The 57,671-nt window shown below is 38.0% G+C and carries 57 protein-coding genes and 1 other RNA gene (2 of these 58 only partly in view); 21 read left to right on the top strand and 37 right to left on the bottom strand.

The window, feature by feature from the left end:
• The 8 genes in view from P7V56_RS09985 to truA are tightly spaced (at most 8 nt apart) and all read right to left on the bottom strand, a layout consistent with a single transcriptional unit that may run on beyond the window.
• Positions 1-66, bottom strand: the start of a protein-coding gene (locus P7V56_RS09985; RefSeq protein WP_171221694.1) for an SGNH/GDSL hydrolase family protein. The gene continues 876 nt to the left of window position 1, outside the view; only the first 66 of its 942 coding nucleotides appear in the window; its start codon is at positions 64-66; its stop codon lies off the left edge, out of view.
• Entirely contained in the window at positions 67-1,518 is a 1,452-nt protein-coding gene (locus P7V56_RS09980) for an MBOAT family O-acyltransferase (protein WP_304986219.1), read from the bottom strand.
• Between the two features lie 8 nt (positions 1,519-1,526).
• Positions 1,527-2,249, bottom strand: a complete 723-nt coding sequence (locus P7V56_RS09975; RefSeq protein ID WP_171221692.1) for an SDR family NAD(P)-dependent oxidoreductase — start codon at positions 2,247-2,249, stop codon at positions 1,527-1,529.
• Entirely contained in the window at positions 2,246-2,638 is a 393-nt protein-coding gene (locus tag P7V56_RS09970; protein ID WP_171221691.1) for a MaoC/PaaZ C-terminal domain-containing protein, read from the bottom strand. Before P7V56_RS09970 ends, P7V56_RS09975 begins: the two co-directional genes overlap by 4 nt.
• Positions 2,638-2,880, bottom strand: coding sequence for an acyl carrier protein (locus P7V56_RS09965; protein ID WP_171221690.1), 243 nt, complete (start codon positions 2,878-2,880; stop codon positions 2,638-2,640). The genes P7V56_RS09970 and P7V56_RS09965 overlap by 1 nt, the downstream gene beginning before the upstream one ends.
• Positions 2,881-2,884: 4 nt before the next feature.
• On the bottom strand, positions 2,885-4,606 hold the full coding sequence (locus tag P7V56_RS09960) for an HAD-IIIC family phosphatase (protein ID WP_171221689.1): 1,722 nt from the start codon (positions 4,604-4,606) through the stop codon (positions 2,885-2,887).
• A 5-nt stretch (positions 4,607-4,611) separates the two neighbouring features.
• The gene (locus tag P7V56_RS09955) at positions 4,612-6,369 is read right to left on the bottom strand and encodes an ABC transporter ATP-binding protein (protein WP_171221688.1); all 1,758 of its coding nucleotides are present in this window, start codon (positions 6,367-6,369) and stop codon (positions 4,612-4,614) included.
• Between the two features lies 1 nt (position 6,370).
• The gene (gene truA, locus P7V56_RS09950; protein WP_171221687.1) at positions 6,371-7,108 is read right to left on the bottom strand and encodes a tRNA pseudouridine(38-40) synthase TruA; all 738 of its coding nucleotides are present in this window, start codon (positions 7,106-7,108) and stop codon (positions 6,371-6,373) included.
• A 135-nt stretch (positions 7,109-7,243) separates the two neighbouring features.
• Between truA and P7V56_RS09945 the strand changes: the two genes are divergently transcribed.
• The gene (locus tag P7V56_RS09945; protein WP_171221686.1) at positions 7,244-7,738 is read left to right on the top strand and encodes a metallophosphoesterase family protein; all 495 of its coding nucleotides are present in this window, start codon (positions 7,244-7,246) and stop codon (positions 7,736-7,738) included.
• A 192-nt stretch (positions 7,739-7,930) separates the two neighbouring features.
• Here P7V56_RS09945 and P7V56_RS09940 read toward each other — a convergent pair whose 3' ends face one another.
• Positions 7,931-8,341, bottom strand: a complete 411-nt coding sequence (locus tag P7V56_RS09940; protein ID WP_171221996.1) for a DUF4293 family protein — start codon at positions 8,339-8,341, stop codon at positions 7,931-7,933.
• A 183-nt stretch (positions 8,342-8,524) separates the two neighbouring features.
• Between P7V56_RS09940 and rho the strand changes: the two genes are divergently transcribed.
• The 4 genes from rho to P7V56_RS09920 all read left to right on the top strand — a co-directional run bounded on the left by rho (position 8,525) and on the right by P7V56_RS09920 (position 14,482).
• Positions 8,525-10,261 (top strand): transcription termination factor Rho, encoded by a 1,737-nt coding sequence (gene rho / locus P7V56_RS09935; RefSeq protein ID WP_171221685.1) that lies wholly within the window; start codon positions 8,525-8,527, stop codon positions 10,259-10,261.
• Positions 10,262-10,314: 53 nt separating this feature from the next.
• Complete coding sequence (locus P7V56_RS09930; protein ID WP_171221684.1) at positions 10,315-11,658, top strand: carboxypeptidase-like regulatory domain-containing protein; 1,344 nt, start codon at positions 10,315-10,317, stop codon at positions 11,656-11,658.
• Positions 11,659-11,878: 220 nt separating this feature from the next.
• Positions 11,879-13,765 (top strand): molecular chaperone DnaK, encoded by a 1,887-nt coding sequence (gene dnaK / locus P7V56_RS09925; protein ID WP_171221683.1) that lies wholly within the window; start codon positions 11,879-11,881, stop codon positions 13,763-13,765.
• Positions 13,766-13,897: 132 nt separating this feature from the next.
• Positions 13,898-14,482, top strand: a complete 585-nt coding sequence (locus P7V56_RS09920; protein WP_171221682.1) for a hypothetical protein — start codon at positions 13,898-13,900, stop codon at positions 14,480-14,482.
• 43 nt (positions 14,483-14,525) lie between these two features.
• On the opposite strand, the gene P7V56_RS09915 is transcribed toward P7V56_RS09920, so the two are convergent.
• A complete protein-coding gene (locus P7V56_RS09915) occupies positions 14,526-15,200 on the bottom strand; it encodes a carboxypeptidase-like regulatory domain-containing protein (RefSeq protein ID WP_205959329.1) in 675 nt (224 codons plus the stop codon).
• Positions 15,201-15,260: 60 nt separating this feature from the next.
• Complete coding sequence (locus P7V56_RS09910) at positions 15,261-16,310, bottom strand: glutaminyl-peptide cyclotransferase (protein WP_171221681.1); 1,050 nt, start codon at positions 16,308-16,310, stop codon at positions 15,261-15,263.
• An 85-nt stretch (positions 16,311-16,395) separates the two neighbouring features.
• Between P7V56_RS09910 and ffs the strand changes: the two genes are divergently transcribed.
• From ffs to fsa, 4 genes are all read left to right on the top strand, one after another.
• Positions 16,396-16,493: signal recognition particle sRNA small type (gene ffs, locus P7V56_RS09905), an RNA gene on the top strand.
• Positions 16,494-16,543: 50 nt separating this feature from the next.
• Positions 16,544-17,542 (top strand): enolase C-terminal domain-like protein, encoded by a 999-nt coding sequence (locus tag P7V56_RS09900; protein ID WP_171221680.1) that lies wholly within the window; start codon positions 16,544-16,546, stop codon positions 17,540-17,542.
• A gap of 52 nt (positions 17,543-17,594) precedes the next feature.
• Entirely contained in the window at positions 17,595-18,404 is an 810-nt protein-coding gene (locus P7V56_RS09895) for an SDR family oxidoreductase (RefSeq protein WP_171221679.1), read from the top strand.
• Positions 18,405-18,499: 95 nt separating this feature from the next.
• A complete protein-coding gene (gene fsa / locus P7V56_RS09890; RefSeq protein ID WP_171221678.1) occupies positions 18,500-19,156 on the top strand; it encodes a fructose-6-phosphate aldolase in 657 nt (218 codons plus the stop codon).
• A 103-nt stretch (positions 19,157-19,259) separates the two neighbouring features.
• On the opposite strand, the gene P7V56_RS09885 is transcribed toward fsa, so the two are convergent.
• The 5 genes from P7V56_RS09885 to P7V56_RS09865 all read right to left on the bottom strand — a co-directional run bounded on the left by P7V56_RS09885 (position 19,260) and on the right by P7V56_RS09865 (position 23,281).
• Entirely contained in the window at positions 19,260-20,669 is a 1,410-nt protein-coding gene (locus tag P7V56_RS09885) for a TlpA family protein disulfide reductase (protein ID WP_171221677.1), read from the bottom strand.
• A gap of 66 nt (positions 20,670-20,735) precedes the next feature.
• Positions 20,736-20,927 (bottom strand): hypothetical protein, encoded by a 192-nt coding sequence (locus P7V56_RS09880; protein ID WP_171221676.1) that lies wholly within the window; start codon positions 20,925-20,927, stop codon positions 20,736-20,738.
• A 23-nt stretch (positions 20,928-20,950) separates the two neighbouring features.
• On the bottom strand, positions 20,951-21,163 hold the full coding sequence (locus P7V56_RS09875; RefSeq protein ID WP_171221675.1) for a hypothetical protein: 213 nt from the start codon (positions 21,161-21,163) through the stop codon (positions 20,951-20,953).
• A 2-nt stretch (positions 21,164-21,165) separates the two neighbouring features.
• Positions 21,166-22,554: a radical SAM protein gene (locus tag P7V56_RS09870; protein ID WP_171221674.1), complete on the bottom strand. Its 1,389-nt coding sequence runs from the start codon at positions 22,552-22,554 to the stop codon at positions 21,166-21,168.
• Positions 22,544-23,281 (bottom strand): prolipoprotein diacylglyceryl transferase, encoded by a 738-nt coding sequence (locus P7V56_RS09865; RefSeq protein WP_171221673.1) that lies wholly within the window; start codon positions 23,279-23,281, stop codon positions 22,544-22,546. Before P7V56_RS09865 ends, P7V56_RS09870 begins: the two co-directional genes overlap by 11 nt.
• A gap of 108 nt (positions 23,282-23,389) precedes the next feature.
• Here P7V56_RS09865 and P7V56_RS09860 point away from each other — a divergent pair, with 108 nt between their 5' ends.
• Positions 23,390-25,009, top strand: coding sequence for an ABC-F family ATP-binding cassette domain-containing protein (locus P7V56_RS09860; RefSeq protein ID WP_171221672.1), 1,620 nt, complete (start codon positions 23,390-23,392; stop codon positions 25,007-25,009).
• Positions 25,010-25,123: 114 nt separating this feature from the next.
• Here the strand turns inward: P7V56_RS09860 and P7V56_RS09855 are convergent, their stop codons facing one another.
• From P7V56_RS09855 to P7V56_RS09820, 8 genes are all read right to left on the bottom strand, one after another.
• Positions 25,124-27,619, bottom strand: coding sequence for an ATP-binding protein (locus P7V56_RS09855; protein WP_171221671.1), 2,496 nt, complete (start codon positions 27,617-27,619; stop codon positions 25,124-25,126).
• 146 nt (positions 27,620-27,765) lie between these two features.
• A complete protein-coding gene (locus P7V56_RS09850; protein ID WP_171221670.1) occupies positions 27,766-28,581 on the bottom strand; it encodes an AbiJ-NTD4 domain-containing protein in 816 nt (271 codons plus the stop codon).
• 306 nt (positions 28,582-28,887) lie between these two features.
• Positions 28,888-30,036 (bottom strand): leucine-rich repeat domain-containing protein, encoded by a 1,149-nt coding sequence (locus P7V56_RS09845; protein WP_171221669.1) that lies wholly within the window; start codon positions 30,034-30,036, stop codon positions 28,888-28,890.
• Positions 30,037-30,043: 7 nt separating this feature from the next.
• The gene (locus tag P7V56_RS09840) at positions 30,044-30,382 is read right to left on the bottom strand and encodes a hypothetical protein (RefSeq protein ID WP_171221668.1); all 339 of its coding nucleotides are present in this window, start codon (positions 30,380-30,382) and stop codon (positions 30,044-30,046) included.
• 675 nt (positions 30,383-31,057) lie between these two features.
• Positions 31,058-31,453, bottom strand: a complete 396-nt coding sequence (locus P7V56_RS09835; protein ID WP_171221667.1) for a VOC family protein — start codon at positions 31,451-31,453, stop codon at positions 31,058-31,060.
• A gap of 27 nt (positions 31,454-31,480) precedes the next feature.
• Positions 31,481-32,950: a pyridoxal phosphate-dependent decarboxylase family protein gene (locus P7V56_RS09830; protein WP_171221666.1), complete on the bottom strand. Its 1,470-nt coding sequence runs from the start codon at positions 32,948-32,950 to the stop codon at positions 31,481-31,483.
• 568 nt (positions 32,951-33,518) lie between these two features.
• Entirely contained in the window at positions 33,519-34,667 is a 1,149-nt protein-coding gene (locus tag P7V56_RS09825) for a leucine-rich repeat domain-containing protein (RefSeq protein ID WP_171221665.1), read from the bottom strand.
• A 7-nt stretch (positions 34,668-34,674) separates the two neighbouring features.
• Positions 34,675-35,013 carry a hypothetical protein gene (locus tag P7V56_RS09820; RefSeq protein ID WP_171221664.1) on the bottom strand — a complete coding sequence of 113 codons (339 nt, stop codon included), beginning with the start codon at positions 35,011-35,013 and terminating at the stop codon, positions 34,675-34,677.
• A gap of 745 nt (positions 35,014-35,758) precedes the next feature.
• Here P7V56_RS09820 and pyrR point away from each other — a divergent pair.
• Positions 35,759-36,292, top strand: coding sequence for a bifunctional pyr operon transcriptional regulator/uracil phosphoribosyltransferase PyrR (gene pyrR / locus P7V56_RS09815; protein WP_171221663.1), 534 nt, complete (start codon positions 35,759-35,761; stop codon positions 36,290-36,292).
• Between the two features lie 110 nt (positions 36,293-36,402).
• A complete protein-coding gene (locus P7V56_RS09810; RefSeq protein ID WP_171221662.1) occupies positions 36,403-37,332 on the top strand; it encodes an aspartate carbamoyltransferase catalytic subunit in 930 nt (309 codons plus the stop codon).
• A gap of 30 nt (positions 37,333-37,362) precedes the next feature.
• Here the strand turns inward: P7V56_RS09810 and P7V56_RS09805 are convergent, their stop codons facing one another.
• From P7V56_RS09805 to P7V56_RS09795, 3 genes are all read right to left on the bottom strand, one after another.
• Positions 37,363-39,603 carry a DUF349 domain-containing protein gene (locus P7V56_RS09805; RefSeq protein WP_171221661.1) on the bottom strand — a complete coding sequence of 747 codons (2,241 nt, stop codon included), beginning with the start codon at positions 39,601-39,603 and terminating at the stop codon, positions 37,363-37,365.
• A 160-nt stretch (positions 39,604-39,763) separates the two neighbouring features.
• Positions 39,764-40,849 carry an endonuclease gene (locus P7V56_RS09800; protein WP_171221660.1) on the bottom strand — a complete coding sequence of 362 codons (1,086 nt, stop codon included), beginning with the start codon at positions 40,847-40,849 and terminating at the stop codon, positions 39,764-39,766.
• Positions 40,850-40,854: 5 nt separating this feature from the next.
• Positions 40,855-42,075, bottom strand: a complete 1,221-nt coding sequence (locus P7V56_RS09795; protein ID WP_171221659.1) for an RsmB/NOP family class I SAM-dependent RNA methyltransferase — start codon at positions 42,073-42,075, stop codon at positions 40,855-40,857.
• Between the two features lie 120 nt (positions 42,076-42,195).
• Here P7V56_RS09795 and P7V56_RS09790 point away from each other — a divergent pair, with 120 nt between their 5' ends.
• Positions 42,196-43,368 carry a poly(ethylene terephthalate) hydrolase family protein gene (locus tag P7V56_RS09790; protein WP_171221658.1) on the top strand — a complete coding sequence of 391 codons (1,173 nt, stop codon included), beginning with the start codon at positions 42,196-42,198 and terminating at the stop codon, positions 43,366-43,368.
• Here the strand turns inward: P7V56_RS09790 and P7V56_RS09785 are convergent.
• Together P7V56_RS09785 and P7V56_RS09780 are read right to left on the bottom strand one after the other, a co-directional pair.
• Positions 43,358-45,343: a KUP/HAK/KT family potassium transporter gene (locus P7V56_RS09785; protein ID WP_171221657.1), complete on the bottom strand. Its 1,986-nt coding sequence runs from the start codon at positions 45,341-45,343 to the stop codon at positions 43,358-43,360. The two genes, P7V56_RS09790 and P7V56_RS09785, sit on opposite strands and share 11 nt — an antisense overlap.
• Positions 45,344-45,474: 131 nt before the next feature.
• Positions 45,475-46,887, bottom strand: coding sequence for a hypothetical protein (locus P7V56_RS09780; protein WP_171221656.1), 1,413 nt, complete (start codon positions 46,885-46,887; stop codon positions 45,475-45,477).
• A gap of 135 nt (positions 46,888-47,022) precedes the next feature.
• On the opposite strand from P7V56_RS09780, the gene P7V56_RS09775 reads away from it, so the two are divergent.
• Entirely contained in the window at positions 47,023-48,066 is a 1,044-nt protein-coding gene (locus P7V56_RS09775; protein ID WP_171221655.1) for a WD40/YVTN/BNR-like repeat-containing protein, read from the top strand.
• A gap of 26 nt (positions 48,067-48,092) precedes the next feature.
• Here the strand turns inward: P7V56_RS09775 and P7V56_RS09770 are convergent, their stop codons facing one another.
• From P7V56_RS09770 to P7V56_RS09755, 4 genes are all read right to left on the bottom strand, one after another.
• Entirely contained in the window at positions 48,093-48,554 is a 462-nt protein-coding gene (locus P7V56_RS09770) for a sensor of ECF-type sigma factor (RefSeq protein WP_171221654.1), read from the bottom strand.
• Positions 48,555-48,558: 4 nt separating this feature from the next.
• Positions 48,559-48,972 carry a hypothetical protein gene (locus tag P7V56_RS09765; protein ID WP_171221653.1) on the bottom strand — a complete coding sequence of 138 codons (414 nt, stop codon included), beginning with the start codon at positions 48,970-48,972 and terminating at the stop codon, positions 48,559-48,561.
• A 30-nt stretch (positions 48,973-49,002) separates the two neighbouring features.
• Positions 49,003-49,545, bottom strand: coding sequence for an RNA polymerase sigma factor (locus P7V56_RS09760; protein ID WP_171221652.1), 543 nt, complete (start codon positions 49,543-49,545; stop codon positions 49,003-49,005).
• A 61-nt stretch (positions 49,546-49,606) separates the two neighbouring features.
• Positions 49,607-50,713: a GyrI-like domain-containing protein gene (locus P7V56_RS09755; protein ID WP_171221651.1), complete on the bottom strand. Its 1,107-nt coding sequence runs from the start codon at positions 50,711-50,713 to the stop codon at positions 49,607-49,609.
• 94 nt (positions 50,714-50,807) lie between these two features.
• Between P7V56_RS09755 and P7V56_RS09750 the strand changes: the two genes are divergently transcribed.
• Positions 50,808-52,415, top strand: a complete 1,608-nt coding sequence (locus P7V56_RS09750; RefSeq protein ID WP_171221650.1) for a class I SAM-dependent methyltransferase — start codon at positions 50,808-50,810, stop codon at positions 52,413-52,415.
• Between the two features lies 1 nt (position 52,416).
• Here the strand turns inward: P7V56_RS09750 and P7V56_RS09745 are convergent, their stop codons facing one another.
• Positions 52,417-52,605, bottom strand: coding sequence for a hypothetical protein (locus P7V56_RS09745; RefSeq protein ID WP_171221649.1), 189 nt, complete (start codon positions 52,603-52,605; stop codon positions 52,417-52,419).
• A gap of 79 nt (positions 52,606-52,684) precedes the next feature.
• On the opposite strand from P7V56_RS09745, the gene P7V56_RS09740 reads away from it, so the two are divergent.
• Entirely contained in the window at positions 52,685-53,068 is a 384-nt protein-coding gene (locus P7V56_RS09740) for a pyrophosphohydrolase domain-containing protein (protein WP_171221648.1), read from the top strand.
• 1 nt (position 53,069) lies between these two features.
• Here P7V56_RS09740 and P7V56_RS09735 read toward each other — a convergent pair whose 3' ends face one another.
• Positions 53,070-53,648 (bottom strand): hypothetical protein, encoded by a 579-nt coding sequence (locus P7V56_RS09735; RefSeq protein ID WP_171221647.1) that lies wholly within the window; start codon positions 53,646-53,648, stop codon positions 53,070-53,072.
• 197 nt (positions 53,649-53,845) lie between these two features.
• Positions 53,846-54,913 (bottom strand): branched-chain amino acid aminotransferase, encoded by a 1,068-nt coding sequence (locus P7V56_RS09730; RefSeq protein ID WP_171221646.1) that lies wholly within the window; start codon positions 54,911-54,913, stop codon positions 53,846-53,848.
• 278 nt (positions 54,914-55,191) lie between these two features.
• Between P7V56_RS09730 and P7V56_RS09725 the strand changes: the two genes are divergently transcribed.
• The 5 genes from P7V56_RS09725 to P7V56_RS09705 all read left to right on the top strand — a co-directional run bounded on the left by P7V56_RS09725 (position 55,192) and on the right by P7V56_RS09705 (position 57,550).
• Positions 55,192-55,692, top strand: coding sequence for a DUF4920 domain-containing protein (locus P7V56_RS09725; RefSeq protein WP_171221645.1), 501 nt, complete (start codon positions 55,192-55,194; stop codon positions 55,690-55,692).
• Positions 55,693-55,695: 3 nt separating this feature from the next.
• Positions 55,696-56,157, top strand: coding sequence for a hypothetical protein (locus P7V56_RS09720; protein WP_171221644.1), 462 nt, complete (start codon positions 55,696-55,698; stop codon positions 56,155-56,157).
• Between the two features lie 2 nt (positions 56,158-56,159).
• Positions 56,160-56,825, top strand: coding sequence for a tRNA (5-methylaminomethyl-2-thiouridine)(34)-methyltransferase MnmC2 (gene mnmC2, locus P7V56_RS09715; RefSeq protein WP_171221643.1), 666 nt, complete (start codon positions 56,160-56,162; stop codon positions 56,823-56,825).
• Between the two features lie 126 nt (positions 56,826-56,951).
• Complete coding sequence (locus tag P7V56_RS09710; RefSeq protein ID WP_171221642.1) at positions 56,952-57,146, top strand: hypothetical protein; 195 nt, start codon at positions 56,952-56,954, stop codon at positions 57,144-57,146.
• Between the two features lie 209 nt (positions 57,147-57,355).
• A complete protein-coding gene (locus P7V56_RS09705; protein WP_171221641.1) occupies positions 57,356-57,550 on the top strand; it encodes a hypothetical protein in 195 nt (64 codons plus the stop codon).
• Positions 57,551-57,583: 33 nt separating this feature from the next.
• Here P7V56_RS09705 and P7V56_RS09700 read toward each other — a convergent pair whose 3' ends face one another.
• A protein-coding gene (locus P7V56_RS09700) for a LysR substrate-binding domain-containing protein (RefSeq protein WP_171221640.1) crosses the window boundary here: on the bottom strand, positions 57,584-57,671 show its 3' end. 854 nt of this gene lie beyond the right edge of the window; 88 of the gene's 942 nt are visible here — the last part of the coding sequence; its start codon lies off the right edge, out of view; it ends in the stop codon at positions 57,584-57,586.

The following is a 57,671-nucleotide window of genomic DNA, read 5'->3' as shown; positions in this document are numbered from 1 at the left end:
AATAAGGAATAAGATTCCTATCAAAAGCAACGCAAATAAGGCACTATTTTTAAAAAACTGTTTCATTTAAAATTGCAGATAAATAAAATCCTGATTCGAAACCGCACTCGAAAAATAATAGATGACCAACAACAACAAAACATAGAATAACCAACGCATTATTTTGGGTTGGTTTGTGCCAAAGTATTCCAGCGCATGTTCCTTCGTTTTGGCTTTCCATTCCATTACCAACATAAAAAGGATATAACTTAAGATTGCGCCAAAGTAAAGCAAAGAAACGCCATTTAAAATCGGCAGTTGTAAAAGTGATTTGGAACCTAAATGTCTATAAAAATCAAACGCTTCGGTAATACTGGTTGCTTTAAAAATCACAAATGTCAGCATTACCAAAGTAAAGGTTTTTACCATATTGAATAGTTCTTTCAAACCGGTCTGGGTTAATCTTTTCTTCTTGTTCATCGTTCCTTTCAAAATCAGCGGAATGTAATAGATACCGTGAAGAAACCCGAATAGGATGTAAGTCCAATTCGCTCCGTGCCAAATTCCGATAAGCGTGAAATTGATCACAATCGCGAGTATCAAACCGTTATTAGCATAATCTCTGAAGTAAATACTCAACGGTGTAAACACATATTCGGTGAGCCAACTCGTTAGCGAAATATGCCATCTTCTCCAAAAATCGGCTATGTTTTGGGCAAAGAACGGAAAGTCGAAATTCTTAGTGATTTTAAACCCAAGCAAGCGCGCGACACCAATCGCCATATCGGAATAACCCGAAAAATCAGCATAGATTTGAATGGTGTACAAAAACATCCCAATCACGAGCGAACTCGCAGGCAAACTTTGATAGTTCGCAAAAACATCATTGGTAATCACAGCACAATTATTCGCAATCACCACTTTTTTAAATAAACCCCAAAGTATTTGTCGCAAGCCATCGACCGCATTGAGATAGTTAAATTCTCTTTTACTTTCTAACTGCGGAATAAAGGTTTTGGCTTTGTCAATTGGTCCGGAAAGTATCGAAGGAAAGAACGCGACGTAATTAAAAAACACCAGCCAATCCTTAGAAGCTTCGGCTTTTCCTTTGTCGATGTCTAACAAATAACTAATCGTTCTGAACGTGAAAAAGCTGATTCCTAAAGGCACAATTAGGTTCAAAGTATTTAAACCAAGCGAAATCCCAATCGAATGAAAAGCATCATTAAACGAACTGACAAAAAAGTTAAAGTATTTAAAGAACAACAAACCGCCAAGACCTTGTAGTAAACCGAGGTAAAGGAAAATACGTTTGGATTTTTCATTCGTTGCACTTTCTATTTTGAGTCCCAATGAGTAGTTCAACCCCGAAACGACTATCAAAAAGGACAACAAACGCCAATCTGTCCAAGCGTAGAAAAAGTAACTTCCGAGTAATAAAAGTAGGTTTTGGGCTTTCAGATTTCTATTCACCACGAGCCAATACAGCAAAAAGAAGACTGTAAAAAATATAACGAATGGAATAGAGTTAAAAACCATAAGCGTTCTTATTGGAGCTTATCGCCGGCGTTAATCACAAAATCTTTTCCGTTGATTTGGGTCGAATCGTTAACCAAAAACGCAATCGCTTCCGCAACTTCTTCCGTGGTCAACAATCGCTTTGCCGGGTTGCTTTCAATCATTTGTTCTTTGATGCGTTCATCGGTTGCTGAAGTCATTGCGGTCTCCATAAAAGCCGGCGAAACTGAGTTGGAAGTAATGTTGAACTTCGCATTTTCATTGGCCCAAACTTCCGTCAGTTTAGCCAAATAAGCTTTAGTCGAAGTATAAACGGCTGAACCAACGGGCGGAACATCCACCAAAGCGGAAGTCAAAACCGTAATGATTTTACCGCTTTTTTGCTTTCGGAAACTGTTAAGGACAGCTTGGGTTAAAGTTACCACCGGCATGACATTGACTTTAAAATCAGTCAAAAAATCTGCGGTTTCTATTTTATGAAAATGGGTTTTGAGATAAGAACCTGAATAAGCGTTGTGAATGAGGACATCCAAATCGAGTTCGGCTATTTTTTGGGCCAAAGTTTCCACTGCTTTTTCATCCGCAAAATCACAAGCGATGGCTATAGTATTCTTGAATTCTGCTTCCAATTGTTGGGCTTTCGCCGAAGATTGGCTGAAGGTGAAGTAAACCGTATTGTTACCGTCTTTCGCTAAAGTTCGGGTAATGGATTCGCCCAAACCCGAGGCGCCGCCTGTGAGTAATATTTTCATAGCAAACCGATTTGAATTTTACCTTTGGCCACGACTTTGGCTTCCGAATTTTTGAACTCAAATTTGAATTCCACAGCATTTACCGATTCGTAGCAACCAATGACAATCGCTTTAAACTCTAACTTATCATTGAGATAAACCGGATTTTTATATTGAATTTCCTGCGAATGGATGATTACATTTTTGGTTGGCAAACCTTCGCCAATAAAATAGGAGAGGAAACCGTTTAGGATATTCCCGTGCATCACTTCGGCCTTGAAACCTTTTTCGGTGGCAAATGTCGCGTCGGTATGCAACGGATTTTGGTCTTTAAATAAAGTGATGAACCCATGATAAATTTCATCGGTAACGGTAAAACTTTCGGTAAAGGTGTCCTCAATTGTAAACATTAAATTCCTTTTTCTTGGATACAAGTAATCATTTCGCCTACATTTTTCCAGCTTTGAATTTCTTTGGAAGTAAACCTGATTTTGAAATGTTTTTCAATCCCAACAACCAATTGAATATGGTTCAAAGAATCCCAATCGTCAACATCAGTCGCTTGAGTTTCGTCGGTTAAAACAATGTCTTCGTTGTCTAACACATCGATAAATACATCGGTTACTTCTTTTAAAATGGTCGGTCTGTCCATGTTTTTATTTTTTCGAAATATAAGTTTTTTTAGGAATATAATCGGTCACTTTTAAGGTCCAAAATTCATCAGTTTCTTCAAAGCCTAAATTGGCATAATGATTCGCTACCATTTCGTTTTTAGCCGTAGGAAGGTATTCGCCTTTGAGTGTTTTGAAACCTTTTTGGTTACAAAAATCGACAATCGTATTCAAAACAAAATTTTCCATGCTACGCTTCAGCACACGGCAGCTCATAAACCAAGTATCGATAAAAGCGGTTTGCTCGTTTTCCTTTTTTAGAATAATGACGCAAATCAAACCGTTATCACCAAATTTATCTTCCAACGTAAAGGTAAACGTAAAATGGTTTTCCGAATCGCCAATTTTCTCAATATCCGCATCCGTGTAGCGAACAGTTCTCAAGTTGAATTGGTTGGAACGCTGTGATAATTGGGCTACTCTGGGTTGGTTGAACTTATTGAAAGGTTCCACTAATGAAACCATATTTAAACTTTGCAGAAAGTCTTCTTCGTTGGTGAATTTTTGTTGGACCTTCGCTCTTTGGGCTTCAATTTGGTACATTTTGGTACGCTCCGAATCTTCTTCAGAAAAGGAAACCGTTTCAAAGAGATTCAAAGTGTATAAATATTCTAAGTATTCCGCCGGATCTTCGGGCAATTCCGGCACGGTGACTTCAGGTAGATTCTCGCGAACGAGATTGCGTTCAAACGGATTGTCGTCTAAGAAAACCATACTATCGAATCCAATATTCAAAATGCTTTGGATGTGTCGAATGTTATCCGCTTTGTTTTCCCAATTGGCTACAAAAACCGAAATATCTTCCAATCTTAAAACCATATCGGGATGTTTTTCGAAAGGTTCTTTGGCTACCGATTCGGTGTTCTTACTGCAAACAGCGACAATGATACCGCGGTTTTTCAATTTTTTTATCCAATATTGAAATTCCGAAAACGCTTTGCCAATACCCAAACTTCCGATTTGTATATTTTCAATGCCGTCATCGCCGATTATTCCGCCCCAAGTGGTATTGTCTAAATCTAAAATCACACATTTTTTGAACTTGCCGTGGAGTGATTCAATAATATCTAAAGTACGAGAAGCTACGATTGGTAAGGCATCTAAGCTCAACACCATTTCGGTATTGACATAAATCGAACTCTGAAAGAAGTTGCTTTTCCCGATTTGGTTCTGTATCGAAGACAAGTCACACAAATAGAAATTCGGGTTTTGTGTGGCAAACGACATCAACTCAAAGTTTAATTTCCGCAATTGGAACAGGAAAGAAGATTCGGTTTTCAACGCATAATTCCCAAAAACAGCATCGTCAATTTCGGTATAATTGTAATAAATGATTTTGCAATCCAACTGTGAGGTTAGGGTGGAAATCATAAAATCAACCGACTCTAACTCTTGCAAAGCCAATGAGGAATGGGCTTCCGGTTTTAATTTATTGTATTTGGATAATAATTTATGAGAAGATTGAAAGATCAAAACCAATTCGGGTTCAAATTCATACAATTCCGATTCACTGTCGTTGATTTGAAGGGCAATCTGATCAAAATCGGCTTCCCAAATTTGGATATCAAAGCCTTTGTCATAGCCCAAACCTCTTATAGCTTGCGTTAGAAATTGCGTAGCCGTATCGCCTAAAACCGCCAACTTGATGGTTTTTAGCGAGGAGAAATCCTGTTTGAGGTTTTTTTTCAGTTGTTGGAATGTCTTCATGGTTTTTATTCCACTTCGGTGGCAAACTGTGAATCGTATAAATTTTTATAGTATCCTTTTTCTTTGGTAACCAAGGCTTGGTGAGTGCCTTCTTCCACGATTTGGCCTTTGTCCATCACAATGATTTTATCCGCATTCATAATCGTTGCCAATCGGTGCGCAATAATGATTGAAGTTCGGCCTTGCGTGATTTTTTCGGTGGCTTTTTGGATTAATTCTTCGCTGTAAGTATCAATAGAAGAAGTCGCTTCATCTAAAATCAAAATACTCGGATTGCTCACATAAGCTCTCAGAAAAGCAATCAATTGGCGTTGGCCCGAAGACAACATCACGCCGCGTTCTTTCACGTCATAATCATAACCGCCGGGCAGTGTTTTGATGAATTTGTGTACACCAATTTTCTTCGCAGCTTCAATGACTTCTTCTCTAGAAATATTTGGGTTGTTGAGTGTTATATTGTTGTGAATGGTATCGGCAAAAAGGAAAACATCTTGTAAAACAATAGCAATTTGTTGGCGTAAACTTTCCAATTCGAAATCATTAATGTTTTGGTCATCGACATATATGGCACCCGAATTGATTTCGTAAAAACGATTCAATAAATTGATAATAGTCGATTTTCCGGCACCGGTGGCACCAACGATGGCGATGGTTTCGCCTGCTTTTACATTCAAGTTAATGCCTTTTAAGACTTCTTCTTTGTCGTTGTAACTAAAGCGTACATTTTCAAAACGGATATTGCCTTTGAAGTGAGAAGCAACTAAAGTTCCGTTTTCCTGCACATCTTTATCGGTATCTAAAATATCAAAAACGCGATTGGCAGCAATCATCCCCATTTGCATCTCGTTGAACTTATCCGCAATTTGACGCAAAGGATTGAACAACATGCCGATAAACATCGTATAAGAAAACAAATCGCCAAACGTGGTGAATTTATCCCCATCTAAAATATGAAAACCACCGTAAAGCACTACAGCGCCTAGCGTTAACGACGAAATGATATCGGCGATAGGGAAGAAGATGGAGTTGTATAAAATGGTTTTAATCCAAGCCTTATTGTGTTTCTGATTGATCTCTTTGAACTTTTCGTACTCAATTTGTTCTCGGTTGAAAAGCTGTACGATTTTCATACCTGTTACACGCTCTTGTACAAACGTATTCATATTGGCTACTTGGTTTCGCACTTCTTCAAAAGCCACTTGCATTTTTCGCTGGAAGATTCGGGTGACATAAACCAAAATCGGCATGGCTAAAATTACTATCCAAGTCAGGCGCCAGTTCATGTAGAACATAAAAAACAGCACCACAATCATTTTTAGTAAATCACTGATAATCATGAACAAACCTTGGCTGAAAATACGGGCGATTTGTTCAATATCAGAAACCGAACGTGTTACCAATTGCCCAACAGGCGCATGGTCAAAATACTTCATTCTGAAGCTCAGCATGTGTTTGAATAATTTGGTACGGATATCTTTGATAATATCTTGTCCGAGCCAATTGGCCCAATACACAAAATAGAATTGGGACAAAGTTTCCAAAAGCAATACAATGCCCATGATGGTGACATAAAACAACAGTCCGTGTTCATCCTTAGGTTTGATGTATTCGTCAACGGTTTGTTTCAACAAATAAGGACGAAGTGCGGCAAATACCGAAAGCGAAACGGCAAACAAAATAACCCCGTAATACCTTGCTTTATAAGGTTTGGTGTATTTTAAAATGCGTTTGAATAAGTTAGTGTCGAAAGCTTTTGCCTGCATATTATTTTATATAGTCGTAATCAATTTGGGTTAAATATAAACCATGCGCAGGAACTGAAAATCCGGCTTGTCCACGGTCTTTGCTTTCTATTATTTTTTCAAAATCGGCTAAGGTTATTTTGCCTAAACCAATATTAATCATGGTTCCTACAATGGCGCGAACCATATTGCGTAAAAATCTATCGGCGGCTATGGTGAAAACCAATTTGTTTCCGTTTTGTTGCCAATGTGCTTCAAAAATAACACAATTAAACGTTCTGACATCGGAATGCGTTTTAGAAAAGCATTCAAAATCATTATGCTTAAAAAGAATTTGACACGCTTCATTCATTTTGTTCAAATCCAAAGGCAATTGGTGCAACCAACTTCCATCAGTTTCAAAAGCATCCTTAAAAGTATGAATGTGGTATTCGTAGGTTCTTTTGGTCGCGTCAAATCGGGCATGAGCATCGTCATGAACTTTTATGATATTAAAAATGACAATGTCTTTGGGTAGAAAAGAATTGAGTTTGTGGACCAATTTGGGTGCGTCGATTTCCGTTTCAAAGTCGAAGTGTGCGTACATTTTTTTGGCATGAACACCGGTATCAGTGCGTCCGGCACCAACGATATCAATTTCTTTTTTTAGCAATACGGATAAAGCTTTATTCAGGGTTTCTTGAACGGAAACAGCATCGGGTTGGTATTGCCAGCCGTGGTAATGGGTTCCTTTATAAGCTAATTCGATAAAATATCTCAAACTTTTAGGTGCTAAGGTTCTGAGGCGCTAAGGTACAAAGGTTTTTAAATAGGATGTTTAAAGTTTTCATAATTTCGTTGATTATATTTGTAGTCTTAGAACCTTAGTATCTTAGAACCTTAGCGCCTTTTTATCTTGAAAAAAATCCTGTTGCTTTCTGATACCCACAGCCATATTGATGAGGCTATTTTGAAGTATGTCCGTCAAGCCGATGAAGTCTGGCATGCCGGAGATATTGGTGATTTGAAAGTGACGGATGCGATTAAAGCGCTAAAGCCGTTGCGTTGCGTTTACGGCAATATTGATAATGACCAAGCGCGTATGGAATTTCCGTTGAACAATCGCTTTTTTTGTGAAGAGGTTGATGTTTGGATTACCCACATAGGCGGTTATCCGGGAAAATACAATCAGGCGATTCGAACAGAGATTCAAAACAATCCCCCGAAATTATTCATTTGCGGTCATTCGCATATACTCAAAGTCCAATTTGACAAAAAACTTAATTTGTTGCACATGAATCCCGGGGCTTGCGGTATTTATGGCTTTCATCAGGTAAGAACAATGCTACGTTTTGAAATTGAGGGTTTCAAAATTCAGAATTTAGAAATAGTAGAATTGGGAAATCGATAGTCTTCAGTTAGGAGTATGGAGTAAGGAGTTTGGGATTTCTAATTGATTTTGTCATTGCTATTGCAATTACCCTTTTAGCCCCGATAGTAGCAAGCTACCATGTAGCGCGGATAGCGGGAGATAGCTCCTAATAAAAAACCCGAACCATAAGATTCGGGTTTTTCGCAGCACTAAAAAACTAAGTTTATAGGTTTATCGCAATCGATCCACAGATTTTACGAGATCTTCATCCTTTTTGATGGCTTTGTTGGCCAAAACCAAAAGTACGATAGAAAAAATAGGTAGGAACATCCCAACACCTTTCTCAGAAACCGCGGTTTCTCCAGATGCAGTTAGCGTTCGATACACCAATAATCCTAATAAAATTAAATTCAATATCATATTCAATCTGCCCATGACAAATTGCTGTTGTCTTTTTGCGTGAGATAAAATGCTCAATAACGACAATGTACTGCTCAACCCGAATAACGCGGTGTAAGCAATATCCATCATAAAATAGAAAGATTTACCTGAAGCCTCATTCCACAACGGGAATACAAAAGGTAAAATACCTGTAATGATTAGGCTGGCCAGTAAATAATAAGTCTGTACTCTAAACATAATTCTCAAAAAAATGTTGCACAAAAATATAGTTTCTTTTTAAAAAATACTATTGCATGGTAAAATTTTATTTGTATTATTGCATAACAAATCCGCAAGTACTTCATTTTCGGACATTTCTATACCAATATTTTCTACCCACATTTATAGTATTTTCCAAATCAAATTTTAATCAAATCAATATCGATGTTTGATATTTCCGCCTTAAAAGAAATGAAGCTTTCTGAGCTTCAAGAGATTGCCAAGTTGGCAAAAACCATCAAAGTTACCGGTGCCAAAAAAGATACGCTCATTGCGCAAATTTTGGAGCACCAAAGCAAAGCTGTTGCCGCAGAGCAACCCCAAGTTACCTCAGATTCGAGCGATAGCAAACCAGTAAAGCAAAAACCAACCGACAATAAAACCAAGAGAGCCCGAATTACACCTGAATCTAAGAAAGCTCCGGAAAACAATCAAAGTGATTTGTTTGCCAATGAAGAACCTGTAGCAGTAGAAGAAAAACCGGCTTTCGAAAATAAGAACCCTAAGTTCAAAAAACCTTTCGATAAAAAGAAAAACAATAATGCCCCAATAGCTTCACCGCAACCAACCGATAGTGGAGCAGAAGTTTCCGAAAAACCCGCTGTTGAAGACCCAAGCGATAGCGAACAGGCACAGCAGACAGAAGCCAATCCAAACCAAAATCAGGAAGGCAACCGAGAGCCAAAACACAAACACCAAAACCAAAACGGTAATGGTAACGGCAACCACAACAACCCCAATTTTAAAGGAAAAAAACAAAATAACTTTCGCGATGCCGATTATGAATTTGACGGGATTATAGAAAGTGAAGGCGTTTTAGAAATGATGCCCGACGGGTATGGTTTCCTGCGTTCTTCGGATTATAACTACTTAGCGTCTCCGGATGATATTTATTTATCGACTTCACAAATCAGATTATTCGGTTTGAAAACCGGTGATACCGTAAAAGGAGTAGTACGTCCGCCAAAAGAAGGAGAAAAATTCTTCCCATTGGTTAGGGTTTTAAAAATTAACGGACATGATCCGCAAGTAGTTAGAGACCGAGTTTCTTTCGAACACTTAACGCCAATTTTCCCAAAAGAAAAATTCAACATAGCCGATAAACAAGCTAGTGTTTCTACCAGAGTAATCGATTTGTTTTCACCCATCGGGAAAGGACAACGTGGTATGATAGTGGCGCAGCCGAAAACCGGTAAAACTATGTTGTTAAAAGATATTGCCAATGCTATTGCGGCCAATCATCCTGAAGTTTATTTGATAGTTTTACTAATTGATGAACGTCCGGAAGAGGTTACCGATATGCAACGCAGTGTTCGTGGTGAAGTAATTGCTTCTACTTTCGACAGAGAACCATCGGAACACGTTAAAATTGCCAATATTGTTTTAGAGAAATCCAAGCGTTTGGTAGAATGCGGTCACGATGTGGTAATTTTATTGGATTCGATTACGCGTTTGGCCAGAGCTTACAATACAGTACAACCGGCATCCGGTAAAGTATTATCGGGTGGAGTGGATGCCAATGCGCTGCAAAAACCAAAACGTTTCTTCGGTGCCGCTCGTAATGTAGAAAACGGTGGTTCATTGAGTATTATCGCCACAGCTTTAACCGAAACCGGTTCAAAAATGGACGAAGTAATCTTCGAAGAATTTAAAGGAACAGGTAACATGGAGTTGCAATTGGACAGAAAAATTGCCAACCGCAGAATATTCCCGGCTATCGATTTGACTTCGTCAAGTACGCGTCGTGATGATTTGTTATTAGACGAGAAAACACTTCAAAGAATGTGGATTCTCCGCAAGTTCTTAGCCGATATGAATCCGGTAGAGGCGATGGATACAATTAATGATAAGATTAAGAAAACCCGAAATAACGATGAGTTCCTCATTTCGATGAATGACTAAATAGTATGGGTTCTCCTAAAAATACAGTATTAAGGTTGTTGAATTATGGTTCAATGACCTTAATTTTTTTATTATTGTTCTGTTGTGCGAGTCAAGATGATGCTACTCCTGCCTATAATATTTCGGGTTCGGTTTATGACGATAATAATTATGGTATTCCCAATATCAAAGTGTATTACTCTGACGAGGCTTTTGTGGTCACTGATGCTCAAGGGAAATTTCAAATAGAGGCTGTAAATGGAGAAGTCAATCTGACACCACAAGATCCATCCTACACATTTACGCCCAATGCAATAACCATATCGGAAGAAAGCAATGGAATTATATTTTATGGCGAACCGGTTAATGATGAAATACCTAATTCCACCGCTGTTTATGAATGGTTCTGTCAAATGCAATTGGCTAATGGATTGGTGGAAACCACTGAAAATGGAAATTTAGTTTCTCTTTATGATAATGCCTTAGCAGCTTTGGTTTTTATAGCCAAAGGAGACCGACTAAAGGCAGAAAAGATCTTCAATTATTTTAATGGCCGTATTTCAACTGAACTTAATGCAGGAACTGGTGGTTTTGCTCAATTCAGAAATGCTGCCGGAGTTCCAAATGGTCCCAGATGGATGGGTGACAATTGTTGGCTTTTGATTGCTTTGAACAATTACGAAGCTAAATACAATAGTACTGCCTACAGTAATTTGCAAAATCATTTGGAAACATGGATTAGATCGCTTCAAAATCCTAATGGTAGTTTGAATGCCGGTTATGATGATAATGGTTTAATTAATAATCAAGTAACTGAAGGAATGATTGATGCTTACAATGCTATTTTGGGTTATGATACTTTCCATTACCAATTGTTAGCTTTTTTGGAACAAGACCGATGGGAAGCATCCAGCCAATTGCTTTTGGCTTATCCTAATAATTACCACCAATTTGCCTTAGATAATTTCTCTTGGGGTTATTGTGCCTTTGAGAATTTCCCTAACAGTACTTTGCAAAATAGCGAAGCACTCTTCTTAACGAGCAAACCGGTTCCAACAACGGGTGAAATTGTAACGGGCTTTTGTTTTGATATTGACAGAGATACAGTTTGGTTCGAAGGCACCGGAGAAATGGTTGTTGCTTTTCAAAAGGCAGGAATGATTTCACAAGCTAATTATTATTTGGCCCAAATGGAAAAAGGATTGGTCAATAGTAGTTTGTATCCCAATACTAAAGGAATTCCTTATGTAACTAATTTAGGAACCGGTTATGGATCAGGGTTTTTATGGACCGGCGCCGACATCAAACCTCATGTATCTTCGAGCGCATGGTATCTTTTTGGGATGCTTCATTTTGATCCTATGGCAATAGGCTATTCTAAAAATTGCCCAATTTCCGATCGTTTTTGGGTTGATTAGGATTACTTAATTGTGATTCCTAAATCATCTCTGTAACTAGAATTATTCATAGTTATTTTTTGAAAAAATGTCATCTTGTCAGCAAAACTTTCTCAAAACTGACAATTTATTCTTAATGGCTGCTTGGCACAATCCTTGTCATTCTCGAAATCGTACACACAACGTACTATTCACTCGTAGAGGAATAATCAAAAAATAAATTAAAAAGGAGAACATAAAAATGGGAAAAATTATTGGTATCGACTTAGGTACAACCAACTCTTGTGTGGCCGTTATGGAAGGTGGAGAACCAGTTGTAATTGCTAACGCAGAAGGTAAGAGAACAACACCATCTGTCATTGCTTTTGTTGACGGTGGCGAAATTAAAGTAGGAGATCCTGCGAAAAGACAAGCAGTGACTAACCCAACCAAAACCATAGCGTCTATCAAACGTTTTATGGGAAATAAGTATACAGAAAGTGCTAAAGAAGCTTCTACTGTTGCTTACAAAGTAGTAAAAGGTGACAACGACACGCCACGTGTAGACATTGATGGCAGATTGTACACACCACAAGAATTGTCAGCCATGACACTTCAAAAAATGAAAAAAACAGCGGAAGACTATTTAGGTCACGCGGTAACCGAAGCGGTTATCACAGTTCCGGCGTACTTTAACGACGCGCAACGTCAGGCTACAAAAGAAGCCGGAGAAATTGCCGGTCTTAAAGTAATGCGTATCATCAATGAGCCAACAGCTGCGGCCTTAGCTTATGGATTGGACAAAGCAGGAAAAGACCAAAAAATTGCCGTATACGATTTAGGTGGAGGAACTTTTGATATCTCTGTTCTTGAATTAGGCGACGGTGTTTTCGAAGTATTGTCAACTAACGGTGATACTCACTTAGGAGGAGATGACTTCGACCAAGTAATCATCGATTGGATGGCTAACGAATTCAATAGCGAAGAAGGTGTTGATTTACGTAAAGACCCAATGGCCTTACAACGTTTGAAAGAAGCAGCCGAAAAAGCAAAAATCGAGTTGTCTTCCTCTACACAAACTGAAATCAATTTGCCTTATGTTACGGCTACTGCTTCAGGTCCGAAACACTTAGTAAAAACATTAACTCGTGCTAAATTCGAGCAATTGGCGGAAAGCTTGGTAAAACGTTCTATGGAACCTGTTGCCAAAGCCTTAAAAGATGCCGGTTTATCGACTTCAGATATCGACGAAGTAATCTTGGTTGGTGGTTCTACCAGAATCCCGGTTATCCAAGAGCAAGTAGAGAAATTCTTTGGTAAAAAACCATCAAAAGGAGTAAATCCGGATGAAGTAGTAGCGATTGGTGCTGCGATTCAAGGTGGTGTTTTAACCGGTGATGTAAAAGATGTATTGTTGCTAGACGTTACGCCTTTATCATTAGGAATTGAAACTATGGGGAATGTAATGACCAAATTAATTGAGGCCAATACCACTATCCCAACCAAAAAATCACAAGTATTCTCTACGGCAGCTGACAATCAGCCAAGTGTTGAAATCCACGTGATTCAAGGAGAAAGAACGATGGCGGCAGACAACAAAACCATCGGTCGTTTCCACTTAGACGGTATTCCGCCGGCCCCAAGAGGTGTGCCTCAAATTGAAGTAACTTTCGACATCGATGCCAATGGTATCATTAAAGTGTCGGCTACCGATAAAGGAACCGGAAAATCACACGACATCCGTATCGAAGCGTCTTCAGGATTGACTCCGGAAGAAATCGAAAGAATGAAAAAAGATGCCGAAATGAACGCGGAGTCTGACAGACAAGCTAAAGAAAAAGCAGACAAGTTAAACGAAGCAGACAGTATGATTTTCCAAACCGAAAAACAATTGGGCGAGTTCGGTGATAAATTATCTGAAGGCAACAAAACCGCTATCCAATCGGCTTTAGACGAATTGAAAGTGGCTTTCGAATCCAAAGATGTAGCGACTATCCAACCGGCTTTAGACAAAATCAACGAAGCGTGGAAAAATGCTTCCGAAGAAATGTACAAAGCACAAGGCGATGGTCAAGCTCAAGAAGCTCAGCCACAAGCAGAAGCCCAAGGTGATAACACTCAAGATGTAGAATTCGAAGAAGTGAAGTAATAAAGTACGATTTACGAAGTAAGAAGTGCAAAGTTAAAACCCGAGTTAGTTATAACTCGGGTTTTTTTATTTAACACGCACCGAATTGATTATTTTGTATATTCGATTCCTGTTTAAATCAAAATTGTATCTATGAAGAGAATAGTTCTATTTGCGTTAATCGCTATGTTGAGTGTCAACGCTTACAGTCAGAAAAAGAAGCCTGTTGCCAAGAAACCTACAACTACCGCTTCCGGTTTGGCCAAAGTAGATAACTTGGTGGCCGAAGTCAAAAAAGGCAATTTTCAAGTGACTATCAATGAGAATGGCAAAGAAAAAGACGCTATGATTGTCAAAGCGGCCGATGCTAAATTTGCGCCCACCAATTGCAAACTGACTGCTTTCACCGCCAACGGAACTAAATTGTATTTATTGACTTGGACCGAAAACGTGCAAATCAAAACCCCTAAAAAAACAGAAGACATCACTAATGTATATTCGGTAATCTATGAAATTGCCAATAAGAAACAGGTGTTCTCTAATACACAAATAACGAATCACATTACCGAAATTGTGTCTTTGGGCGGAACAGCCGCCACAGAAACCCAAGAAAAAATCAGAAGAGATGGCTTTGAATTTATCCTGAATCCCGATGGCTCAGTCACCCAAAAGAGCAAAAACCAACAAAACAAATGGGTTTATGATGTCGCTAAAATAGAATTCGTAGCCAAAAAATAATAAAAATCCCGTCTCGTTTTTTCTAACCGGACGGGATTTTTATTTATCGGAACCAATTACCAATTGAGTGGAAGATGCGACCAAAGAAAGTGCGTTTAATTTCAATTAATCCTGTAAGAGCTCCATCCAATTCAACTACAACAATTTCTTCTTTGGTTTTATTTACTGTGATTTCCTTAGATTCATAGCCTAAAAAATCAACAACTAATATATCTCCTTTTTTAACTTTTAACTTAAAATTCCCATTAAAATCGGTTTGTGTTAAAGTGGTTGTACCTTTAATTATAATATTAGCTCCGGGTAACGGACCGGTCGCATCTTTTACAATTCCGGATACTATAATTTCTTCTGGTTTTGGTGTAATGATAAATTTACCCAACATTCTAGTGTCGGTTTGCTCTGTTTTTACGGGTTCCTGAGCAGTAACTTCATGGGTTCCGATACCAATTAAACTTACTAAAGTAGCCGTAGTAGCCAACCAAATCGGGCTGTTTTCTTTGGGTTTTACCAAATCACGGTCGAGTTGGGAATTTAAAAACCGACCGCAAAGATTTTGGTTTTGTTGAAATGCAGTTACAATTTCACGGTCGCTGGCTTTGGTAAAATCGTGAACCTTTTTTTGACAAGAAGCACAGAATTTACCCTTATCAACAGCAGTCATTCGGTCCCAATTTTCATGGCAAGGTTGCGGAATAGAAATGTTTATTTTGGTCATCATGATGGTCTTTTTATTTAAAGAGTATCATTGGAACCAAAAGGTTGGAAAGCGATTTAAAATTTATTCACTAACCTTAATTTCAAAAGTCTTATTCCAGTTTTTACCGGTGACAAATATGGTGTTAGTCGATTTTCTAAACGCAATGCCGTTGAGCACTTCCGCTTCTTTGTTGGTTACTTTAGCTCGCAAAGCGGATAAATCCAATACGGCTTCTACCGCACCGCTCTTCGGATTGATTACCGCAATAGCATCTTTCTGCCAAATGTTACCATAGATTTTTCCGTTAATCCATTCCAATTCGTTAATCGCTTTTATCTTGCTGTCGCTGGTGTAAACATTGATAAAATCAACCAATTTTTGGGTTTCCGGATCCATGGTCCAAATCTTTTCCGTACCGTCGGAATGGTAAATCATTTTACCGTCGTTGGTCATTCCCCAACCTTCCACTTTTCTGTCGTATTGGAACGATTTTATTTTTTTCATCGTTTTGGCATCGTACACAAAACCTTCACCATTTTCCCAAGTCAGTTGGTATAATTTATCGTTTAAAACGGTGATGCCTTCTCCAAAATACTGTTGGTCAAGCGCTACTTTTTTATAAGCCTTTCCGGTTTTATAATCTACTTTGGCAAAATAGGATTTCCCTTTTAATCCGGTGCTTTCTACTAAAGTGTCTTGGTAAAATTCATAACCTTCCGTAAAAGCATCTACATCGTGACCATAAGTATTGACCACAGTGTACTTTAATAATTTAGGCGTAACAGTCGCCGCAACTTCCACACGTGTGGTAGTTGAAATGGTATCGCCTTCAAAATATATTAAGGCTTTGATGTTTTGGTACCCCAATTTTCTACCGTTCAAATCCAAACTAAATTTACCATTGCCTTTAACCGAACTGACTCTTTCGTTATTGGCAAAATAAACCACGCTATCAATGGTTTTGTTTTCGGAATTCAACAAAGTGAAATCAACTGTCTCATCGGCTTTGTAAATCGACTTCAAATTGTTTTCATCAAAGGAGAAATAGCCTTCTTTTTCTTTTTGACTATCACCGCAGCTGACTATGTTTAGAGCTAAAAAAGTGGTTATGAATAGATTATAAACTTTCATTTTTTAGATTTAATTTTTCACTCACAAATATATTTATATTGCTCTTAAATTCTTGCAAAAAAATAAAAAGATTGTATATTTGCAGCGGCAAGTCCTACACGACCAGCTCCTGCAAAATCCTCCAGGATGGGAACATAGCAAAGGTATGTGGTTGAGCGGTGCGATGTAGGTCGCTTGCCATTTTTTTCAAAAAGTATCCCGAAGTTTGTCGGGATTTTTTATTTTTATACCCTATGGTTTTATCTTGGCAAATAGTAAAGTTCAATCTCAAAGAAACCTTTGCCATTGCCTATGGAAATTATACTTTCAGAGAAGCCTTAATCGTAACCTTGCAAAGTCATGGCGAAAAGGGTTTTGGCGAATGTACTTCGATAGATTATTACGGTATTAATTTGTCGGATTTTGAAATGATTCTGGCCAAAGTTAAGAACCAAATTGAAAGCCAAAAAACCAATCATCCCACCGAGTTTTATACTTTCCTCTTGTCTTTGAATTTACCGAGTTTTCTGCGTTCCGCTTTAGATTGTGCTTATTGGGATTTGTTTGGAAAACTTGAAAAGCAATCTTTTTTGGCACTCAACGAAATCAATTTTAACCAGCTTCCGGAATCTTCCATCACCATTAGCGTTGATTCAGTCGAAAACCAGATTAAGAAGATATCACAATCGGCTTGGTCTAAGTTTAAAGTCAAGTGCAACCATTTTAGCGAAAGCGATATCACACAATTGCTTCAACTGAATAAAAACATAGCTTTAGATTCCAACGGTAGTTTTACTGCCGAAGAATGTCTTTGGCTCGAGAACAATCAGAAAGTTTCTGAGTTCACTTATTTGGAACAACCCATGAAAACAGGAGCAGAGCAGTATTCCGTTTTGCATTCAGACAAATATGCCAATTGGATGGCGGATGAAGATTGCCAGGATATTTCAGCGCTGAATGATTTGGTGCCGCATTATAAAAGCATCAACATCAAATTAGTAAAATGTGGCGGATTGACTCCGGCGCTTGAAATGATAGCCGAAGCCCGAAAGTTAGGTTTCAAAATCATGATAGGCTGCATGACCGAATCCACCATAGGCATTTCGGCCGGAGCGGTTTTAGCGCCCTGGTGTGATTATGCCGATTTAGACGGCGCCAATTTAATCGCCAACGATATTGCCAAAGGAACTCAGATTGTCAATGGTAAAATTCAGCTAAGCGAAAATCACGGTTTAGGAATACAATTAATCTAATTATCTTTATAAGTTTTATATCTAATATTTGAATTTTAATATCTAATATTTAATGAGCAAAGTAGTTTTAATCACCGGCGGTTCTTCGGGTATTGGCAAAGCCATTGGCGAATTTTTGTTTCACAAAGGGTTTACGGTTTACGGTACAAGCCGAAATCCCGAAAAAATCACCAATTCACTCTTTCCCTTGATTGCTTTGGATGTTCGCAATACCGAAAGCATTCAACACGCCGTTGAAAAAGTAATTTCCATTTCCAAACGAATTGACGTGGTCATCAATAACGCCGGCGTTGGGATTACCGGACCCTTAGAGGAAATTCCGACCGCTGAAATCAAAAATAATTTCGAAACCAATTTTTTTGGCCCCATAGAAGTCATCAAAGCCGTTTTGCCACAAATGCGTGAGCAAAAATCAGGTTTAATCATCAATATTACTTCTATTGCCGGTTATATGGGATTGCCTTATCGTGGGGTATATTCGGCATCAAAAGGCGCTCTGGAAATTATCACCGAAGCCATCAGCATGGAAGTAAAATCGTTTGGGATTAATGTGGTGAATGTTGCCCCCGGCGATTTTGCTACGAATATTGCTTCCGGCAGGTATCATGCACCGGTTGTGGCCGGTTCTGCCTATGAAGCACCTTATGGCAATACCTTGAAACAAATGGATGAGCATGTGGATAGTGGCAGTAATCCTGATGAAATGGCCATCGCTATTTACCAAATCATTCAAGATAAAAATCCGAAATTGCATTATAAAGTCGGGGCATTTATGCAAAAGTTCTCCATCGTTTTGAAAAGAATATTACCCGATAGAATTTACGAAAGCATGTTGATGAATCATTATAAATTAAAGGGTTAAGTTATTAGCAGAAAATAAGTTTCCTTTTTCAAATTAGGTGTTGTACTTTTGCACCACGAAAACAAAAACACAACTTTATACACAAACATTACACTATGAAATTTTTTATTGACACAGCCAACTTAAACGAGATTAAAGAAGCACAAGGACTTGGCGTTCTTGATGGCGTTACTACTAATCCGTCGTTGATGGCTAAAGAAGGCATTACCGGAAAAAACAACATCTTAAAACACTACGTTGACATTTGCAACATAGTTGACGGAGACGTAAGTGCCGAAGTAATCGCAACCGATTTTGACGGAATGGTAAAAGAAGGCGAAGAATTAGCTGAATTACACGAGCAAATCGTGGTAAAAATCCCTATGACCAAAGACGGTGTGAGAGCTTGTAAATATTTCTCTGATAAAGGCATCAAAACCAATGTAACTTTGGTATTCTCTGCCGGTCAGGCTTTATTGGCTGCCAAAGCCGGAGCGACTTATGTATCGCCTTTCTTAGGAAGATTAGATGATATCTCAACTGACGGTTTGGGCTTGATTCAAGAGATTCGCGATATTTATGACAACTACGGATTTGAAACTCAAATCTTAGCAGCCTCAATTCGTCACACTATGCACGTGGTGAACTGTGCTAAAATTGGTGCCGATGTAATGACCGGACCATTATCCTCTATCACAGGATTGTTGAAACACCCTTTGACCGATATCGGTTTGGCCCAATTCTTAGCCGATTACGCAAAAGGGAACCAATAGGCAGTATTCAGTGTTCAGTGTTCAGTGAGCAGTCAAACTTTACTATAATAAAAAAGCGTCTCGAAAATCGAGACGCTTTTTTTATACTGACCACTGACCACTCTTATTTAAGTTCTTCTTCAAAATTCAACTCAAACACATTGGTAAACGCGTTACTAACCAATCCGTTGTCACCTAAGATGATGGTTCTGTGTATTTTGGTAATCACCCATTTGGTTTTGAGGTCTTCAAAATCGGCACAACGGTACTCTTTGAGGTTGCTAAACTTGTATTTGTTCAACAGCGTATTCCACTCGTCTTGAGAATCATTGATATTGATACCCACAAACTGATAGTCGGGATGTTTTTTCTGGAAGTCTAATATTTTTTTATGAACGGCTTCTAAATGCGAAACGGCGTTGGCTGTCCAAAAGAATATCACGGTTTTTTGGTTGGTGAATGTATTCGAACTTATTTTTTGTCCGTTTCTATTCAGCAGCATTACTTCCGGGAGTTTGTTGCCGGCTTTTAGTAATTGAATCGCATCTCCAATTTTGATGATTTCGTTTTTCTGACTTTTATCGGTAGAAAATTTGTGGTAGGTAGCCAAAAACGTTTGGTTGTTGACCATGTTTTGGTCTTCCAGCAAATAAGTAAAGGCGATGTTGTTGAGTATGGTGTTTTTTACCTTTTCGTTTTTGATTAACGTGTCGGCGATATTCATTTTGTTGATGTTGGTTTTGAGTGCCAAATCTACTTCCGAGAAATGATTGTGGTAATTGATAGCACCCATATTGTTCAACATGTGTGACAAATACATTACAAAAGGCGAAAAGTTGGAAAGTGCCACATTATTGCAATCTACATTCTTTCTGAAATTGTAATAATCGGCCGGGATTTTTTCATACACATCGTTGCCGGTTCTCATTTTGTGAACCATAGGGTACAATTCTTTACGGGAATAGTACGGATAATCTAGCGCGGCTTTGGCATATTCATCAAATTCATCACTCCATTTGATTTCCTCTTTTTTAGCCGTATAAAACTTAGTGGCTGTTTGATAGGAAGAATCAATGGCTTTGGTAAATTTTTCGATGTCGTAATCAAACGCTTCAAAGATTTTGTTTTTGTCTTTCTCATTTTTCAAATATTGCTCCATGAGAAAGTTGTTTTTTTGATCGCCACGACCGCAAAAGATAACCGAGTTGTCAAAGTCGCGCGTATTGACACGCACCATCAAACTGTCGTTTTTGTCAAAATAAACATATTGGTATTCCGGTTCATGTTTAAACGTATATAAACCCGGCGCTAACGAATCAAACTGCACAAAGAAGCGGTTGTTTTTGTCTAACTTGATCGAATCAATCACTTCGTTATCTTTACAAAAAAGCACATATTGGCTATTTGGATTTACGATTTCCCCGCCAAAATAGGCAACATAATCACTGCCTTTAAATTCGTTTTTACACGAACTCAAAAGCGTAATTAGAGGAATTAATAAAGCAATAACTTTTAAATTTCTGTAGCTGTGCATTGAATAGAAACTAGTAAACAAAAATATTCAGATGGATTGGATAATTCTGTTAATCTATCGTTAAAGTTAAATCTCGGAAAATTTAATCAAAGCAGTACAACTTCCAAATCCGATGATGAAAATAATGACCGAATAGGTCAGTAGTTTTATCCCAAATTCTTTGTCTTCTTTATCAAAGAGTACTTTGTACAATCCTATCAAAATAGCAATGGCGCATAAGAATAGGACAATGACCAATAAGAATATTAAAATCAGCATTTTGTGTGTTTAGTGATTAATAATTATAACCCGCCCGCATTCATACTGGCTATACAAGTTCCAAAACCTATGATAAGAGCAATTACGGAACCAATGATTAATTTCACTCCGAATTTTCGGGTGTCTTTTGAAACCGCCACTAAAATGATTCCTATGACAAAAACAATCGGACTGGCAAACAGTAAAAATAGGATTATCCAACTTAAAAAATCCGACATCAAAAATAGGTTTCCCATGACTAATAATTTAATTCTTTTCTGATTTCGTCAATCTTGTTGTCTCGGTAAAACAAGTTCATCGTTTCAAACGGCACAATTTTCCCTCTTTTGTCCACGATGTGAACACAGGATTTTTTCACCGCTCTGACATCAAAATCATGCGCATCCATAAAATTCATGATAATAATACGAAAAAGATTTTCATAATGTAAACTATCCGATTTGACCCTTGGCAAACAACACATCAACTCGCCAAACTCTTCTTCGGCACAATCCACCGAAATGCCGGTGCTAAATAAATTGAGCATGTGGGTTTTCAACTTTTCATCGTTTTCAAAAACAATGGTGTTTTTCGAGTTGTTCAATAAATCTTCGGGATTAATCAGATTGGTCATCGGCATAATCTCGCCGTCTATTTTTAACGCATAAGCCATACACAAAGCATCGGGATTGCAAGGCACCGGAATCAAATCTTGTGGCGTGAATATCGGGTATTGCTCATAGATTTTTCGGCGCACTTCGGTTAAGGTGATTCTGCCTTGGTGGTCGTTGTAATTGTCATTTCTTCCCGCTACTTGGGTGGGTTGGAACGTAACACCACGCACACATTTTTGTTGCACGGCATATTCTAATATCTTCCCGATTTCATCATCGTTTTCGCCTTTTTGGAGTGTGATGACCAACGTAGTCGAAAGGTTAAATTGATTTAAATTGGCTATCGCTTTTTTACGGACTTCCGTCAAATCCTCGCCGCGGAGTTTCTCTAAAACCTCGGGTTTGAAACTGTCAAACTGCAAATAGATTTCAAAGTCGGGCATGTAACTCGCCAGTTTTTCTACAAAGGAAATGTCTTTAGCAATGCGAATCCCGTTGGTATTCAACATCAAATGGCGTATCGGTTTGCTTTTCGCCATATCCATAATCTCAAAGAATTGCGGATGCACCGTGGGTTCGCCACCCGAAATCTGTACCACATCGGGTTCGCCTTCATTGGCCACGATGATGTCAAACATTTTCTCGATTTCTTCCAAGGTGCGGTGTCGGCCATAATTGGGTCCCGAACTCGCGTAACACGTTGGGCAAGCCAAATTACATCGGTCGGTGACTTCCACAATCGACAAACACGAATGTTGCTCGTGGTCGGTGCACAAACCACAATCATACGGACAGCCGTAATGCACTTTGGTATTAAATTTCAAAGGCACTTCCGATTGCTTGTTATAGTTTCTGATTTGGCGGTAGTATTCCACATCATCGGCTATCATGACCTTGGTATCACCATGGGTTTTGCAGTGTTTGAGCATCCAAACCTTATCGTCCTGAAAGACAATTTTGGCATCAATGGTATGCAAACATTCCGGACAAAGGCTTTTGGTGTAGTCGTAGTAAATATAATCTCTATTGGGCATAGCGAAGGAGTCTTAAAATAAATTGGTAATAATAAGCAAAAAGAAAAAGCGCACTCCAATGAATACTGCTCATTCCTAAAAATAACGGATGATACGGTTTGATAAATTCGACTAAAAAGCGGTACAAAAAGTACAAGACCATAAACAATTTGAATCGGTCACCGTTGCGCATATTCTTGTGCTTAATCCTTTGGAACAACACAAACAGCAACACCATATAGGCCATTTCATAGAGCGCCACCGGATGTCGGAGCTTGCCGTCGCCTAAATCCATTCCGAAGATGAAATTGGTTGCTATGCCATAGGTGTTTTCGGTAACGCCCATACTAAAACAACCGATTCTGCCTATAAAAACCGCCACGATAATCGGAATGACATAAATATCACCCGAAGCGGTTTTCACCCCTATGATTTTTTTCATCAGTTCTACGCCAAACAAGCCACCCAAAAAACCACCGGCAACCGTTTTGTTTTGGTAAAACGTCAGCCACGTTTGGTGCATGATTTCGGCCGGATTTTCTAACATTGCAATGACTCTCGAGCCAATGAGTGCGCCTATCATCGCGCCCAGCATAATCCACAGGCGGTTGATGTCGGAAATCGGGTCGGCTATGCCTTTCTTTAAATAGTAGTAAAGGCGAACGCCTACAAAGAAAGCGAGGGTTTCAAATATAATGTGATAATTAACCGCATCGCCAAAAAGATTGAACTGAATAGGAAAGGTCATGAGTTGCGGTTTAATTAGGTGTACAATATAGCAAAAAAACTGACCACTGACCACTGCCAACTGAACACTTTTGACTACTTTTGCACCGAATTTAATAAAACACATTTCATGCTTACAGTTTCTAATTTATCGGTTCAATTTGGTAAAAGAATTTTATTCGACGAAGTAAATACGACTTTCACCCAAGGCAATTGCTACGGTGTGATTGGTGCCAACGGTGCCGGAAAATCTACGTTCCTTAAAATCTTAGCCGGCGATATCGACCCAACTTCAGGAAGAGTATTCCTCGAGCCGGGCAAACGTATGTCGGTACTGAACCAAAACCACAACATGTTCGATGAGCATACTGTGTTGGAAACCGTAATGATGGGAAACAAAGTATTATTTGCCGTAAAATCAGAAATGGATGCCTTGTATGCTGATTATGATGATAAAAATGCCGATAGAATAGGCGAGTTGCAAGTGCAGTTTGAAGAAATGAACGGTTGGAATGCCGAGTCTGATGCGGGCGCGATGTTGTCTAACTTAGGCATTGGTGCCGATATGCATTACACCTTGATGGGCGAGATGGAAGGGAAGATGAAAGTACGTGTCTTATTAGCCCAAGCGCTTTTCGGAAACCCGGATGTGTTGGTAATGGATGAGCCTACGAACGACTTGGATTTTGAAACCATCTCTTGGTTGGAAAACTTCTTAGCCAATTATGAAAACACGGTAATCGTGGTATCGCACGACCGTCACTTCTTAGATGCCGTGTGTACGCACATTTCGGATATCGACTTTGGGAAAATCAACCATTACTCGGGGAACTATACTTTTTGGTATGAGTCTAGCCAGTTAGCGGCGCGTCAAAAAGCACAACAAAACAAAAAAGCGGAAGAGAAGAAAGCCGAGTTAGAAGAATTCATTCGTCGTTTTAGTGCGAATGTGGCGAAGTCTAAGCAAGCGACTTCCCGTAAAAAGATGATTGAAAAACTAAACCTTGACGAAATCAAACCGTCAAGCCGTAGATATCCTGCCATTATATTTGATGTAGAAAGAGAAGCCGGAGACCAAATCCTGCACGTGCAAAACCTAGCTGCTTCTGTAGATGGCGAAGTATTGTTTAAGAACGTCGATTTGAACATGGCGAAAGGCGATAAAGTAGTAGTGTTCTCTAAAGATTCCCGTGCTACTACCGCTTTCTACGAAATTTTAAACGGCAACCAAAAAGCCGATGCCGGAACGTTTGACTGGGGCATTACCACAACCCAATCGTATTTACCGAATGACAACAGCTCGTTCTTTACCGACGGCAGTTTGAACTTGGTAGATTGGTTACGTCAGTTCGTAAAAACCGAAGAAGAGCGCGACGAAGTTTACGTTCGTGGGTTCTTAGGCAAAATGATTTTCTCAGGCGAAGAAGCGTTAAAAAAATGTACGGTATTGTCCGGAGGCGAGAAAGTACGTTGTATGTTATCGCGCATGATGATGATTCGTGCCAATGTGTTGATGCTAGACGAACCCACGAATCACTTAGATTTGGAATCGATCACGGCGTTTAACAACTCGTTGAAAAACTTTAAAGGTTCAGTATTGTTTACCACCCATGACCACGAGTTTGCACAAACTGTGGCTAACCGAGTTTTAGAAATTACACCAAACGGAGTAATTGACCGATACATGACGTTTGATGAGTACTTGGATGATGAGAAGGTGCAAGAGTTGAGAAAGAAGATGTATAATTAAGATAGAAAAAACCGCCTGAGAGGGCGGTTTTTTTTGAGGCTTGTTTTTAGTAAGGGATGTAAACATACTGCTAAATTTCCAATTGAGATAAACCACTATGATTTTCTTGAACAATTATTTGAATTTCCCATTACGTCTTGAAGGTTGAGTAGTATCTGTGTGACTGGATAATCGTTGTTTTAACTCTTCAATTGATGTTAAAAGGATTATGTTTCCATCTCGATAAGTTAACGCGCCCTTGCTTATATGAGCAACATCTTTTAACGCATTATCAACTTGAACTTTTGAGATATTAACAAAATTTGAAAATTCATATGAAATTGATGTTGTGACAGAATCTAATGTCCTAAGACTATCTGGCAATCTAGTTTCTAGTGATTCAAGTGCTTTAATGATGGCTCGATAAATATCAGTATAGCTTCTTTCATCTCCGGTTAAAAGTTTATCAATAGCATCTTTAACTTCTTCGGGAGTAAAACAAGTGGTGATTATTTCTACTATTTCTGGAGCAGTAATTTTTCTGTTTTCTGATTGCTCTATAACATTGGCTAATTGCTCAATTGTCCAGCAAGAAATTTTTAGTTCTTTGGCTCTTTTTGCTGCCGCTGCGTTTTCTCCGGCCGATCCTCCTGGATATGATGGAGCTATAAGTAGACAGCCGCTAGCATTTTGATCAATCATATGTTCTTGTAAACCAGCAAAATCAAGTTGCGACAATCCAGGAGTTTCTTTGGAAGATTTAGCCTCAAGAGTTATAGTAGTGACTCCATTTGAATAAGTATTAAAAGTTGCAATCCCATCTGGATTACCAGAACCTGCAATATGTTTAGCAGTAAATCCTAAAGCACGAACAGCTATGACTTGATTTATTTCTAAATCTAAGTCATTTGTAGATGAATCACGTAAAGTATCAGCTAAAAATTTTAAAGAAATTGGATGGTCATTTGCTAACCCAATTAAAAGTCTATCTCTTTTTTCAAGAATTTCTCCAACTAATCTTGTGGGGATTCCACTTTCCACCAAGTAAATTTCCAACATGGTTTCTGCAACTACAAAATCTTCAAGCAGATTTCTTGAAGAACCTTCATCAAGATTCGCTTTTATAAATGGGTGATTTTCGTTTATCCAAAATGTTTTTGATTTTATATCAAAAGTTACAAGTCTTTCGCTTCGGTCTGCTTTGGTGTATTGGAATTTATATTTTTCTTTGGCTTCTGAGTAAAACAATTTAATTAAGTCATCTTTTTCTTCTGGGGTTCCAAAATCAGCATAAAAAAAAGAGTTGTCTGGTTCGCCTCCGTGGGGAATATCACCGGGAAATAATGTTAAAGTATCAGCAATTGAAAATTCCATTAATTCATGATTGACAAAGTTTCGTTCACCCTCTTTTTTTCTGAGCTCTGGTAATTCTTTATCCTTTAAATATTGACTGTACTTTGAAGTTGCTTCGTTTAAAACTTCATTTAATAATTCTTGGAAAAATTGTTTTTGAGTCGAATTTTCTAGATTTTCTCTTGATGCGGTTATTACTTCATCTAAGTCATCAGCTTCAATAATGGCATGCATTCTATTAAATGTGCCCATTTTAGTTGGAACAGATCCGAATGTTTCATCATCTTGGTTAATGATCCGTCCACGGACTTTAATAAAAAAACCATGACTGCGTCCAACATCAGAACTTTTCCCTCCTAGTAAGGTTCTATCAGTAACATTTATTTCTCCGGTAATTCCATTTTTGAAAGTGTTAGAGACTAATTTATTATTTTCGATTCGCCAATTATCTTTGGTAGTATTATTTAATGAGTCAATTCTTTTTTTTGGTAAATCAGTAATTTTGAAACTTGTGGCAATAGTATAATTTAGTTTTGAACTATCTACATTTTCATTATTTAAAAATAACTTAAACGATGGATTAATAGGCATTGATGTAGATAATACCCATCTTAAACGTCCGGTTTTAAGGTTTTCAACCCTTTGTTTTAAAGATTCAAGAATAACAATCGTCCATGATTTTTTATTATTTGAAAGAAGAAAATCAGGAGATAAGGAAACTTTCTTTAATAAATCCAAAAAAGATTGATTGGTCTTTAGTGTTGTAAAATCTTTTATTTCTATGACAGGTAGTAAAATAGGTTCTTTACCCCCAGATGGATCACTTCTGAAGTCTTTATAGTCTAATGTGTTCAAATAAATCGTGTCCTCTTTTCTCGAAACATAAGAAATAATATTTGCAATAGAGTATGTCGCAAGTTTCCCAATACCAAACTTGCCGATAATTTTACGTTGTCCAATTGTATCGCCATCTTTGCGTTTTAGACTCGCACCAATTGACCAAAGTGTTGTTAATCCTTCTTCATCCATTCCTATCCCATCATCGTAAACAATAATTTGACTAGTTTCTAAGTTGCTTAAGTCCTCAGGTATGATTACTTTACAGTTTTCAGCGCCCGCGTCGTATGAATTAGTAACTAATTCTTCAATAGCCTTGAGAGGAGATTGGTAAAGTTGTTCAGATAGTAAACTTATTAATTCATTTGACAACGAAACTGGGATTTTTTTTGAAGTATCTTCTTGTTTACTAATTGTTGAAATAATTGAATTTTGAGTCATTATATATTTTTATTGTTTTGTAAAAAGATTTTTTTTAAAATATTTTTTCGAGCGATATGAATATAACTGCTATATAGAGTTTTAGTGAAATATTTGTTGCTAAGAGATGCTAGTAATATAGGCTGAGGGCTATTAGTATCTATTGTTTACATTTTACTCATTAAGAAGTTAGTAAATGCACTACATGTTACTAATATAAATTTAGCTTCATGAAAGTCAATTCTTCGATCATTTTCAGTTAACGCATGTCTAATTCCAGCATCATCACTCGTATAACCGTATAATGATGTAAAGCTTTTTTTCAATGCGGGATGAAGTTCGTAGCTTTGCTCCAATTTTTTTAAAGCTTCTCCTAATGTTGCTTTATCATTACCCGTAAAGATTTTACAGATTGATTCTACAGCAGAAATTGATTCCTTTATTGAATTTCTGTAATCCGGTTTTTTTCTATCAGACAAGAAGTTCAGAGCCGTATTTAAATGAATTTTTACTGATGAAAATTTATCTGACTTCAAGATTGCTTCTTCAATCTCATCTATTTCTAGTTGTGAAGTTATTTGTACTAATTGGCTATTTACAAAACGGTAGGCAGAATTTTCTCTTTCTAAAATAATATTTATACTTTCAATAAAGTTACTAGGATCAAACTTTGCACTGAATTCCAAAAAATCATATATCTCATACCATTGCGTTTTAGTATCATAGAAATAACTTCTAAGAACTTTTCTAACATAATCCTCAGAGATTGAACCATCTGAATATATTGATAATGTGTCGATAGGTCTTTTAAAAAAATTAAACCATAATTTATTCATAAAATTACCAAGAGAACTATTAGGCATTATTTTTACAAAACGTTCTAAAAAAACTGACCACAATGAATTTAGTAAGTCAACATCAATTGAATCAATTTGTATTTTGTCTTTTACAGGTGTAATACCTAATCTTTGAGAAAACTTCATTTTATAATGGTGTTTAAAAATTGATTCTAAAAGCTTGGTGAGTATTAAATTTAACTCGTTCCCCCAAATATAAATAATCCCCACCAATCCCTTTCATTTCTTGTAAAAAAAATCCGCTTATCGGGTTTTTGGGGTTATTGGTCGGAAGAGATAAGCAATTATGAATTACGAATTATGAATTACGAAGTTGGAAGTACGAGGTACGAAGTGATAAGATAATAGGCAAAAATGCTACAAGAGGTTTAAAATAAAAAAGCCCAAGGGAGAGCTTGGGCGAATTTATAGTTTTGGAACCGGGTTTATATCTTAAAAACAATTCGTGACGACAGTGCAATTGTAACCATAGGTTTGTATGTCAGCAATGATTTCTTGTTGTTCCTCAAAATCACAGCAAACATTGGTCAGTGAGGGACATTGGTAAATACTAATCCCTTGTGTTGCTGCGCTTCCATTTTTAACGATGAGTGTTTGAAGATTGGGATTAAAACTAACATCAAAATAACTCATCAATACACAATCTCTTATGTCAATGGAAACGAATTGGTTGCCGCCACAATCGGCATAACTCAATCGGATAAGATCACTAAAGTCGAGTGAGGTAAGATTATTGGAAATACAACTTAGGGTGGTAAGATTAGTACAACCCGTAAGATTGAGTTGGGTTAAGTTGTTTTGTCCGCATTCTAATTCCCAAAGACTGCTGCATCCTGAGGCGTTCAATGTTTGCAAGTTATTTGAATCACAAATGACATGTTGTAGTTGGGTAAGGCCGCTAAGATCTAAATGAGTCAAAAGATTATCCGAGGTATAAAGTTGCAAAAGATCTGAAAGATGGCTTACGTTTAAAGTTGAAATATTATTTTGGTAGATGCGCAATACCGTTAGATTTACAGCACCCTCTATATTTAAGTTACTAATTTCGTTATGCTGGCAATATAGGTATTTGAGTGCCGTTAGCGATTTAACACTCAGACTTTGCAAATTATTTCCATCACAGAAAAGATTTTCTAATCGCTTTAACCCGGTAACATTCAAAGATGGAATTTCATTATCAGTAAGGTATACATTCACAAGGCGCTTTAGGCTTCTTAAATCAAGGGCCTCACTAATATTGTTATACTTGAAAGAGAGTGTCTGAATGTTTCTGAACTCCAAAATACCTTCTATCGAATTGATATCGGCTTGGTCAATGGTCAAACTGCCGACTTTTTCAGCTTCACAAACTTGGATTTCACCATCTCCGTTTGCGTCAATGGTGGTACTTCCATCTAAGTTAACACAAGTTAAATAACCGCCTGCCACGAGTTTAGCTTTAAAATTAGCATCGGGTATATTCACGATTCTGCTGCAGTTAGGATCGGTGTTGACGATTTCGGGAGCGCTGTCACCATCATCAGAACAGCCTATAAACAATAGGGATAAAAAACAAACGGCAAGCGCATAGGATATTTTCATAATAATTTTATTTTTTAATTTCTGTAGTACGTTTATTTTTCAACCCGGCAAAAAGAAAACTTCCCAAGCCTGTAGTGGTTATGGCAAGCAAGAGTAAAGGTAAATCCTTTTTTAAAAACACGTCCACTTGCCCGGCAAAAAGAACACTGAGCAATAGCAAAACAGTCATAGGTCCGGTAATCCATATTGCCCATCGCCATGATGGTTTTGGCCAAACAAAGGCGAATAGGCTGCCACAAATGAAATAGATGATGCCAAGAATTATTGGAAAAGGTTCCATCTCCGGAATAAATGGTATGGCAAGTCCTATAATTACAGCAAGGAGGTAAGGATTTACTAATTTCATGATTGATGTTTTTTGGATGTTGGTTGGTTAAAAGTATAAAAAAATAATTACAATTTTAATACTGGGTTTTTGGAATCGTTTGAGGATAAGGGATAAGGGAAGTACGAAGTTAGAAGTACGAAGTTAGAAGTACGAGGTACGAAGGGAGAAGAAATTACGAATTACGAATTACGAAGGGATAAGGGAAGTACGAAGTTAGAAGTACGAGGTACGAAGGGAGAAGAAATTACGAATTACGAAGGGATAAGGGATAAGGGAAGTACGAAGTTAGAAGTACGAGGTACGAAGGGAGAAGAAATTACGAATTACGAATTACGAAGGGATAAGGGATAAGGGGATTGAGTGCATGTTTTTCAAATCCGAAAAGTATGCACTCATTTCGTGTGCATGTTTTTCAAACCCGAAAAGTATGCAACCATTTTGAGTGCATAATTTTCAAAATGAAAAAGTATGCACTCATTTCGTGTGCATGTTTGTCGAAACTGAAAAGTATGCACAATGAGTTTTTGTTGTAAAAGAGAGGTGTTTCGTTCTAACACAAAATCCAATCGTATCTACATTGTCACCCTGAGCTTAGCCTGCCCTGAGCCTGCCGTAGGGTCGAAGGGCTGCCGTAGGGTCGAAGGCCTGACACAAAACGCAATCGTATCTACAATTTTAAATACTAATTGCTTCTTATCCTATTTTTTCCGCAAAAGCAATAATATGCCCATCGGGGTCGGCGAAATAGCACACTTTGTCGCCCCAGTCTCGGTCGGTTATGGGGCTTATGAGTTGGGCACCGAGGGCTGTGGCGTTTGCATATTCGAGGGAGATGTCTTCGACATAAAAGTACAGTTCACACCTTGGGATTCCGATGCCGGTTTGTGGGTGCGGGGTTTGGTTTTTTAGGATTTTGGCGATGCCGTTGTTGGGCATTAATCCTATTTTACAATGCGCTGACACTCTGAATTCGGTCATGCCGGGTACATTCAAATCCGCCTTTTGCCGAAACAGTTTTTCGTAAAAGGTCGTACTCACTGCTTGGTTTTCGACATAAAGGATGGTTTCGGTCAGTTGGATGTGTTTCATTAGTATAGACTGTAATTGCGGTATGTTTTATTTTCCTTGAAGCGATTGATGCACTTTTCTGCCTTCTCGCACGATAATCTCCACTACTTCCTGTATGTCTTTTTCCGAAGTTCTGAAGTTGACGATGCAAGCTCGTAAACAGTATTTGTCGGTCACCACGGCATTAGACAAAAACACTTCGCCGCCTTCTTGGAGTTGGTTTAACAGGGTTTGGTTGAGTTGGTTTAGATAGTTCTCACTAGCTTCGCTTTGTGGCACATAGCGCAAGGTGGTGATGCTTAAGTTTTGGCTTACGGCTTCGAGTTCGGGATGGGCTTGTGCCAAGGCAAATAACAGTTCCGAGAGCGCGATGTCTTGGGCAATCATTTCTACATAACCGTTTTTGCCCACTTGTTGCAACGCCATCCAGACTTTCAAAGCACGGAAACCTCTGGAGTTTTGAAAGCCGAATTCGTAGAAATTGGTAGACGGTTCATCCTCGTGGTTGCCAAAGTTATAATACACAGGATGCGAACTGTAAGTGTCAATCAAATGTTGTGGATTTTTGACCAAAGTGCAACCGGCTTCCAGTGGGGCATACAACCATTTGTGCGGGTCAAGCGCAATGGAATCGGCTTCTTCAATGCCTTTGAACATACTTTTGCATTCCGGTAATACCGCAGCCGGAACACCATAAGCCCCATCAATGTGGAACCACAAATCATGGTCTTTGCAAATGGCAGCCAAAGTAACCAAATCATCCACCACACCGGTGCTGACATCACCCGCATTGCCTATTACTAAGAAAGGTTTTTGGCCGTTTTGCAAATCGGTAGCTATGGTTTGACGGAGTACGTCAGTATTCATTTTATTATCGGCATCGGTGGCTATCCAGCGAATGGCATTGGTACCGTGCCCAAAAAGCACCGCGGCTTTTTCTATCCAAGTGTGCGTGGCTTTGGAACAATAAAAAACCATTTGGCTATCGGTCAAGCCTTCTTCTTTTAAATTCTTAGGAGCTTTGGCTGTTCGTGCGGCCAAGAACGCTGTGAAGTTCGCCATATTACCGCCACTAACTAAAAGTCCGCCACAAGTAGGAGCAGCGCCAATAAATTCGGTCAGCCATTTCACCGTTTGTTTTTCAATCGCGGTTGCCATCGGACTTAAGATATTCGCCCCAACATTCGGATTCACCGTTGCCGCTAAAAAGTCGGCAAGCGCGCCAATAGGCGTAGGCGAAGACGTGATGTAACCAAAAAACTTCGGATGACCGTTAAACAAGGAATGGTTAAGCAACAAATCCGAAGACCTTGTTATAATGGCTTCGGCAGAGATGCCTTCTTCGGGTAGCTTGTCATTGCCTAATAGTTGTTGTATTTGCTTAGGTGTTTCGCCTGTGGTAACCGGCTTTTCCTCAATAGTAGTCATGAAATGCGCAAGGGTATCTACCAATTGATAGCCTATGGCTTTAAACTCATCTTGGCTGATTTCAACTGGGGATTTTCGGTGGTTGGTCATGGCAATTGGGTTTGATAAATTAGTTTCTTAAACTTCATTCCTTAAATATAAATAATCTCGTTCAATGGAGCTCTTTTTTCGGAAAAAAATCCGTTTATCGGTGTAAATTTCAGTTCTTATACCAACCCAATACGCTTTTATCGATTCTTACAAAATTAACCTATCGCTATTTACCCCAAAATGCCATTTTACCCCTCGGGAGCCCCAGTAAATACAAGGCCTCAGAAAGTACCTGATGAAACAATCAATTCATCAGGATGATTTTGTCAATTCATCAGGCTCAGTTGATTAATTCGTCCTGATGATTTTGAAGATTTGTCAGGCTCAGTTTTTTTAAGGGTGGGAATGGGGTGTTTTTTTGTAGGAATTGGGAAGAGTAGGGAAGTACGAAGTTAGAGGTACGAGGTACGAAGGGAGAAGAAATTACGAATTACGAATTATGAATTACGAAGTTGGAAGTACGAGGTACGAAGGGAGAAGAAATAGGCAAAAATGCTACAAGAGGTTTTAAAAAAAGCCCAAGGGAGAGCTTGGGCGGTTTTATAGTTTTGGAACCGGGTGTATAATCTTAAAAACAATTAGTCACTACAGTGCAGTTATACCCATAGGTTTGTATGTCATTTATAATTTCTTGTTGTTCATCGGCATCGCAGCATATGTTGGTAAGAGAGGGACATTGGTAAATACTAATTCCTTGTGGCGCCATGCTTCCATTTTTAACGATTAGTGTTTGAAGATTGGGATTAAAACTCACGTCAAAAGAATTCATTACCACACAATTCCTTATATCAATGGTAACGAATTGGTTGCCATTACAAGCTGCAATAACAAGATTGGGAAGACCATTAAAATCAAGTGAAGTAAGGTTATTGGTACTACACCTCAGGTAGCTAAGATTGGTGCAACCCGAAAGATTGAGTTGGGTTAAGTTGTTTTGCCCACATTCCAAATCCGAGAGACTAACGCAGCCCGTGGCGTTCAATGTTTGCAAGTTATTTGAATCGCAATTGACATTTTGAAGTAGTGTAAGTCCGCTAAGATCTAAATTAGTCAAAAGATTATCCGAGGTATAAAGTTGCAAAAGGTCTGAAAGATGGCTTACGTTTAAAGTTGAAATATTATTTTGGTAGATGCGCAATACCGTTAGATTTACAGCACCCTCTATATTCAAGTTAGTGATTTCGTTAAACTGACAATAGAGTGTTTTAAGTGCCGTTAGCGATTTAACACTCAGACTTTGCAAATTATTTCCATCACAGAAAAGATTTTCTAATCGCTTTAACCCGGTAACATTCAAAGATGGAATTTCATTATCAGTAAGGTATACATTCACAAGGCGCTTTAGGCTTCTTAAATCTAGGGCCTCACTAATATTGTTATATTTGAAAGAGAGTGTCTGGATGTTTCTGAACTCCAAAATACCTTCTATCGAATTGATATCGGCTTGGTCAATGGTCAAACTACCGACTTTTTCAGCTTCACAAACTTGAATTTCACCATCTCCGTTTGCGTCAATGGTCGTACTTCCATCTAAGTTAACACAAGTTAAATAACCGCCTGCCACGAGTTTAGCTTTAAAATTAGCATCGGGTATATTTACGATTCTGCTGCAGTTAGGATCGGTATTCACAATTCCGGCACCGCTGTCACCATCATCGGAACAGCCTATAAACAATAGGGATAAAAAACAAACGGCAAGCGCATAGGATATTTTCATTATAATTTTATTTTTTAATTTCTGTAGTACGTTTATTTTTCAACCTGGCAAAAAGAAAACTTCCCAAGCCTGTAGTGGTTATGGCAAGCAAGAGTAAAGGTAAATCCTTTTTTAAAAACACGTCCACTTGCCCGGCAAAAAGAACACTGAGCAATAGCAAAACAGTCATAGGTCCGGTAATCCATATTCCCCATCGCCATGATGGTTTTGGCCAAACAAAGCCGAATAGGCTGCCACAAATGAAATAGATGATGCCAAGAATTATTGGAAAAGGTTCCATCTCCGGAATAAATGGTATGGCAAGTCCTAAAATTATGGCAAGGAGGTAAGGATTTACTAATTTCATGATTGATGTTTTTTGGATGTTGGTTGGTTAAAAGTATAAAAAAATAATTACAATTTTAATACTGGTTTTTTGGAATCGTTTGAGGATAAGGGATAAGGGAAGTACGAAGTTGGAAGTACGAGGTACGAAGGGAGAAGAAATTACGAATTACGAAGGGATAAGGGAAGAGGGATAAGGGAAAAGGGAAGTACGAAGTTAGAAGTACGAGGTACGAAGGGAGAAGAAATTACGAATTACGAATTACGAAGGGATAAGGGATAAGGGAAGTACGAAGTTAGAAGTACGAGGTACGAAGGGAGAAGAAATTACGAATTATGAATTACGAATTACGGAAAAGGGATAAGGGATAAGGGAAGTACGAAGTTGGAAGTACGAGGTACGAAGGGAGAAGAAATTACGAATTACGAATTACGGATAAGGGATAAGGGATAAGGGAAGTACGAAGTTAGAAGTACGAGGTACGAAGGGAGAAGAAATTACGAATTACGAATTACGAAGGGATAAGGGATAAGGGGATTGAGTGCATGTTTTTCAAATCCGAAAAGTATGCACTCATTTCGTGTGCATGTTTTTCAAATCCGAAAAGTATGCAACCAATTTGAGTGCATAATTTTCAAAACGAAAAAGTATGCACAATGGTCTTACACATATATGCACTGACCACTGACCACTGACCACTGACCACTAAAACTAATTTGCCTCGCTTAAAAAAAATCCCTACTTTTACCACCCAAACAACACTACCATGAGTCAAAAAGTATTGCTCACTTCCAAAGAAGTCAATATCATACTCCATCGTTTGGCTTGTCAGTTAATCGAAAACCACCTCGATTTTTCCAATACCGTTTTAATAGGCATACAACCGCGAGGCACTTATTTGGCCAACCGCATCAAGGCCTTATTGGAAAACGATTACCAAATTAAAGACGTAAAGTTAGGTTTCTTAGACATCACTTTTTTCCGCGATGATTTCCGTCGGGGCGAAAAGCAATTGGAAGCCAACAAGACACAGATTGATTTTTTAGTCGAAGATAAAAAAGTGGTTTTTATAGACGATGTGCTATTCACCGGAAGAAGTATCAATGCGGCCTTAACCGCCGTGCAGTCCTTTGGCCGACCGTCAGAAGTAGAACTTTTGGTACTCATTGATAGAAGATTCAGCCGCCATTTGCCCATACAACCCGATTACCGCGGTCGCCAGGTAGATGCCATTCAGGATGAAAAAGTAAAAGTATGCTGGAGCGAGAAGGATGGAGAAGATGCGGTGTACTTGGTATAAGTCAAAAGGGATAAGGGAAAAGGGAAAAGTACGAAGTACAAAATACGAAGTACGAAGTGTAGCAGAGACAACAACATACAACATAATAACATACAACTTACAACTAAAAAATGTCCGAACTGTCAGTCAACCATTTACTAGGGATTAAATACCTGCAAAAGCAAGACATCGACTTGATTTTTGAGACGGCCGATCATTTCAAAGAAGTGATTAACCGCCCGATTAAGAAAGTGCCTTCGCTGCGCGACATTACCATTGCCAATATCTTTTTTGAGAACAGTACGCGTACCAAACTCTCTTTTGAATTGGCGCAAAAACGACTCTCTGCCGATGTGATTAGTTTTTCGGCAGCACAATCCTCTGTGAAAAAAGGAGAAACATTGATTGATACTGTAAACAATATTTTATCGATGAAAGTGGATATGGTGGTGATGCGTCACGCCAATCCGGGTGCGGCTTACTTCTTGTCACAAAATGTCAAAGCCAGTATCATCAACGCCGGAGACGGTGCCCACGAACACCCGACACAAGGTTTGCTCGACAGTTATTCTATCCGAGAACGACTGGGCGAAGTAGGCGGAAAGAAGGTAGTCATCGTAGGCGATATATTGCACTCGAGAGTAGCCTTATCCAACATCTACGCTTTACAAATGCAAGGAGCTGAAGTCAAAGTGTGCGGCCCCAAAACCTTAATCCCCAAATACATTGAAAGTCTTGGGGTAACGGTAGAACCAAATTTGAGAAAAGCCTTAGAATGGTGCGATGTAGCGAACATGCTTCGCGTGCAGAATGAAAGAATGGATGTGAACTATTTCCCATCGACCCGTGAATACGCCCAACAATATGGTGTTGACAAAGCCTTACTGGATTCCCTCAACAAAGAAATCGTCATCATGCACCCCGGACCAATTAACCGAGGTGTCGAAATCACTTCAGACGTAGCCGATTCTCAGCAGTCGGTGATTCTGGACCAAGTCGAGAACGGCGTGGCGATACGAATGGCGGTGATTTATCTCTTAGCTTCTAAAATACAGCAATAAAAAAAGCCTCGAATTATCGAGGCTTTTTTGTTATTCTTCTGTTTTCAAACTTCTGAGTTGTTTTAGCTTTTCTTTCAGTGTGGCCAACTCTTCTTTTTTGAAGTCGATGTTTTTCTTTACTTCTTTTACCATTGGGTTATCCGCTTTGGCATTGGCAAAGAATTGGATGTTGTTTTCCAACTGGAAAATCTCGCCTTGTACTTCGTCGATTTTACGCATTAAGAATACTTTTTCGTTATCTAATTTGCGGGTATCGTTATTGGCCAAGTTATCCAAACGATTGGCGTAACGCGTCATTTCGTTTTCTTTTTTGCTTAAGCTCAATTTTTCGAATAAAGCATCTAAAATTTTATTAAACTTTCCTTCTACATGACGACGGGCAAAAGGCACTTTACCAAAGCTTTTCCAAGTTTCGATGTGCGCTTTGATGGCATCTAAGTCGGTTTTGTGGTCGCCCACTAATTCAAAGGCTCTCAAAGTTTCTAAGTAGGCTTTTTTCTTTTCAAAAGCTTCTACTTCTTCTACATTTACTTCAGACTTTTGCTCTTTCAATTTCTCGAAATACTCATTACAAGCCGCTCTGAATTCGGTCCAAAGTTTGTCGGAGAATTTTCTTGGTACATGACCAATGGTTTTCCATTCTTCCTGAATTTGCTTCATCAACGGAGTCGTGGCGGCAAAATCGGTACTGTCTTTTAACTCATTGGCTTTGGCCACCAAGGCTTGTTTCTTAGACAAGTTATCGTTTTGGTCTTTTTTGATGTCTTTGTAGAAAGCGTTTTTCAATACATTAAAACTTCTCACGGCATTTTTAAAGGCTGTCCAAGTGTCTTCATTGACTTCAGAAGGTACTTTTCCGGCGGCAAAGAATTGATTTCTCAAGGCTTCTACTTTTTCAATTTGGCCTAACCATGCAGCGTGTGAGTTTACTTTTTCTTGAGCCAAGACCTCAATTTGAGCAATGATGTCTTTTTTCTTTTCTAAATTGGTCGTTTCTACTTCGCGCAATTGTTCGTATAAACTTTCGCGTTTGTCGTGCATTTGTTTGGTCAATTCGCTAAAGCGGTTCCAAATTTCCTCACGTTGGTCACGAGAAACCGGACCGATGTCTTCTTTCCAAATGCGGTGTAAGTCTTGCAATTCACGGAAGGCTTTGTTGATGTCTTCCACGTGAATTAACTCCTCAACACGCGCTATGATTTTTTGTTTTTGTTCTAAGTTGTGCTTGAAATCTAAATCACGCGCTTCACGGTCTAAATGAAGAATGTCATAGAAATTCTCTAAGTGAAAGTGGTAATTGTTCCAAACGTGGTTGTATTTGTCTTTCGGAATAGGACCGGCTACTTTCCAACGATCGCGGATGTCATTAAATTTCTTTAAGGTTACCGGAATACTTTCCTGACTGTGGATTAAGTTTTTAAGTTCTTCTACAATGGCCATTCTGGTTTCCAGGTTGGCTTGTAGGTTGTTTTGCAAACTTTTAAAGTGCGTATTTTTCTTGTCGCGGTATTGTGTATATAACTGGTCGAATTTAATTTTAAGCGGAAAATGATAATGGAAATCTTCAGTAGTATCCGGGTTTTCGGCGTGAAATTCGTCTTTCTTCTCGTCGATAAAATGGTGGTATTTTGACAAGAAAGCTTTTTTCAATTCTTCCACGTGGTCTTTTACCGACATCACTTTTTCTACCACAACTAAATTACCCAACTCCTCTACCAATTGCTCCATAGACAAGGTGTCGTAATCCAACATCGGGATATCGTGACGCTCTTTTAACGATTCATCTTCACCTTCTTCGGCATTCACTTCCTGAATAGCACTCATCACTGAATCACTTGTTTCCAGCACCGGAGTTTGCTCTGCCTGTTCGGTTACACTCGTGTCATCGGCTACTTCTTCAGCGGTCAATTCTACTACGTTTTCTTCAGCCACTTCTTCTTCAGTTGCTTCGGGTTCGGCCACCATTTCCACGGTTTCTTCCACCAAGGCTTCTTTTTCGGCCGCAACTTCAATTTCGTCTTCGTTTAGTGCTTCGGTCAACTCGGCCACTTCCACTTTAGGTTCTTCCATGGCTGCTTCAGGTTCTGAAACCACTTCAACAGTTGCTTCAACTTCAGCTTCAACAACAACGGGTTCTGCTGCTTCGACAGTTTCTGCTACGGCTTCAGCTTCGGCTGTAGTTGGTTCATTTTCAGTAGTGGTCGTTTCTAAAGACTCGTTAACTACATTTCCATCTGCGTCTTGCAGGTTATCATTCTTTTCTTCTAACATTTGTATAAATGTTTAAGGGTTACACATTTTGAGGGCGAAAGATAGTAAAAGAAGCGCTAAACATCAAAGGAAAACGATGTTTTCTGCGCTTAATTACGGCGAAATACAAAAAAACGCCGTTGAATTTCAACGGCGTTTGAAGTTATTTTTAGGGAGAAATTTAGTTTACCAAAACTTTTTTCGTCACAGCACCTGAGCCGGAAGCTATTTTGACGAAGTAAAACCCTTTGGGTAAATTGCTGATAGTGTAAGTATTACTGTTTAGAGTTGGGTTTTTGATTTGCTGTAAAACCTGACCATTGATAGTAATGATTTCAATAGTATCAATGGTTGATTGAGATTCAACCGTTATATTTCCGTCCTGTGAAGGATTAGGATAAATATTGGCCGTAGTTGTGGTGTTGAATGTTGGGTTGCTCAATAAAGTACCCCAAATTTGCATGGCATATTCCGGATGGTCAATGTAAGGGTTACGGTTGTTTTGACGAACATAAATAGCATTATTTCGGTCGATTTCTCTTTGACTTACCGGATCGTTATTGTGCCAAGTTAAAAGTACATTGATTGATTGATTAGTAAAAACCTGATCGTTGGTACCGTTGAACATAGAGTAATTCCATCCGGCTACTTGGTCTTCGTAGCGAGTGGCAAAATACAAGAGCATACGAGCGATGTCTCCTTTGAACTCGTCAATCGGTTCGAAAACTGTTCCGGTGTAACCGGCAGAGTAACCTGAGTTTAAGTTAGAACCTTTTTTTGAACCATTGGAATAGGTTGAAGTCGCATTGTTTACTTTGCTAAATGGCCAACTGTCTCTTTGTGCGTTAACATATTTATCAGACGGTACAACGCAATGAGCATCAGAGTACATAGGAGTTGCAGAGTTATAAACCGATTGTGGTATTAAATGTTCTCTGTTGTATCTTTGACATTCAGCATTTCCTAACGTACCATCATCTTGTAAACCACCACCATATACATATTCACATTCGGTTCCAGTTGGGTTTTCAGTGTACATGTCCAACATAGTTCCATTATTTTCATAATAGTTGTCTATATCAGATGTTTCATAAGTAATGTATAATCCGGGATTATAACCTCTATCATTGTGGTCGTTAATGATATTGAAAAGTTGTGTTTTTAAGGTGTAACCGGTTCCGGTTGCAGTATTGTAATAACCTGCCGGTATTTGGGCAAAACCCAAAAACACATTACCTAATAATAAAAGGGTAAAGATTTTCTTCATTTGTTTTATGCTTCTTTTTTTCGTTCCAGTAAAGCCATGTAAAAGCCGTCAAATCCGGTCTCTTGGGCTAAAATTTTAGTATCTTTTACAAAGGTAAAAGATTTGCCGATTTCGGTGGTTAAGAAATGCTTAACTTGTTCCTGATTTTCAGAGGGTAAGACTGAGCAAGTGGCGTAAACGAGTTTGCCTCCCGGTTTAACTATTTTAGAATAGTTTTCTAAAACTTCGGCTTGTACTTTTTTGATGTTGTCAATGAATTCCGGTTGCAGTTTCCACTTGGCGTCGGGGTTTCTTTTTAATACGCCCAATCCGCTGCAGGGTGCGTCAATCAAAACCCTATCGGCTTTTTCGTGAAGTTTTTTGATGACTTTAGTCGAGTCGATTATACGGTATTCTATATTGAAAGCGCCGTTTCTTTTGGCTCTTAATTTTAATTGTTTGAGTTTGCTTTCATACAAATCCATGGCAATTAATTGCCCTTTGTTTTGCATAAGCGAAGCCATGTGAAGGGTTTTTCCACCGGCACCCGCGCAAGTATCCACAACTCTCATACCGGGTTGTACATCCAGGAAGGCAGCAACCAATTGGGAAGAAGCGTCTTGTACTTCAAATAAACCTTCTTTGAAAGCATCGGTTAAGAACACATTAGCTCTTTCTTTTAAGACTAAAGCATCGGGTTGGTCTTTTAAAAACTCGGTTTCGATGTTTAAGTCCATTAAAATGGCGCGGAGTTTTTCTTTGGTTGTTTTTAAAGTATTCACTCTCAGAATCACTTGCGCTTGTTTGTTTTGGGCCGCAATTTCTTTGGTCCAAACTTCTTCGCCTAATTCTTTGACACCCAATTCATCCATCCAATCCGGAATAGATTCGCGCATTTTTCTGATTTTAGACAATTCGTCAAAACGGCCTTTGATTTTGCGTTCGGGTGTGCCTTCCAATTGACGCCAATCGGGGATAGGATAACCACGAAGGACAGCCCAAACGGCAAAGATTCGCCATAATTGGTCACGGTCGAAAGGTTCTTTTACCCCGGCAATTTCCATGTAAAGTCTTTTCCAGCGTACGATTTCGTAGATGGTTTCGGCCACAAATTTACGGTCGGAACTTCCCCAACGTTTGTCTTTTTTTAAGGCACGAGCCACGACTTTATCGGCATATTCGCCTTCGTTAAAAATGGCGTTTAAGGAATCAATGGTGGTGTAGACTAAATTTCGATGTAATCGCATGTTGTAAAAAAAATAAGCGTGCAAAGATATTCCTTTTTTATTATCCAAGCTTAAAATTAACAAGCTAAAAACAGTTTGGAAACAGAATTCCCTATATTTGGTTAGATTAAATCTCTAAAAATGAAAGCTATTCATCAGGTTGTTGTTATTTTTCTCATGATGACTTTGAGTCAAGTTGGTTTTAGCCAACCGTTTCAAATAGGACATACCACCATTAATTTTACTGATGCTTCCCGAAACAATAGGGTGATTGCCACGGAAGTTTATTATCCGGCTGATGTTTCGGGCGATAATGTTTCGATGACTACGGTAAGCGGTACTTTTCCGGTGTTGAGTTTTGGTCACGGATTTGTGATGACTTGGGATGCTTATCAAAATGTTTGGAATGCTTTGGTGCCCAATGGTTATATCATGGTTTTTCCCAAGACAGAAGGTTCACTATCACCGTCGCATTTAGAGTTTGGAAAGGATTTGGCTTTTGTTTTAGACCAAATGACCGTTTTGAATACTAATGTTTCTTCGGTTTTTTACAATAGAATCAGTACGATGAATGCCGTGATGGGACACAGTATGGGTGGCGGCGCTTCTTTTTTGGCGGCACAACTTAATAGTAACATTAAAACCTTGGTCAATTTTGCTGCGGCTGAAACCAATCCTTCGGCTATAACAGCTGCGGCATCTATTAGCATTCCGTCATTATTATTTTCGGGTGCTAATGATTGTGTTACACCGCCCAATGCCCATCAGATTCCTATGTATAACGGATTGGCCGGCAATTGTAAAACCTTAATCAGCATAACGGGTGGGAGTCATTGTCAGATGGCCAACAGTAACTTTTTTTGTAATGTAGGCGAAAGTTCTTGTTCGCCACAGCCTACCATCAGCAGAGCGGTTCAGCAAACGATTATCAATACCTATCTTTTGCCTTGGTTGGATTATCAGTTGAAAGGAAATTGTAGTCAGGGCAATTTATTTGACACCCAAATCGTAGCAGACAATGCCATAACGTTCCAAAAGAATTGTCTTCAATGTAATGGTTTGAGTGTAGCTGTTTCTGAAGCGGAAAGTTTTATCAAAGTGTATCCCAATCCGGCCGGTGATTATATAAAGATAGAAGGAAAGGCGTCAGAAAGTTATCAAATAAAAATAGCAGACAGCCATGCCCGAATCATTTCAGAAAAATCATTTATGCATTCAACTACTATTGAAACCGAGACTTTAGCCCACGGTATCTATCTTTATACTGTTCTTTGTAACGGAAAAGTAATTGGTACCGGAAAAATTATAAAATAGTTCGGTCACCGTCAATTCTGCGCATTTCGATTTTTTCGGGAGCGTGAATTACCAATGGGAACTGTTCTATTTTTACAGAACTACTATCGAGCCCAAAACCTTTCTCTTCAGACAAACTCATTTTTTTCATCAAGAAATAAGTATTCATGACTACTTTTTCAAAGAAAGTTAGGTCGCTGTCATTAGACAAGAATTTCTCTGAAAGTACAAATTTGAAGTCGCCGATGATGTTATTTTTGTTGAGAGATTCGTATCTACTGGTGATATCAACCTCACCGCGATCTACCATTTCTTTGATTACTTGTTTGAACATTAAGTTAATTTTGGTAGGTTCACGGAAGCCTAAATAAAAATCGATTCTGTAAATGTCATCTTTTACAATTTCGGTCACACGGTATTCTTTTTTGTAAGGTTCGCTCAAGATATTAACGTGGATAAACCAATACAAATCGGCACGTTTCGGTCGCTTTTGAAGTATTGAATACATTACCTTTTCTTCGATCTCATCACTTCTGTTTGAGTTGGTCATGTAAACCAAGTGAGTTGCATATTTTGGGATAGATAAATCAACACTTAATTCGGCAAGTACCTTTTTGTAATCATCAATTTTAACAATTTTAGTGTAATTTTTACTGATTTGTTTGGCCAAATACCAAGTGGCCATGACACCTATTAAGGCAGAAGCAATGATAAGAGTTACAAATCCGCCATGAATAAATTTTGGAAGAATGGCAGCTAAAAAGCTCAGTTCAATCACTAGATAAGCGGTAATTAATGCTCCAATGATATACCATTTTACGCGTTTCATAATCAAATAGAAGTTGAGTAAAATAGTGGTCATAATCATACAAAGAACAATGGCTAAACCATAAGCATGCTCCATGGCGCTTGATTTTTCAAAGTACCAAACGATGCCGATACAGCCCAAGAGTAATAACCAGTTGATAGAAGGAATATACAATTGCCCTTTTAATTCGGTCGGATATTTGATTTTTACTTTTGGCCAAAAGTTTAGGCGCATGGCTTCATTGATTAAGGTAAATGAACCACTGATTAAGGCTTGAGAGGCAATTACCGCAGCCATAGTAGCGATGACCACTCCGATAGGTTGGAACCAATCGGCCATGATTAAATAGAATGGATTGCCGTCTTTTCCTCCTAACTGTTCTAGGGTTTGGCCTTCATGTGAAATTAAATAGGCGCCTTGCCCGAAGTAGTTGAGCAACAACATTACTTTAACAAAGATCCAGCTGATTCTGATATTTTTTCTTCCGCAATGCCCCATATCCGAATACAAAGCTTCCGCACCGGTAGTACACAAAAATACAGCACCTAAAACGAAGAAACCTTCAGGATGAATTAATAATAATTCATAAGCATAATAAGGATTTATGGCATTAAAAACCGATAAATCATTCATGACTTGTAATGATCCCAAGATGCCCAACATGGAGAACCAAATTAACATCATGGGGGCAAAAAACTTACCTACTAATTTGGAACCGAATTGTTGAATGGTGAAAAGAACAAATAATATACAAATTACTATAATCTGAATTGTCCTTGTTTCCATAGCGTAGAAGGTATTAATACCCTCAACTGCCGCAGAAACCGAGATAGGCGGCGTTATAATACCGTCTGCCAGCAAAGCACTACCACCAATAATTGCCGGAATGATAAGCCATTTAATTTTAGTTCTTTTGACTAGAGCAAAGAGGGCAAAAATTCCTCCTTCACCGTGATTATCCGCACTTAAAGTTATGATGACATATTTTATTGTGGTTTGTAATGTCAAGGTCCAAAATACACACGAAATTCCGCCTAAAACTATATCTCTTGAAATTTCGTGAACACCAAGTATGGCTTTCATTACATACAACGGAGATGTTCCGATGTCTCCATAAATTATTCCTAATGTTACTAATAATCCACCTATGGATAATTTGCTATGAAGACTATGATTGTGAGAACTCATAATAAAAAGTTAAAGACAGCAAATTTATATCTTTTTGATATATCTCATTCTCTAACGGTCAATTATTTTTAAAAACAAAAGACACCGCCTAAGCGATGTCTTTTTTCCAAACAACAAAACTATATACAAACTTAACTTCTTCTGTTTCCTCTGGAGCCACTTTCGTTTCTTTGAGAGTTTCCTCTTTGGCTCGACATTTCTCTTTGTCCACCGCCATTTCCTCTTGGACTTGATATTGCTCTTTGTCCACCACCATTACCTCTTGGGCTTGACATTTCTCTGGGAGTATTAGCTCTTGGTTCCGCAGCACGAGGAGATTGATTTCCTTGATTGGCATAACCTCGGGATGGTGTCTCATAACTTTGGGTATTACCTCTTGGGCTTGACATTTCTCTGGGAGCATTGGCTCTTGGTTCCGCAGCACGAGGAGATTGATTTCCTTGATTGGCATAACCTCTGGATGGTGTCTCATAACTTTGGGTATTGCTTCTTGGGGTTACATTTCTTGGTGATATATTTCTTGGTGATTCATAACCTTGATTTGAGTTTGTTCTCGGAGAAACTTGTTCGGATCTAACGGGTCTTGGAGAATCGTAATTTCTCGGATTACCATCAGTCATAACCGTTCTTGGGGTTTCACTTTTAGTATTCCCGTTAGTTCTCGGAGAATTGGCTTGCGCATTGATAGCTCTTGGGGAATTGCTTCCGGCATACGGATTAACTCTTGGAGAAATACCCGAAGAAGTGTTTCTTGGACTATTGTTGGTATATTCTCTGGTTCCAACGGTTCTGATATTTCTGTTTCTGTCTAATTCATGACGATTGGTATAACCGGTATTTCTAACCTGAAATGAACGATTCGGATAACGAACTTCATAACCATTTCCTCTTCTTCCGCCACGGTAATAACCATTATAGGCTACTTCACATCTTCTGTAATTTACATAATTGTAGTGGTGGTTAAAATTGATAGTGATTCCAATGTGACTTCTATATCTGAAAATTGGACAGGGAGACCAAGCATAATAGTAGGTTGGATAATATCCCCAATACCATGAAGAATAATAGGGTCTGTAATTTCCAACCCAAAAGGAAGCATAAATCACCGGGGTATAAGAATAGACCGGTTCGTAAATGTAATTTGGCCCGTACATGTAAACATCACCAACCACTTGTACTTGCACACGATTATTTCGATCTCGTTCTACCTCTACGGTAGCTACATCCTGAAAAGTATCTCGGCCTAAAACGGATTGGATAACAATTAAGTGGGCATTGCCTTCTACAGTTTCAATCACTCGCAAGTAATCAACTTGATTGTCTTCGTTTAAATCCAAATTGGAAATTTGAATTTTCGGGTCATTCAACCTTCTTTCAAAATCGGCTAAATCTCTGGAATCTCCAAAAATAGAAGCCACCGCTCTTAAATCAAGGTTGTCACTGATTTCAGAATTGTAAGCTGAAACCGTAGTCCTGTCTTGGGCAAAAAGGGTAGTGATGCTCAATAGCGACAGCACTGACAATGTTATCATTTTAGTTTTCATAATATAATGTTTTAATATGGAATAGTTTTGTTAGCGAACAACCAATTACTGTGCCATAGGATTTTTTTAGCTATTTTTAACTAAATCTTAACTGAGTCAAAATTTGTATATTCGCCTCAAATCCTTGTATTTACTATGAAAAATCAACTATTTCTTTACGCTGTATTTTTTTTGATTTTGGGTACCAATGTAAAAGCGCAAACTTTTCAATCGATTAAAATAGATACTATTTTGAAGGATAAAATCAGCATCAGAGCCATTCACATTGCCAAGGATAGACTTTATTACACCGGAAGCTTGGGGAAAGTTGGCTATATTCGTTTTGATAATAATCCGAATGTTTCCAAACAAGTTGTTATTGCAGATACACCACAGCGAGAATGCAGAAGTATTGCTGCTAATGGGACTCATATTTTTGCTTTATCAATAGGAGATTCGGCACGACTGCGAAAAATTTCTGCCGATTTAAAAGAACGAAAAACCGTTTACAAAGAGTTTGGGAAAAAAGTATTTTATGACTGTATGCAGTTTTGGAATGAAAAAGAAGGAATTGCCATTGGCGATCCGACAGCCGATTGCCTTTCAATAATAATTACCAGAGACAGTGGCAACACTTGGCAAAAATTATCATGTGAAAATTTACCTAAAACAGTTGATGGTGAAGCCGCGTTTGCGGCGAGTAATACTAATATAGTAATTAAGGGCAACCATACTTGGGTGGTTTCCGGCGGAAAGAAGTCAAGGGTTTTTCATTCGAATGACAAAGGCAAAACATGGGAAGTTTATGAAACACCCATAGTTCAAGGCGAAGCAATGACCGGAATCTTTACTGCCGATTTCTATAATGAAAATATCGGATTTATAGCGGGTGGCAATTATGAAAAACCAAACCAAAACTTTCAAAACAAAGCGATTACGACAGACGGTGGTAAAACTTGGAAATTGATAGGAGAAAATACCGGTTTTGGCTACGCTTCATGTGTTCAATTTGTGCCAAAATCTAAAGGAAAAGGGATTGTTTCCGTAGGAGCAAACGGTTTGCATTATTCTGCTGATGGTGGTTATACTTGGCAACAATTGTCAACCGATCCAACTTTATACACCATAAGATTTCTCGACAAAGACACCGCTTTTGCCGCAGGGAAAGACAAAATTATTAAGATTGAGTTCAAAAAATAAGAGCGTCATTTGACGCTCTTATTTTATTATCTTCCCATTTTTTTATCGCGGTATTGTTGCAATAATTTTCGATTGAATCCTTCTTCAGCTTTTTTGAGTTTTAGGATCTTGGTGGAAGGAATGACACCTTTTAAGCTGGCTACAAATTTTTTCTTGGCTTGGTGCAATTCTTCTTCAGTACTTTCCATTTGGGTTAAAATGGTTGAGGCTTCTTTTTCAGATAAATTATCAAAAGATTCATCATCAATACGGTCCAAGTAACCTTTTAGTTTTTGCTTTCTGATTTCATGTTGTTTCTCTTCAAACGCATTATACAGAGGCCAAAACTTGGCAGCTTCATCCGGTGTTAATGATAGTTCATTGGTAATGTAAGCCACTTTCATAGCTTTAATTTGATCCTTTTTTTCTCTCATTAAACGGCCACCTTGGGCAAAGGTGTTTATCGAAAAAAGCAGGATAATGGCAATAAGTATTTTATTTGTTTTCATATCTTTAGTCTGTAATGTATTGTTCTAAATCGTTGTTGTTTAATAAGATATCTTCTACGGCTTCATCTTCAAGATTCAGATCTAATTTCATTTTTTCTAAATCTTCTTGGTCTAATAAATTCGCAATTTCATCTTCAGAAATAGTAGTGTGATTGGTGATGTAGTCTTCTAAAGCAAGAGCATCAACTTCTTCCGAAGCCCTAAAGTAATTAGTATATAAAGGAATGGATAGCATCATTACAACCACTGCAGCGGCGGCATAATACCAAACTTTTCTTCGGCTGAAGATTGAAATGACTTTCGGCTCTTCTTTTGGAAGTTGAGCTAACATCTTGTCTGTAAACGAGTCAAAGTAACCTTCAGGTGTTGTAAATCCTGAGCTGATTTTGGGTTCGTTATCGAGTTTAAATGATTTCATAATGCTTTGACAAAAATAAGGGTATAAAGTTTAATTGGTATTCATAAAATCTTCAATTTTTTTCACCGCGTGATGGTAGGATGCTTTCAATGCACCAACCGATGTGCCTAAAATTTCCGATAACTCTTCATATTTAATTTCTTCGAAATACTTCATTTTAAAAACCAATTGCTGTTTTTCGGGCAAGAGGGCAATGGCTTTTTGCAGTTTAATTTGAATTTCATTACCATCAAAATAATCATCAGCTTTTAAATTGTCGACCATTTTGGTTTGCATGGCTTCACTGGTTGTGCCTTTACGCTTGGCTTTTTGATTAATGAAGGTAATCGCTTCGTTTGTAGCAATACGGTACATCCAAGAAAACAATTTACTATCGCCTTTGAAATCCTTTAAATATTGAAAAACTTTGACAAACGTATTTTGCAGTACATCATCGGCATCATCGTGGTTCAATACTATGTTGCGAATATGATTGTACAAAGGTCTTTGGTAATCACGCAAGAGTTTTTGAAACGCTGCATTCTGCGTTTTCGGATTTAATAATTCCCGAATAAAATCCTTTTCCTCTTGCAAAGCGATAATTTATGGTTTGGAATAAAGATAAAAGAAAAGGTTTAATCCAATCAAAAAAAAATTAAGGTGTTGTGGTTGGAGTAGTGGTAGCCTGAGCAGGTTCAACAGGCGTGGTTGTAGGCAGTACCAAGGTCGGAGAGGCAACCGGAGCTTTTGGAAAAACCGGAATGTGAATTTCAGTTACCCATTTCGACGGCTGTTTGATATCGTCTATGGTTTTGATATAAACCTCGGTATATTTTCCGGCTAAGTTTTCTTTGAAACCATTATCAGCTATATATTTTCGGGCTTTTTTCCAAGCTTCTTGGGTATGGGAATAATCTCCGGTCAATGTTGTTTTCAAACAAGTAAAAGGGACAATTTCTCCCGAAGTTACATCACTGCCGGATGCCACAAAAATTTGCTTGGTAGTTGGAATACAAACCGAAAAAGTAACAAAATCATTAACTTCATCATAGCGTTCATATTGCACAAAAGGTTTTCCGGCCATGGCCAGTTGGTTCTTTTTAAAGAAATGAACCATACGCGGCATCATAATTTTAATGTTTTTAGAAAGATTTTTAATCTTACAGGAAACAGTTTGTTTCAAACAAAAACCCGAATTGCGTTGGGTAATACCATTAACCTTTATAGAGTAGGTTTTCATTTCATAGTCTAAAGTCTTGTCAAGGTTACGCAAACTCTTTTCAAATACATCAGTTAAAAGTCCCGACATTCCGCCACTGAAAAAAGTATTGATTTTAGTCAATAAATCCATCTTGCCTCTGCAGTGGATAGTAATTTTGGTACCGCCGATCGTATCTTTGAATTTCCAATGAAAAGCAGCAGTGGTTCCGTTTAGGTTTCCTCTTTGAACCAAACTGTCATTTTCTTTGGTGAAATAAGTTTTGATAAATCCTTCATCTCCATCTTTTTGCCAAGAAAAATTAGCACCTGGTCCCATAGTTTTGGCCGGATAATTAAAGGCAATACCGTGGTTTTTAGTCATCCAGGAGCCAAAGGTTTCCCAATTTTTATAATCATTTATATAATCAAAAACAATTCCTTTCGGGCTTTGAATTACGGTGCTTTTAGACACTTCAAAATCGCCTTTTTGAGTAGCTACATAAACAGTAACGCCTATAAAAGCTAATAATATCAGTAGGAATATATATTTTAAGATTCTCATCGGTCGATTTTTAGGTGACACAAAGTTAAGATAAAACATTTAACTTTTGCTATTTACCAATTGAGTATATTTGTTAGTAATCAAAACGCAATTTATGAAAATCAAAAGTGAACTCAGAGGTATTTTATTCAGGCATTTAGACGGAATTACGACAGCTCCGGTTGCTTTTTCCCTATACAAAAAAGGCGTTTTAGATTTTGTTTTGCAAAAGCAAAAAGTAGCACTTTCGGAACTGACTGAAGAGTTCAAAGCCAACGAAGGTTATCTCAATGTAGCTTTACGGGTTTTGGCTTCTCAAGGTTGGTTGAACCAAAAAGTTGACAATGCCAAAAATGAAGTTTCTTACAGTACCAATGAAAAAAGTGCTGAAGCGTTTGCATTGGTACCACTGTATGAAGGTGTTTTTAATTTGATGCAGTTTACCGAGCATTTTCACCCTAGAAAATTTGAAGTTGAACCTTTTGAAATGCTCAATGAGTTGTTCCGAAAATACAAGACTAATTTTGGTATAAAATTATCGGATGACGAAAAAGAGCGTTCCATTCAAGAACAGGTTTTGTATCATATTGAAGGTAATTTGGTTGGCCCAACTATCGTAATGTTGGGAATGACCGGTATGTTTCATAAGTATTTTATGGAAACTTCATTCCGTCCGGAAGAGTTTCACAAAAAACCGGAATGTTTTAAAGAAATTCTCGACTTTCTAACCCATTTGGGTTGGTTTACCAAAAAAGGCGATAATTATCAATTCACTGAAACCGGTTTGTTTTATGCCAAAAGAGCTGCGGCTTATGGAGTGACGGTTTCTTATATTCCAACGCTGCGCAAGATGGACGAACTGCTTTTTGGTAACGCTTCGATTCTTCGAAATGTTGGCGAACATGAAGCCGAATTACATGTTGATCGCGAAATGAATGTTTGGGGAAGTGGTGGTGCTCATGCGGAATATTTTAAAATTGTAGACGAAATTATCATCGAATTATTCAACCGCCCAATAGCCGAACAGCCGAAAGGAATTCTCGACATGGGTTGTGGTAACGGTGCTTTTTTGGAACATATTTTTGATGTAATTGAACGCCAAACCCAACGGGGCAAAATGCTCGATGAGTATCCGTTGTTTTTGGTTGGGGTTGATTACAATGAAGCTGCGCTAAAAGTTACTCGAGCCAATTTAATCAAGGCCGATATTTGGGCGAAGGTAATTTGGGGTGATATCGGCAGACCGCAATTGTTAGCCGAAACTTTAAAGGAAGATTACGATATTGATTTAAAAGAATTACTCAATGTGAGAACCTTTCTCGACCACAATCGCATTTGGGAAGAACCAAAACACAAAACAACAAATCGCATTAGCACTTCAACCGGTGCATTTGCTCATCGCGGTAAGCGTATTTCAAATAATGAAGTCGAAGACAATTTGCTCGAACATTTGCTGAAATGGTCGCCTTTTGTTCAAAAATTCGGGTTACTTTTAATCGAATTGCACACCATAGCGCCGGAATTGACTGCCGAAAATATTGGTCGAACTGCAGCAACGGCTTATGATGCTACGCACGGATTTTCAGACCAGTATATTGTAGAGATTGATGTTTTGCACAAAATAGCCGCCGAAGCAGGTTTGTTTTCAGACGACAAAGTTTTTACCCGTTTTCCGAATTCGGATTTGGCCACCGTGAGTGTGAATCTTTTTAAAGGGAAATGAATTAGTGTTTCATAAACACTTTGATCACAAACAAGAGTAGGATAAAAACAATAAATCCGATAAGTACTTTATAACTTCCTTTATAAACCTTATTGTGTAAGGCTTTGTCTTTGCCATAAGCAAAATAGGCAGCGATTACAAAAGCGATAAAAAACAAGGCGGCAAAAACCCATTGACCAGTTGTGAACATTTATTTCAAATTTTCAACAAAAATACTCAAATGTATCCTAAAGTTATAACTTGCAGCATCAATTAATTTTTTGATTATTATGCAAAAACAACTTAACGCAGTAAAAGAATTTCACACCGCATTCGGATTGGGTGTAAGTCACGAAATGAAAGCTCACTTAGGAGAACAAAAGAACTTGTTGCGCTTTAATTTGATGAAAGAGGAAAACGAAGAATACCTCGAAGCCGTTCAGAATGGCGATTTGGTTGAAATTGCCGATGCGTTAGGCGATATGCTGTATATTTTGTGCGGAACGATATTGGAACACGGCTTGCAACACAAAATTGAAGAAGTTTTTGACGAAATCCAACGCAGTAATATGAGCAAACTAGGTGAAGACGGTCAGCCGATTTACCGTGAAGACGGTAAAGTAATGAAAGGCCCGAATTACTTTAAGCCTAGTTTCGAAGAAATTTTGCGATAAACTAAACTTTAATGTGACCCCAATTTTCGCCGGTTTTAATTCGGTAAATTTGCATTTCGCTGATGCCGAATTGTTTGGCTAATATTTTGATACGGGTTTTACGGTTTGGTTTGTTTAAAATTTTTTTCAATCGAATCACATCAGTAGAAGTTAATTTTCGGCCATCCGATTTGATGTTGTGCTCTATCAGTTTCAGCTTAGATTTGATTACCGCAGGGCTTTTCCTGTAATGGGCCATTTTTTCCTCATAGTTCACCCATTTCAAATTAGAAACTACGTCATTATCTCTGCTGTGGTCTAAATGGATGACATACAGTTGGTCATCAGAAGTTTTCGGGATAAATAATTGGGCAACCAGTTTATAAATGCACATTGATTTATTGAGTAGTTTACCGTCTTTGCGCATTTTGTAACGCAAGGTTCTGTAGCCGTCAACCACTCCGCCTTTTAGTAGGGTGCCGTCCTTAAAATCGTTTGTGAAACTTATCAATCTTCCTCTGTTGGATACAGCATAACGCAATTGCAAAGGATAGTCTATTTCGACTTCTCGAAAGACTTCATTGGGGTAAAAACGGATCATAATTGTGGTATTTATAAAACCAAATTTAGTTTAAAAATGATAATTTGAATCCTATTTTTTCATTAATATTCTTTTTTTTAATGGTTGCGATATTTATTGGAATATTATCTTACAGTCCTTTAGTAATAAGTAAAAAAAACTCCGAGTTTCCTCGGAGCTAAATTATAAACAGAAAATGGCCAATTTATTACGGAACACTATACTTTAACCGTCCAGCCAAAAGTATCTTCGGCCAGTTTGTACTGAATTTTAGTCAATTTGTCTTTCAATTCCGAGGCAAATGAGTTTTCCATTTTTGGTAACTCATAATACACGTCTTTGTACTGAAACCCTACAATTGGGTTTACTACTGCAGCAGTTCCGGCTCCGAAAATTTCTTTTAGACTTCCGTCTTTGGCAGCATTTACTAATTCGTCCACCAATACCGAACGAACTTCGACATTAATACCCTCGCGTTTGGCCAATTCGATTAAACTTTTGCGGGTAACACCGTCAAGGATTCTTTCGCTGGTGGGTGCGGTATATAAAGTATCATTAATTCTGAAAAATACATTCATCGTTCCGGCTTCTTCCAATTTGGTATGGGTAGCATCATCAGTCCAAATGATTTGTTGAAACCCTTTTTCTTGCGCTAATTTCTGCGGATAAAATTGAGCCGAATAATTTCCGGCTGCTTTGGCCGCTCCGATTCCGCCATTGGCCGCTCGACTGAAATGTTCTGCGATAATCACTTTCACTTCTCCTGAATAATAAGAACGAGCTGGAGAAAGGATAATCATGAATCTGTATTGAGTGGATGGTTGTGCAATAACGCCCGAACCAATTGCAATCATAAACGGTCTGATGTATAAAGTATTGCCTAAGCCTTTTTTAACCCAGTCTCTCTCCAGATCAAGGATGGCATTTAAACCACCGATGAAAATTTCTTCAGGAACTTCGGGCATGGCCATTCTTTTAGCCGATTTGTTGAAACGGTGTAAATTTTCATCCGGTCTGAACAACCAAACGTCATCGTTTTCATCTTTGTAAGCTTTCATTCCTTCAAAAATAGCTTGGCCATAATGGAACACTTTGGCAGAAGGATCAATCAGAAATGGCTCGTAAGGTTTTATTATTGGTTTTTGCCATTGGCCTTCTCTAAAATCACAAATTAGCATGTGGTCAGTAAAAGTGTTTCCAAAGGCAAGGTTTTCAAAATCGACCTCGTTAATTTTAGACGCAGAAGCTCTAACTATATCGATTTCGGAAGGTGTTTTTAACATCATTTAATATCAAGTTTAACAAGAAAAAAAGCTTTATTTGATTTGTAATCAGTAAGTTATGCTGAATTTCTCAAAATTATAAGTTGTGTTGTTAGTTTTTTGTAAAACTAATAAAAAAATATTAGCCATTTGCACCCCGAAAAAATATTGAATGCTTTTTTCCAAATTCTCTTCGGCACTCTGTTTTTTGTCTTAATATTTCATTAAAACGAGAAATTAATTGCCATAATAGTATGTGAATTTGTTAATCTGTTTACTTTTGTAATTCTAAAACCATAAAAATGAAAAAAATAAATTTATTGCTTATTGCTATTGCACTTTTTGTTGGTAGTAATGTTATAGCACAATCTAAGTCGAAAGCAGTCGCTTTTGACGCTAAAAATTATGCTTTGTTCGGTGAAAAATTTAAAGTAACAAAGATTTTGACCAAAGATCAAATGCTGAAAAAATACAAGAACCTCAAAAAAGGAGATACCATTACAGTACAATTCCAATCTAACATTAAATCGGTTTGTAAAAAGAAAGGTTGTTGGATGAAAATGGAAATGGCCGGTGATGATACTTCATTTGTAAAATTTAAAGACTATGGTTTTTTTGTGCCTTTGAATGCAGATAACAGTACCGCTATCGTTAATGGTAAAGCTTTTGTGGATGTTGTATCTGTAGAGGAATTAAAACATTATGCTAAAGATGGTGGGAAATCGGCAGCAGAAATCGCCAAAATCACCAAACCGGAAGTGACTTATTCTTTTTTGGCTGATGGTGTTTACATCAAAAAATAAGCAATGGTAAAGAAAGTTATAGTTGTAATTTTGGTGCTTCTTTTTTTAGCGTTATCAGTGCTTTCTTGTCAAAAGAAAGAAGAAAAAGTAACGGAAGAAAAGTGCGATCCTAAAGCTGAAAAGAAGTTGGAAATGTACCAAATGTCGGAAATGGCCGCTTTGATGGAGCAAATGTATGTAGATAACCAGCGTTTGAAAGAACGCATACAAAAAGGCGATACTATTGGTCAGTTTCCACAACATTTTTTGAGAATTCATGAGGCAGTAATGACTGATGAAACAGATAATGATGCTTTTTTTAAAGAGCAAGCAGCCAAATTTATCAAGGCGCAAGAGTTGATTTACAAAGATCCTAAGAATGCCAAAAAACATTTTAATACCGGCGTAGATGCTTGTATTCAATGTCACCAACAAAAGTGTGGCGGACCAATTCCCAGAATCAAAAAACTTTACATTAAAGAGTAATTTTGAAGCGAGAAATTATTCAGACTCTAGATGGTTCTACAACCATTCATTTGCCGGAGTGGAATGAGAGTTATCATTCTAAACACGGTGCAATTCAAGAAGCCTATCATGTATTTATAAAGAATGGTCTTTTTCTGAAAAAGGAAAAGACCATTGCTATTTTAGAGATTGGTTTTGGCACCGGATTGAATGCTTTTATCACTTATTTAGAAACCCAAAAGCATACCAATCAAAAGGTAAATTATACCGGAATAGAAGCTTATCCGATAGCTTTAGCAGAAGCTTTACAAATGAATTACGCCAAGCTAATCGATGAAAAGCAAAACCCAATTTTTGAACTTTTACACCAAACGAGTTGGGATGATAAACACAGTATTTCACCCAATTTTAACTTAACCAAACGGAAGCAATATTTCCAAGATATCAATGATATCAATGCTTTTGACCTGATTTACTTTGACGCTTTCGGTTTTGGGGTGCAACCCGAACTATGGTCAGAAGCCATTTTTAAATTGATGTACACTGCCTTGAAAGACAACGGAGTTTTAGTAACCTATGCCTGTCGTACTTCTATTAAAAATGCGATGCTATCTGCAGGGTTTTCTGTAGAAAAGTTACCCGGCGCTCCGGGTAAGAGAGAAATGTTGCGCGCCAGTAAAGGAGTTTAAAAAAATTAACTTTTTTTGAAGTTATTTTTAACTATGTTTTTTATTGACGGAATTTTTTTTTCAATAATTTTGATAAAAATAAAAATTCGTTCTTACTAATTTCCAAACCTAAAATTTATTGCTCTCATGTCTAAATCCATGTTAGACCACACTAAGTCCGTGTTGAAAAGAGTAAGTTTTGATGTTGACCTTTTTTGCAAAGAGCTTTCTAAAGCTTATAAGTTCTTATTACCATACGAACTTGAAGAGTTAACAAACTGGTTGCTAAAATTTACCGAAGAAAAACCGGAACTTAGACAATGTATCTTAAATGTTAATTAATAAAACTAAAGGAATTTAAACGATTCCTTTTTTTATGTCTTTGATTAAAATAGTAAGATAAAACATATTTAAAATAGGTAAAAGTGCACTTCATCGATTTTTATAGTACTTAAACGATAAGTTTTAACATTTTTTGTTGTGGCTAAACATTTTTTATTTTACTTTTACTCAACGTTCTTACAATAAGATAACCCCAAATCTTAACCATTATGCCTAGAATGATTTACGATTACACTAAATCGGTACTCGAGAGAGTAAGTTTTGATCCGATTCTTTTTGCTAAAGAATTAAAAAAAGCCGTAAAAAATTTGCTGCCCTATGAAATAGAACAATTAAAAAGATGGCTTCAATTCTTTACCAAAGAACATCCCGAATTAAAAGACTGTTTATCTGTAGTTAGTTAACAGAATGAAATAAGGAGCTGGTGCAACAGCTCCTTATTTTTTTTGTAACGGACTGATGATTTCCACATTCTGAAAAGTAATTGCGCCTTTAATTACGCCAGAAATAGTATTTCTCAACGCA

This window comes from Flavobacterium sp. IMCC34852 (assembly GCF_030643905.1).
In the GTDB taxonomy this organism is placed as follows: domain Bacteria; phylum Bacteroidota; class Bacteroidia; order Flavobacteriales; family Flavobacteriaceae; genus Flavobacterium; species Flavobacterium rivulicola.
Note: the sequence above shows the minus strand (reverse complement) of the source record. Positions and strands in the feature narration are given on the sequence as shown.

Coding starts and splice junctions, on each gene's coding strand:
- P7V56_RS09755 (WP_171221651.1), bottom strand. CDS start 50,713: ATGAGAATCTTAAAATATATATTCCTACTGATATTATTAGCTTTTATA.
- P7V56_RS09915 (WP_205959329.1), bottom strand. CDS start 15,200: ATGATGACCAAAATAAACATTTCTATTCCGCAACCTTGCCATGAAAAT.
- fsa (WP_171221678.1), top strand. CDS start 18,500: ATGAAATTTTTTATTGACACAGCCAACTTAAACGAGATTAAAGAAGCA.
- P7V56_RS09800 (WP_171221660.1), bottom strand. CDS start 40,849: ATGAAGAAAATCTTTACCCTTTTATTATTAGGTAATGTGTTTTTGGGT.
- P7V56_RS09810 (WP_171221662.1), top strand. CDS start 36,403: ATGTCCGAACTGTCAGTCAACCATTTACTAGGGATTAAATACCTGCAA.
- P7V56_RS09780 (WP_171221656.1), bottom strand. CDS start 46,887: ATGAAAACTAAAATGATAACATTGTCAGTGCTGTCGCTATTGAGCATC.
- P7V56_RS09900 (WP_171221680.1), top strand. CDS start 16,544: ATGGTTTTATCTTGGCAAATAGTAAAGTTCAATCTCAAAGAAACCTTT.
- P7V56_RS09870 (WP_171221674.1), bottom strand. CDS start 22,554: ATGCCCAATAGAGATTATATTTACTACGACTACACCAAAAGCCTTTGT.
- P7V56_RS09980 (WP_304986219.1), bottom strand. CDS start 1,518: ATGGTTTTTAACTCTATTCCATTCGTTATATTTTTTACAGTCTTCTTT.
- P7V56_RS09845 (WP_171221669.1), bottom strand. CDS start 30,036: ATGAAAATATCCTATGCGCTTGCCGTTTGTTTTTTATCCCTATTGTTT.
- P7V56_RS09825 (WP_171221665.1), bottom strand. CDS start 34,667: ATGAAAATATCCTATGCGCTTGCCGTTTGTTTTTTATCCCTATTGTTT.
- P7V56_RS09855 (WP_171221671.1), bottom strand. CDS start 27,619: ATGACTCAAAATTCAATTATTTCAACAATTAGTAAACAAGAAGATACT.
- P7V56_RS09785 (WP_171221657.1), bottom strand. CDS start 45,343: ATGAGTTCTCACAATCATAGTCTTCATAGCAAATTATCCATAGGTGGA.
- P7V56_RS09805 (WP_171221661.1), bottom strand. CDS start 39,603: ATGTTAGAAGAAAAGAATGATAACCTGCAAGACGCAGATGGAAATGTA.
- P7V56_RS09955 (WP_171221688.1), bottom strand. CDS start 6,369: ATGCAGGCAAAAGCTTTCGACACTAACTTATTCAAACGCATTTTAAAA.
- P7V56_RS09775 (WP_171221655.1), top strand. CDS start 47,023: ATGAAAAATCAACTATTTCTTTACGCTGTATTTTTTTTGATTTTGGGT.
- P7V56_RS09730 (WP_171221646.1), bottom strand. CDS start 54,913: ATGATGTTAAAAACACCTTCCGAAATCGATATAGTTAGAGCTTCTGCG.
- P7V56_RS09850 (WP_171221670.1), bottom strand. CDS start 28,581: ATGAAGTTTTCTCAAAGATTAGGTATTACACCTGTAAAAGACAAAATA.
- P7V56_RS09920 (WP_171221682.1), top strand. CDS start 13,898: ATGAAGAGAATAGTTCTATTTGCGTTAATCGCTATGTTGAGTGTCAAC.
- P7V56_RS09840 (WP_171221668.1), bottom strand. CDS start 30,382: ATGAAATTAGTAAATCCTTACCTCCTTGCTGTAATTATAGGACTTGCC.
- P7V56_RS09790 (WP_171221658.1), top strand. CDS start 42,196: ATGAAAGCTATTCATCAGGTTGTTGTTATTTTTCTCATGATGACTTTG.
- pyrR (WP_171221663.1), top strand. CDS start 35,759: ATGAGTCAAAAAGTATTGCTCACTTCCAAAGAAGTCAATATCATACTC.
- dnaK (WP_171221683.1), top strand. CDS start 11,879: ATGGGAAAAATTATTGGTATCGACTTAGGTACAACCAACTCTTGTGTG.
- P7V56_RS09960 (WP_171221689.1), bottom strand. CDS start 4,606: ATGAAGACATTCCAACAACTGAAAAAAAACCTCAAACAGGATTTCTCC.
- P7V56_RS09910 (WP_171221681.1), bottom strand. CDS start 16,310: ATGAAAGTTTATAATCTATTCATAACCACTTTTTTAGCTCTAAACATA.
- P7V56_RS09895 (WP_171221679.1), top strand. CDS start 17,595: ATGAGCAAAGTAGTTTTAATCACCGGCGGTTCTTCGGGTATTGGCAAA.
- P7V56_RS09835 (WP_171221667.1), bottom strand. CDS start 31,453: ATGAAACACATCCAACTGACCGAAACCATCCTTTATGTCGAAAACCAA.
- P7V56_RS09830 (WP_171221666.1), bottom strand. CDS start 32,950: ATGACCAACCACCGAAAATCCCCAGTTGAAATCAGCCAAGATGAGTTT.
- P7V56_RS09705 (WP_171221641.1), top strand. CDS start 57,356: ATGCCTAGAATGATTTACGATTACACTAAATCGGTACTCGAGAGAGTA.
- P7V56_RS09795 (WP_171221659.1), bottom strand. CDS start 42,075: ATGCGATTACATCGAAATTTAGTCTACACCACCATTGATTCCTTAAAC.
- P7V56_RS09750 (WP_171221650.1), top strand. CDS start 50,808: ATGAAAATCAAAAGTGAACTCAGAGGTATTTTATTCAGGCATTTAGAC.
- P7V56_RS09880 (WP_171221676.1), bottom strand. CDS start 20,927: ATGCTGATTTTAATATTCTTATTGGTCATTGTCCTATTCTTATGCGCC.
- P7V56_RS09725 (WP_171221645.1), top strand. CDS start 55,192: ATGAAAAAAATAAATTTATTGCTTATTGCTATTGCACTTTTTGTTGGT.
- P7V56_RS09710 (WP_171221642.1), top strand. CDS start 56,952: ATGTCTAAATCCATGTTAGACCACACTAAGTCCGTGTTGAAAAGAGTA.
- P7V56_RS09965 (WP_171221690.1), bottom strand. CDS start 2,880: ATGGACAGACCGACCATTTTAAAAGAAGTAACCGATGTATTTATCGAT.
- P7V56_RS09735 (WP_171221647.1), bottom strand. CDS start 53,648: ATGATCCGTTTTTACCCCAATGAAGTCTTTCGAGAAGTCGAAATAGAC.
- P7V56_RS09975 (WP_171221692.1), bottom strand. CDS start 2,249: ATGAAAATATTACTCACAGGCGGCGCCTCGGGTTTGGGCGAATCCATT.
- P7V56_RS09745 (WP_171221649.1), bottom strand. CDS start 52,605: ATGTTCACAACTGGTCAATGGGTTTTTGCCGCCTTGTTTTTTATCGCT.
- P7V56_RS09820 (WP_171221664.1), bottom strand. CDS start 35,013: ATGAAATTAGTAAATCCTTACCTCCTTGCCATAATTTTAGGACTTGCC.
- P7V56_RS09765 (WP_171221653.1), bottom strand. CDS start 48,972: ATGAAATCATTTAAACTCGATAACGAACCCAAAATCAGCTCAGGATTT.
- P7V56_RS09740 (WP_171221648.1), top strand. CDS start 52,685: ATGCAAAAACAACTTAACGCAGTAAAAGAATTTCACACCGCATTCGGA.
- P7V56_RS09720 (WP_171221644.1), top strand. CDS start 55,696: ATGGTAAAGAAAGTTATAGTTGTAATTTTGGTGCTTCTTTTTTTAGCG.
- P7V56_RS09930 (WP_171221684.1), top strand. CDS start 10,315: ATGACCTTAATTTTTTTATTATTGTTCTGTTGTGCGAGTCAAGATGAT.
- P7V56_RS09860 (WP_171221672.1), top strand. CDS start 23,390: ATGCTTACAGTTTCTAATTTATCGGTTCAATTTGGTAAAAGAATTTTA.
- P7V56_RS09875 (WP_171221675.1), bottom strand. CDS start 21,163: ATGGGAAACCTATTTTTGATGTCGGATTTTTTAAGTTGGATAATCCTA.
- P7V56_RS09885 (WP_171221677.1), bottom strand. CDS start 20,669: ATGCACAGCTACAGAAATTTAAAAGTTATTGCTTTATTAATTCCTCTA.
- P7V56_RS09970 (WP_171221691.1), bottom strand. CDS start 2,638: ATGTTTACAATTGAGGACACCTTTACCGAAAGTTTTACCGTTACCGAT.
- P7V56_RS09865 (WP_171221673.1), bottom strand. CDS start 23,281: ATGACCTTTCCTATTCAGTTCAATCTTTTTGGCGATGCGGTTAATTAT.
- rho (WP_171221685.1), top strand. CDS start 8,525: ATGTTTGATATTTCCGCCTTAAAAGAAATGAAGCTTTCTGAGCTTCAA.
- P7V56_RS09770 (WP_171221654.1), bottom strand. CDS start 48,554: ATGAAAACAAATAAAATACTTATTGCCATTATCCTGCTTTTTTCGATA.